Annotated in this window: 53 protein-coding genes, 1 tRNA gene and 1 pseudogene (1 of these 55 cut by a window edge); 18 read left to right on the top strand and 37 right to left on the bottom strand. The window is 68.1% G+C overall.

The features are described 5' to 3' along the window. The 4 genes from soxX to K307_RS24485 all read left to right on the top strand — a co-directional run. Positions 1–519, top strand: partial view of a sulfur oxidation c-type cytochrome SoxX gene (soxX, locus tag K307_RS24500; RefSeq protein WP_042883481.1) — the 3' portion only. Its footprint begins 144 nt before the window's first position; 519 of the gene's 663 nt are visible here — the last part of the coding sequence; its start codon lies beyond the left edge, outside the window; its stop codon occupies positions 517–519. A 5-nt stretch (positions 520–524) separates the two neighbouring features. Next, the gene (locus tag K307_RS24495; RefSeq protein WP_042883480.1) at positions 525–1,019 is read left to right on the top strand and encodes a TlpA family protein disulfide reductase; all 495 of its coding nucleotides are present in this window, start codon (positions 525–527) and stop codon (positions 1,017–1,019) included. Positions 1,020–1,074: 55 nt separating this feature from the next. Beyond that, positions 1,075–2,796 (top strand): thiosulfohydrolase SoxB, encoded by a 1,722-nt coding sequence (soxB, locus tag K307_RS24490; RefSeq protein ID WP_042883479.1) that lies wholly within the window; start codon positions 1,075–1,077, stop codon positions 2,794–2,796. Positions 2,797–2,869: 73 nt separating this feature from the next. Continuing rightward, positions 2,870–2,945, top strand: a tRNA-Ala gene (locus K307_RS24485). Positions 2,946–3,033: 88 nt separating this feature from the next. Here K307_RS24485 and K307_RS24480 read toward each other — a convergent pair. Together K307_RS24480 and K307_RS24475 are read right to left on the bottom strand one after the other, a co-directional pair. Continuing rightward, positions 3,034–3,285, bottom strand: a complete 252-nt coding sequence (locus K307_RS24480; RefSeq protein WP_042883478.1) for a hypothetical protein — start codon at positions 3,283–3,285, stop codon at positions 3,034–3,036. A 108-nt stretch (positions 3,286–3,393) separates the two neighbouring features. Next, positions 3,394–4,938: a DHA2 family efflux MFS transporter permease subunit gene (locus K307_RS24475; RefSeq protein WP_080745219.1), complete on the bottom strand. Its 1,545-nt coding sequence runs from the start codon at positions 4,936–4,938 to the stop codon at positions 3,394–3,396. Between the two features lie 198 nt (positions 4,939–5,136). On the opposite strand from K307_RS24475, the gene K307_RS24470 reads away from it, so the two are divergent. Further along, positions 5,137–5,580, top strand: coding sequence for a MarR family winged helix-turn-helix transcriptional regulator (locus K307_RS24470; protein ID WP_042887372.1), 444 nt, complete (start codon positions 5,137–5,139; stop codon positions 5,578–5,580). Between the two features lie 3 nt (positions 5,581–5,583). After that, positions 5,584–6,540 carry a cation diffusion facilitator family transporter gene (locus K307_RS24465; protein ID WP_042883477.1) on the top strand — a complete coding sequence of 319 codons (957 nt, stop codon included), beginning with the start codon at positions 5,584–5,586 and terminating at the stop codon, positions 6,538–6,540. Between the two features lie 435 nt (positions 6,541–6,975). On the opposite strand, the gene K307_RS24460 is transcribed toward K307_RS24465, so the two are convergent. After that, the gene (locus tag K307_RS24460) at positions 6,976–7,602 is read right to left on the bottom strand and encodes a DNA-3-methyladenine glycosylase I (protein WP_042883476.1); all 627 of its coding nucleotides are present in this window, start codon (positions 7,600–7,602) and stop codon (positions 6,976–6,978) included. A 104-nt stretch (positions 7,603–7,706) separates the two neighbouring features. Here K307_RS24460 and K307_RS24455 point away from each other — a divergent pair, with 104 nt between their 5' ends. Next, positions 7,707–8,063, top strand: coding sequence for a DUF2314 domain-containing protein (locus K307_RS24455; RefSeq protein ID WP_042883475.1), 357 nt, complete (start codon positions 7,707–7,709; stop codon positions 8,061–8,063). Positions 8,064–8,110: 47 nt separating this feature from the next. Here the strand turns inward: K307_RS24455 and K307_RS24450 are convergent, their stop codons facing one another. Both K307_RS24450 and K307_RS24445 read right to left on the bottom strand, forming a co-directional pair. Next, positions 8,111–9,115 carry a hypothetical protein gene (locus tag K307_RS24450; RefSeq protein WP_155301275.1) on the bottom strand — a complete coding sequence of 335 codons (1,005 nt, stop codon included), beginning with the start codon at positions 9,113–9,115 and terminating at the stop codon, positions 8,111–8,113. Positions 9,116–9,294: 179 nt separating this feature from the next. Continuing rightward, positions 9,295–9,726: a hypothetical protein gene (locus tag K307_RS24445; RefSeq protein WP_419187175.1), complete on the bottom strand. Its 432-nt coding sequence runs from the start codon at positions 9,724–9,726 to the stop codon at positions 9,295–9,297. A 221-nt stretch (positions 9,727–9,947) separates the two neighbouring features. Here K307_RS24445 and K307_RS24440 point away from each other — a divergent pair, with 221 nt between their 5' ends. Further along, positions 9,948–10,835 (top strand): DODA-type extradiol aromatic ring-opening family dioxygenase, encoded by an 888-nt coding sequence (locus tag K307_RS24440; RefSeq protein ID WP_042887369.1) that lies wholly within the window; start codon positions 9,948–9,950, stop codon positions 10,833–10,835. A gap of 19 nt (positions 10,836–10,854) precedes the next feature. On the opposite strand, the pseudogene K307_RS24435 reads toward K307_RS24440, so the two are convergent. The 7 genes and pseudogenes from K307_RS24435 to K307_RS24410 form a co-directional block, all read right to left on the bottom strand. Further along, a pseudogene (locus K307_RS24435) lies at positions 10,855–11,424 on the bottom strand (MFS transporter); the annotation flags it as partial. Further along, complete coding sequence (locus K307_RS51170) at positions 11,360–11,830, bottom strand: zinc ribbon domain-containing protein (RefSeq protein ID WP_419187201.1); 471 nt, start codon at positions 11,828–11,830, stop codon at positions 11,360–11,362. The pseudogene K307_RS24435 and the gene K307_RS51170, both read right to left, overlap by 65 nt. Positions 11,831–12,182: 352 nt before the next feature. After that, positions 12,183–12,746 carry a hypothetical protein gene (locus K307_RS24430; RefSeq protein WP_155301273.1) on the bottom strand — a complete coding sequence of 188 codons (564 nt, stop codon included), beginning with the start codon at positions 12,744–12,746 and terminating at the stop codon, positions 12,183–12,185. Between the two features lie 130 nt (positions 12,747–12,876). After that, positions 12,877–13,518, bottom strand: a complete 642-nt coding sequence (locus K307_RS24425) for an IS607 family transposase (protein WP_042883473.1) — start codon at positions 13,516–13,518, stop codon at positions 12,877–12,879. A gap of 62 nt (positions 13,519–13,580) precedes the next feature. Continuing rightward, positions 13,581–14,870, bottom strand: a complete 1,290-nt coding sequence (locus K307_RS24420) for an MFS transporter (RefSeq protein ID WP_042883472.1) — start codon at positions 14,868–14,870, stop codon at positions 13,581–13,583. Between the two features lie 96 nt (positions 14,871–14,966). After that, on the bottom strand, positions 14,967–15,386 hold the full coding sequence (locus K307_RS24415) for a VOC family protein (RefSeq protein ID WP_042883471.1): 420 nt from the start codon (positions 15,384–15,386) through the stop codon (positions 14,967–14,969). A 7-nt stretch (positions 15,387–15,393) separates the two neighbouring features. Next, the gene (locus K307_RS24410; protein ID WP_042883470.1) at positions 15,394–15,744 is read right to left on the bottom strand and encodes a GFA family protein; all 351 of its coding nucleotides are present in this window, start codon (positions 15,742–15,744) and stop codon (positions 15,394–15,396) included. 194 nt (positions 15,745–15,938) lie between these two features. On the opposite strand from K307_RS24410, the gene K307_RS24405 reads away from it, so the two are divergent. Next, positions 15,939–16,550: an HD domain-containing protein gene (locus K307_RS24405; RefSeq protein WP_042883469.1), complete on the top strand. Its 612-nt coding sequence runs from the start codon at positions 15,939–15,941 to the stop codon at positions 16,548–16,550. Between the two features lie 55 nt (positions 16,551–16,605). Here K307_RS24405 and K307_RS24400 read toward each other — a convergent pair whose 3' ends face one another. Then, complete coding sequence (locus tag K307_RS24400) at positions 16,606–20,199, bottom strand: indolepyruvate ferredoxin oxidoreductase family protein (RefSeq protein ID WP_042883468.1); 3,594 nt, start codon at positions 20,197–20,199, stop codon at positions 16,606–16,608. Positions 20,200–20,537: 338 nt separating this feature from the next. Here K307_RS24400 and K307_RS24395 point away from each other — a divergent pair, with 338 nt between their 5' ends. After that, the gene (locus tag K307_RS24395; protein WP_042887366.1) at positions 20,538–21,857 is read left to right on the top strand and encodes an NYN domain-containing protein; all 1,320 of its coding nucleotides are present in this window, start codon (positions 20,538–20,540) and stop codon (positions 21,855–21,857) included. A gap of 180 nt (positions 21,858–22,037) precedes the next feature. Here K307_RS24395 and gspF read toward each other — a convergent pair whose 3' ends face one another. The 11 genes from gspF to gspG all read right to left on the bottom strand — a co-directional run bounded on the left by gspF (position 22,038) and on the right by gspG (position 33,606). Further along, positions 22,038–23,255, bottom strand: coding sequence for a type II secretion system inner membrane protein GspF (gene gspF, locus K307_RS24390; RefSeq protein ID WP_042883467.1), 1,218 nt, complete (start codon positions 23,253–23,255; stop codon positions 22,038–22,040). 14 nt (positions 23,256–23,269) lie between these two features. Then, complete coding sequence (gene gspE, locus K307_RS24385) at positions 23,270–24,802, bottom strand: type II secretion system ATPase GspE (RefSeq protein ID WP_042883466.1); 1,533 nt, start codon at positions 24,800–24,802, stop codon at positions 23,270–23,272. 8 nt (positions 24,803–24,810) lie between these two features. After that, positions 24,811–27,246, bottom strand: coding sequence for a type II secretion system secretin GspD (gene gspD, locus K307_RS24380; RefSeq protein WP_042883465.1), 2,436 nt, complete (start codon positions 27,244–27,246; stop codon positions 24,811–24,813). Positions 27,247–27,280: 34 nt separating this feature from the next. Beyond that, entirely contained in the window at positions 27,281–28,099 is an 819-nt protein-coding gene (locus K307_RS24375) for a type II secretion system protein N (RefSeq protein WP_042883464.1), read from the bottom strand. Next, complete coding sequence (locus K307_RS24370; protein WP_042883463.1) at positions 28,099–28,725, bottom strand: type II secretion system protein M; 627 nt, start codon at positions 28,723–28,725, stop codon at positions 28,099–28,101. The genes K307_RS24375 and K307_RS24370 overlap by 1 nt, the downstream gene beginning before the upstream one ends. 17 nt (positions 28,726–28,742) lie before the next feature. Next, positions 28,743–30,203 (bottom strand): type II secretion system protein GspL, encoded by a 1,461-nt coding sequence (gene gspL / locus K307_RS24365; protein ID WP_042883462.1) that lies wholly within the window; start codon positions 30,201–30,203, stop codon positions 28,743–28,745. A 280-nt stretch (positions 30,204–30,483) separates the two neighbouring features. Further along, a complete protein-coding gene (gspK, locus tag K307_RS24360; RefSeq protein ID WP_051975171.1) occupies positions 30,484–31,518 on the bottom strand; it encodes a type II secretion system minor pseudopilin GspK in 1,035 nt (344 codons plus the stop codon). Next, complete coding sequence (locus K307_RS24355; RefSeq protein WP_042883460.1) at positions 31,515–32,222, bottom strand: PulJ/GspJ family protein; 708 nt, start codon at positions 32,220–32,222, stop codon at positions 31,515–31,517. The genes gspK and K307_RS24355 overlap by 4 nt, the downstream gene beginning before the upstream one ends. After that, the gene (gene gspI / locus K307_RS24350) at positions 32,200–32,601 is read right to left on the bottom strand and encodes a type II secretion system minor pseudopilin GspI (RefSeq protein WP_042883459.1); all 402 of its coding nucleotides are present in this window, start codon (positions 32,599–32,601) and stop codon (positions 32,200–32,202) included. The genes K307_RS24355 and gspI overlap by 23 nt, the downstream gene beginning before the upstream one ends. Continuing rightward, a complete protein-coding gene (locus tag K307_RS24345) occupies positions 32,598–33,098 on the bottom strand; it encodes a GspH/FimT family pseudopilin (protein ID WP_042883458.1) in 501 nt (166 codons plus the stop codon). Before K307_RS24345 ends, gspI begins: the two co-directional genes overlap by 4 nt. 25 nt (positions 33,099–33,123) lie before the next feature. Further along, on the bottom strand, positions 33,124–33,606 hold the full coding sequence (gene gspG / locus K307_RS24340; RefSeq protein WP_042883457.1) for a type II secretion system major pseudopilin GspG: 483 nt from the start codon (positions 33,604–33,606) through the stop codon (positions 33,124–33,126). A gap of 201 nt (positions 33,607–33,807) precedes the next feature. On the opposite strand from gspG, the gene K307_RS24335 reads away from it, so the two are divergent. The 5 genes from K307_RS24335 (at position 33,808) to K307_RS24315 (ending at position 38,047) form a co-directional block, all read left to right on the top strand. Then, complete coding sequence (locus tag K307_RS24335; protein WP_042883456.1) at positions 33,808–34,260, top strand: RrF2 family transcriptional regulator; 453 nt, start codon at positions 33,808–33,810, stop codon at positions 34,258–34,260. 95 nt (positions 34,261–34,355) lie between these two features. Next, on the top strand, positions 34,356–35,576 hold the full coding sequence (locus K307_RS24330) for a globin domain-containing protein (protein WP_042883455.1): 1,221 nt from the start codon (positions 34,356–34,358) through the stop codon (positions 35,574–35,576). Positions 35,577–35,677: 101 nt separating this feature from the next. Beyond that, positions 35,678–36,382 carry a general secretion pathway protein gene (locus K307_RS24325; protein WP_042883454.1) on the top strand — a complete coding sequence of 235 codons (705 nt, stop codon included), beginning with the start codon at positions 35,678–35,680 and terminating at the stop codon, positions 36,380–36,382. Between the two features lie 154 nt (positions 36,383–36,536). Further along, complete coding sequence (locus K307_RS24320; RefSeq protein ID WP_042883453.1) at positions 36,537–37,133, top strand: EF-hand domain-containing protein; 597 nt, start codon at positions 36,537–36,539, stop codon at positions 37,131–37,133. A 419-nt stretch (positions 37,134–37,552) separates the two neighbouring features. After that, complete coding sequence (locus K307_RS24315) at positions 37,553–38,047, top strand: Lrp/AsnC family transcriptional regulator (RefSeq protein ID WP_010813460.1); 495 nt, start codon at positions 37,553–37,555, stop codon at positions 38,045–38,047. Positions 38,048–38,114: 67 nt separating this feature from the next. Here K307_RS24315 and K307_RS24310 read toward each other — a convergent pair whose 3' ends face one another. Then, positions 38,115–38,813, bottom strand: a complete 699-nt coding sequence (locus K307_RS24310; protein ID WP_042883452.1) for a GNAT family N-acetyltransferase — start codon at positions 38,811–38,813, stop codon at positions 38,115–38,117. A gap of 333 nt (positions 38,814–39,146) precedes the next feature. On the opposite strand from K307_RS24310, the gene K307_RS24305 reads away from it, so the two are divergent. Both K307_RS24305 and kefC read left to right on the top strand, forming a co-directional pair. After that, entirely contained in the window at positions 39,147–39,701 is a 555-nt protein-coding gene (locus tag K307_RS24305; RefSeq protein WP_042883451.1) for an NAD(P)H-dependent oxidoreductase, read from the top strand. Next, positions 39,698–41,509 carry a glutathione-regulated potassium-efflux system protein KefC gene (gene kefC, locus K307_RS24300; RefSeq protein WP_042883450.1) on the top strand — a complete coding sequence of 604 codons (1,812 nt, stop codon included), beginning with the start codon at positions 39,698–39,700 and terminating at the stop codon, positions 41,507–41,509. The genes K307_RS24305 and kefC overlap by 4 nt, the downstream gene beginning before the upstream one ends. A 40-nt stretch (positions 41,510–41,549) precedes the next feature. On the opposite strand, the gene K307_RS24295 is transcribed toward kefC, so the two are convergent. From K307_RS24295 to paaA, 7 genes are all read right to left on the bottom strand, one after another. Then, entirely contained in the window at positions 41,550–42,167 is a 618-nt protein-coding gene (locus K307_RS24295; RefSeq protein WP_042883449.1) for a TetR/AcrR family transcriptional regulator, read from the bottom strand. A gap of 8 nt (positions 42,168–42,175) precedes the next feature. Further along, complete coding sequence (locus K307_RS24290) at positions 42,176–42,970, bottom strand: DUF1835 domain-containing protein (protein WP_042883448.1); 795 nt, start codon at positions 42,968–42,970, stop codon at positions 42,176–42,178. A gap of 170 nt (positions 42,971–43,140) precedes the next feature. Continuing rightward, positions 43,141–44,229, bottom strand: coding sequence for a 1,2-phenylacetyl-CoA epoxidase subunit PaaE (gene paaE / locus K307_RS24285; RefSeq protein WP_042883447.1), 1,089 nt, complete (start codon positions 44,227–44,229; stop codon positions 43,141–43,143). Positions 44,230–44,256: 27 nt separating this feature from the next. Next, positions 44,257–44,829: a 1,2-phenylacetyl-CoA epoxidase subunit PaaD gene (gene paaD / locus K307_RS24280; protein WP_042883446.1), complete on the bottom strand. Its 573-nt coding sequence runs from the start codon at positions 44,827–44,829 to the stop codon at positions 44,257–44,259. A gap of 31 nt (positions 44,830–44,860) precedes the next feature. Continuing rightward, positions 44,861–45,715 carry a 1,2-phenylacetyl-CoA epoxidase subunit PaaC gene (gene paaC, locus K307_RS24275; protein ID WP_042883445.1) on the bottom strand — a complete coding sequence of 285 codons (855 nt, stop codon included), beginning with the start codon at positions 45,713–45,715 and terminating at the stop codon, positions 44,861–44,863. Positions 45,716–45,724: 9 nt separating this feature from the next. Next, positions 45,725–46,012, bottom strand: coding sequence for a 1,2-phenylacetyl-CoA epoxidase subunit PaaB (gene paaB / locus K307_RS24270; protein ID WP_022536879.1), 288 nt, complete (start codon positions 46,010–46,012; stop codon positions 45,725–45,727). Between the two features lie 37 nt (positions 46,013–46,049). After that, positions 46,050–47,069, bottom strand: a complete 1,020-nt coding sequence (gene paaA, locus K307_RS24265) for a 1,2-phenylacetyl-CoA epoxidase subunit PaaA (protein WP_042883444.1) — start codon at positions 47,067–47,069, stop codon at positions 46,050–46,052. 238 nt (positions 47,070–47,307) lie between these two features. Here paaA and K307_RS24260 point away from each other — a divergent pair, with 238 nt between their 5' ends. Then, on the top strand, positions 47,308–47,778 hold the full coding sequence (locus tag K307_RS24260) for a universal stress protein (protein ID WP_042887364.1): 471 nt from the start codon (positions 47,308–47,310) through the stop codon (positions 47,776–47,778). Positions 47,779–47,838: 60 nt separating this feature from the next. Here the strand turns inward: K307_RS24260 and K307_RS24255 are convergent, their stop codons facing one another. From K307_RS24255 to K307_RS24235, 5 genes are all read right to left on the bottom strand, one after another. Further along, positions 47,839–48,117 carry a DUF1488 domain-containing protein gene (locus K307_RS24255; RefSeq protein ID WP_013958269.1) on the bottom strand — a complete coding sequence of 93 codons (279 nt, stop codon included), beginning with the start codon at positions 48,115–48,117 and terminating at the stop codon, positions 47,839–47,841. A gap of 121 nt (positions 48,118–48,238) precedes the next feature. Then, positions 48,239–50,350: an FUSC family protein gene (locus K307_RS24250; RefSeq protein WP_042887362.1), complete on the bottom strand. Its 2,112-nt coding sequence runs from the start codon at positions 50,348–50,350 to the stop codon at positions 48,239–48,241. Between the two features lie 400 nt (positions 50,351–50,750). Further along, positions 50,751–51,995, bottom strand: a complete 1,245-nt coding sequence (locus tag K307_RS24245; RefSeq protein WP_042883443.1) for a nucleoside recognition domain-containing protein — start codon at positions 51,993–51,995, stop codon at positions 50,751–50,753. Between the two features lie 59 nt (positions 51,996–52,054). Beyond that, a complete protein-coding gene (locus tag K307_RS24240) occupies positions 52,055–52,441 on the bottom strand; it encodes a DUF488 domain-containing protein (RefSeq protein WP_042883442.1) in 387 nt (128 codons plus the stop codon). A gap of 23 nt (positions 52,442–52,464) precedes the next feature. Continuing rightward, positions 52,465–54,156: an AMP-binding protein gene (locus K307_RS24235; protein WP_042883441.1), complete on the bottom strand. Its 1,692-nt coding sequence runs from the start codon at positions 54,154–54,156 to the stop codon at positions 52,465–52,467. Positions 54,157–54,820: the final 664 nt, after the last annotated feature.

Below are 54,820 nucleotides of genomic sequence, written 5' to 3'. Positions count from 1 at the left end.
GAGGACTCGTTCTCGTCCAGGGGGCCGGTCACGGTCGAAGGCGTGCTCAACCAGGACGGCATGCAGCAGGCCTGCAGCCAGTACCCGGACCGCACCAAGGTGCCGGAGAAGGTCGCGAAGAAGATCGAGGCAGCCGAGCTGAAGCAGGTGAAATACCCGGCCGACAGCAACTGGCTGGGCGACTGGAAGGAAGGCGAGAAGATCGCCCAGAACGGCCGCGGCATGCAGTTCACCGACCAGGTCGGCGGCACCAACGGCGGCAACTGCTACGCCTGCCACCAGATGACCAAGGCCGAGATCTCGTTCGGCAATATCGGCCCGTCGCTGTACCAGTACGGCAAGCTGCGCGGCAACTCGCAGGAAGTCATCAAGTACACCTGGGGCAAGATCTGGGACTCCAGCGCCTACGCCGCCTGCTCCAACATGCCGCGCTTCGGCCACAAGGGCATCCTGACCGAGGCCCAGATCCGCGACGTGATGGCGCTTCTGCTCGACCCGGCCTCGCCGGTCAATCAGTAAGCCCGATGCGCGCGCCTGCCATGTTGCTGCGCTGGCTGCTGGCCTTCAGCCTGGCCAGCGCGGCCGGCGGTGCGGCCGCGCTGGAAGTGGGCGACACCGTGCGCCTGCCCGACGTGCAGACGCTCGACGGCCGCACGCTCAGCGCCGCGGCGCTGGCCGGCAAACCGCTGGTGGTCGAGTACTGGGCCTCCTGGTGCCCGTTCTGCGCGATGCAGAACCCGCGCCTGCAGAAGCTCCATGAACGCACGCGCGGCACGCCGCTTCAGGTGCTGGCCATCAGCATCGACCAAGACCCGCGCGCAGCCGCCGGGTATATGAAGAAGCGCGGCTACACCTTCCCGGCGACGATGGACTCCGCCGCGCTGCAGGCCGTGTTCGGCAAGCGCAAGGGGCTGCCCGAGCTGTACGTGATCGACGCCCGCGGGCGCGTGGTGCAGAAGGAAGTGGGCGAGATGCTTGAAGACGAGGTGGCCGCGCTGGAGCGCTACGCCAAGCCATAGCCAGGCGATGCCGGACGCGCAGGCCGACCGGTACGCACAATCCACAGGAAGAGACATGGACCGACGCGAGTTCCTGCAGGTGCTGGCCATTGCCAGCGCCGGCGGCATGACGTTCCCCCATCAAGACGCGCACGCCGCGCAGGCCGCTGACGCGATGTACGAGCTGCCGCGCTTCGGCAACGTCCACCTGCTGCACTTCACCGACTGCCATGCGCAACTGCGGCCGGTGTATTTCCGCGAACCCAACGTCAACCTCGGCATCGGCGACTACGCCGGCAAGCCGCCGCACCTGGTCGGCGACGCGCTGCTGCGCCACTACGGCGTCCGCCCGGGCACGCCGCAGGCGTACGCGTTCAGCTATCTCGATTTCAACGAGGCCGCGCGCCGCTACGGCAAGGTCGGCGGGTTTGCGCACTTGGCCACATTGGTCAGGCGCCTCAAGGCCGGCCGCCCCGGCGCGCTGCTGCTGGACGGCGGCGACACCTGGCAGGGCTCGGCCACCGCGCTTTGGACCAAGGGACAGGACATGGTCGATGCGGCGCTGGCGCTTGGCGTCGACGTGATGACACCGCACTGGGAAATGACCCTCGGCGCGGACCGCGTCAAGGAGATCGTCGATAAGGACTTCAAGGGCAAGGTCGCCTTCCTCGCGCAGAACATCAAGACCAACGATTTCGGCGACCCGGTGTTCGAGCCTTACGTGATCCGCGAGATCAACGGCGTGCCGGTCGCCATCATCGGCCAGGCCTTCCCGTACACGCCCATCGCCAACCCGCGCTACTTCGTGCCGGACTGGACTTTCGGCATCCAGGAAGAAAACCTGCAAGCGGTCATCGACGAGGCCCGCGGCAAGGGCGCGCAGGCAGTGGTGCTGCTGTCGCACAACGGCATGGACGTGGACCTGAAGCTCGCCTCGCGCGTGCGCGGCCTCGACGCCATCCTGGGCGGCCACACCCATGACGGCGTGCCCGCGCCGGTGCCGGTGAAGAACGCCGGCGGCACCACGCTGGTGACCAATGCCGGCTCCAACGGCAAGTTCCTCGGGGTGCTGGACTTCGACGTGAAGGGCGGCAAGGTCGCAGACTTTCGCTACCGGCTGCTGCCGGTGTTCGCCAATTACCTGCCGGCCGACCCGGCCATGGAGGCGTTGATCAGCAAGGTCCGCGCCCCGTACGAACAGAAGCTGGGCGAGGTGCTGGCGGTCAACCGCGGCCTGCTCTACCGCCGCGGCAACTTCAACGGCACCTTCGACCAGTTGATCCTGGACGGCCTGACGCAGGTGCAGGGCGCCCAGATCGCCTTCTCGCCCGGCTTCCGCTGGGGCACCACGCTGCTGCCGGGCCAGGCCATCACCATGGAACACCTGATGGACCAGACCGCGATCACCTACCCGTACACCACCGTGACGCAGATGCGCGGCGAGACCATCAAGACCATCCTGGAGGACGTGGCCGACAACCTGTTCAACCCCGACCCGTACTACCAGCAGGGCGGCGACATGGTGCGCGTGGGCGGCCTGCAGTACACCATCGACCCGAAGGCGGGCATGGGCAAGCGCATCACCGACATGCGCCTGGCCGGCAAGCCGCTGGAGGCCGGCAAGACCTACAAGGTCGCCGGCTGGGCCCCGGTGGCCGAGGAAGCCCGCCAGTCCGGCGGCGCCCCGATCTGGGACGTCATGGCGCAATGGCTGCGCAGCACGAAGGAAGTCAGCGCCCGGCCGCTGAACCAGCCCAGGGTGCGCGGTATGGACGGCAATCCGGGCATTGCCGCGTGATGTTGCGCAGCGTCCTCATGCGGGCCGCGGAGGATTGAAGGCAGACGGCGAAGTCGTTACAATCGTCCGCTACGGGCCGATAGCTCAGCTGGGAGAGCGCTGCGTTCGCAATGCAGAGGTCGGGAGTTCGATCCTCCTTCGGTCCACCAGAATCGCTGTCTCGAAAGCCTCGGAAAGAAAAATCTTCCCGGGGCTTTTGTGTTTTCTGGCTGCTCCACCGGGCAAGGAAGCGCCCCGCTACGCCACCCGTGTCGGCCGTCTCGCCTTCATCGCCGAAGGCCGTACCTGTTGCAGCGCCCGCAGCGACTGCAGCGCATCCTCTACAGCCTCGATGCCGTCGCGCAGGCGCGCGGTGGCGTAGCCGAGCCGGCTTTGCGCTTCGGCGTCATGGGTGGACAGTTGTTCCAGGGCGTCGACTTCCGCCTGCATCTGCCCGACCAGGCGGCGCAGTTGCGATGTGCTGTGCGAGGCAAGTGACCGAATCGCCATCGTAAGGGCCCTCCTTGCAGTGACCGGTATGCCGCTCATGGATTTACGGTAAGGGCGTCGCAACAACTTCGCCAGCGCTGTTACGAAATCGGCACGACGGCGGCCGGCTCAGTCCATTGCCGCGTGGGCAGCCCCGGCATCGGCGCCGGCCCTGGCGGGACGCACCAGCAGGATCAGCGGCACCACCAGCAGCGTGGCGATAAACATCAACTTGAAGTCGTTCAGGTAGGCGATCATCGCGGCCTGCTGGTTGATGGTCTGGTTCAGCACCATCAGGTCGGCGGCGCGGCTGCCCTGCGCCGCCAGCGCCTGCAGGTTGGGGTTGTAGGGATTGATATGCACGGCCAGGTCGGCGTGCGCGATCTGGGTGTTGCGCGTCATCAGCGCCTGGATCACGGAAATGCCGATGCTGCTGCCGATATTGCGCACCAGGCTGTAGGTAGCGGTGCCGTCAGCGCGCAGCTCGGGCGCCAGCGTGGAGAACGTCAACGCACTCAGCGGCACGAACACCAGACCCAGCCCGAAGCCCTGGATCACCCCCGGCCAGACAATATCCGAAGGCGACAGTACGATGGTGTAGTGCATCATCTGCCACAGCGCCAACGCGGAAATCAGGAAGCCAGACAGCAGCAGCAGCCGCGCATCGACATGCCGCAGCAGCCGGCCGGCCAGCAGCATGGCCAGCATGGTGCCGGCGCCGCTGGGCGCCGTGACCAGCCCAGTAGTGGCTACCGGATAGCCCATCAGGGTCTGCAGCATGGGTGGCAGTAGCGCGCGGGTGGCATACATCACCGCGCCGATCACAAAGATAAAGCAGGTGCCGGTGGCGAAGTTGCGGTCCTTCAGCAGGGCGTAGCGGAAGAACGATTTCTCGCCCGCGGTGGCGGTGTGCACCACGAAATACGCGAAGGCGATCACCGCGATCAGTGCCTCGATGCGGATTTCCAGCGAACTGAACCAGTCCAGCTGCTCGCCACGGTCCAGCATGGCCTGCAGCGCGCCGATCGCCAGGCTCAGCGTGGCGAAGCCGAAGGCGTCGAACTTCACCTCGCGCCGCGGCGCGCGGCCCGGCAGGAAGGTCATCACCCCGAACAGCGCGAACGCCCCGATCGGCAGGTTGATGAAGAAAACCCAGCGCCAGTTATAGCTGTCGGTCAGCCAGCCGCCCAGCGTGGGCCCGAGGATGGGCCCCACCATCACGCCCATGCCCCACACCGCCATGGCCTGGCCCTGCTTTATCGGTGGGTTGATGTCGAGCAGGATCGACTGCGACAACGGCACCAGCGAGGCGCCGAAGATGCCTTGCAGCAACCGTGCCGCCACCATCTGCGGCAGCGTCTCGGCCATGCCGCAGAAGGCCGACGCCACCGTGAAGCCACCGATGGCGACCAGCAGCAGCCGCCTGACGCTGAGCCGGTCCGCCAGCCAGCCGGTCAGCGGCGTGGCGATGGCGGCAGCGACGATATAGGAGGTCAGCACCCAGGTGATCTCGTCCTGCGACGCCGACAGCGTGCCCTGCATATGCGGCAGCGCCACGTTGGCGATGGTGCTGTCCAGCGTCTGCATCAGCGTTGCCAGCATGATCGAGAGCGTGATCATTGGCCGGTTCAGCGGTGCCGCGAGCGGGGCCGCCGTGGTAGTGAGGGAGGGCATGGGAACGCTGGTGAGCAGGCCGGAAGCCGCGGGGATGGCGCAAGGCGCGCCTGTTGCCGGCCGGCGCCGGGCTGCGTGTGTCTCGTTGTCGTATAAATAATAAGCATGCTTATTATACGATCAAGGACCTGGCTGGCAAGGCGCCCGGTGGACTGGCAGCTGGTGGGGCGCCGGCGCATCTTGGGCTATAGTCGCGCGATGGAATCGGAATCCGAAAAACGCTTTGGCTTCCTGGTCACCGATGTCGGGCGGCTGTGCGGCAAGCGCTTCGACGACCTGGCGAAGTCCACGCTCGACCTGACGCGCGCGCAGTGCCGTGCGCTGGCCTACCTGGCGCACCATGGCGAGATCAACCAGGCCAGCCTGGCCGACATTCTCGACGTGGCGCCGATCTCGGCCGGCCGGCTGCTCGACCGCATGGAAGAGGGTGGCTGGATCGCGCGCCGCGCCAATCCCGGTGATCGCCGCGAACGGCTGGTGCGCATGACCGCCAAGGCCAGCAAGGCGCTCGACCAGGCCCGGCGTGTGGGCGACGAGATCGCCGCCGAGGCACTGCAGGGCCTGACCCGGGCCGAACATGAACAGCTGATCGCGCTGCTGCAGCGCGTGCGCGCCAACCTGGCCGCCGCGGTGGAGCGCTGACCCATGCGGCCCGACCCGATGCAACCGGCAGCCGCCGGCCTGCCGGATGACGCCGCCACCGCTGCCGAAGCCGAGGCGCGCCACCTCGCCGGCCGGCGCAGCACGCTGGTCAGCGTGGCGCTCAATATCGGCCTGACCGCGGCGCAGGCCGTGGCGGGCGTGATTGCAGGCTCGCAGGCGCTGCTGGCCGACGCGGCCCATTCCCTGTCAGACCTGCTGTCGGACTTCGTGGTGCTGCTGGCCGCCTGGCAGAGCCGCAAGGATGCCGACGCCGACCACCAGTACGGCCACCTGCGCTTCGAGACCGCAGCCTCATTGGCGCTTGGCGGGCTGCTGCTGGCGGTCGGGGCGGGCATGCTGTGGGCGGCGGTGGGTAAGCTGCAGCATCCCGCGGGCGCGCAGCCGGTGCAGCCGCTGGCGCTGTGGGTCGCGCTGGCCGCGCTGGTATCCAAGGAACTGTTGTTCCGCTACATGCTGGCGGTGGCGCGGCGCGTGCGTTCCGGCATGCTGGTGGCCAATGCCTGGCATGCGCGCTCGGACGCGGCCTCGTCGCTGGTGGTGGCGCTGGGCATCGGCGGCAACCTGCTTGGGTACCACATGCTGGATCCCGTGGCGGCCATCGTGGTGGGGCTGATGGTGACCCGCATGGGCCTGCGCTTCGGCTGGGACGCGCTCAACGACCTGATGGACCGCGCCGCCGATGAGGAAACCGTCGAGGCCATCCGCGGGACCATGCTCGGCACGCCCGGGGTGCTGGGTTTTCATGACTTGCGCACACGCAAGATGGGTGACCAGGTGCTGGTCGACGTGCACCTCGAGATCGACGCCACGCTGACGGTGGCGCAGGGCCACGCGATCGCGGTGGAAGCCCGGCGCCGCGCGCTCGAACACCATCACGTGCTCAACGTGATGACCCACGTCGACCCCGTATACGTCAGCGGCCAGCCCACAGGGGCCTGAGGCCTGCCTGTGGACATCTACGCCTGCGGCTGGGGATAACTGTCCGGACAAGCTGTGCCCCGCCTGGGGGCACGTTGTGGGACGTATACGAACAACTCCGGCGCCCGCACGGGTCAGGTATACGTCACCCGCGAGCTATCCCGGCGAATCAGGGTTATCCCGGGATGGTTATCTTGTTCGCAAGTACCTGAGCAAAAAGGAAAAAGGTGACTTATCCACGGCCAGCGCCCCGGTTTACCTACTACTACTATGTTTACATACGTAAACAATATAAAAGACATAATCAGGACCGTTGCTCCGACTGCAGTGGTGCGTGGTTTGCAGGGACCCAATCCATCTTCCTTGGGGCGTATACCTGCGCCTCCCTCCGCTGCTGTGCGGCAGCGCGGGTATACGTCATCGCCGCCGCGTATACCGCCTGGCCCCCGCCACCGCCTAGCGCGGCACCTTGAACGCCCGCCGCGCCCGCAGCGCCTCCGCCCGCGTCGTGCAGCCGTCCTGGTGATCGTTGACCAGCCCCATCGCCTGCATCAGCGCATACATGGTGGTCGGGCCGACAAAGCGCCAGCCGCGCTTCTTCAGGTCCTTGGACAGCGCCACGGATTCGGGCGAGGTCGCCATGGCGCGCAGCACGTCGGGCGTCAGCACCTTCGGCCGGCTGGCGGGATCCGGCTCGAAGCGCCAGAAATAGGCGGCCAGCGACGATTCCGTTTCCAGCAGCTCGCGCGCCCGCTGGGCATTGTTGATCGCTGCCTCGATCTTGCCGCGGTGGCGCACGATGCCGGCGTCGCCCAGCAGGCGCTGGATATCGCGCTCGCCGAAGCGGGCGACCTTCTCGATATCGAAATTGGCGAAAGCCTTGCGGAAGGCCTCGCGCTTGCGCAGGATGGTCAGCCAGCTCAGCCCCGCCTGGAAGCCCTCCAGGCACAGCTTCTCGAACAGCCGGCGGTCGTCCGCGACCGGGAAGCCCCACTCGTGGTCGTGGTAGTGGCAGTAGTCTTCCAGCGTGCCGCACCAGCCGCAGCGTACTGGCGCGGCCGGCGCTTCCTTCTTGCTCGTCATGCGTAACGTTCCCAGTTGAGAGTCCCGGGCGCCGGCCAGCCTCTCGCGGACCGGCGCATTTGCTGCGATCATGCCCGCACCTGAAAGATTGCGGAAGGCTGAAAATGGACATGCAACTGGCAACACTGGACGAAGACGGATGGGAGCTGGACGACGCCGAGCCCATCGCCGCCGCCCATCCCGACACCTTCTGGATGCCGCCCCGCGAGGAGCGCGACGCGCTGCTGCCCGGCCAGCAGGTCAAGCTGATCTTCCGCATCGTGGTGGCGGACGAGGCAGGCCGCGAGGAGGTCCATGTCGAGCGGATGTGGGTGAACGTCACCGGGCGCGAGGGCAGCCTCTATACCGGCGAACTCGACAACCAGCCCTACTGCACCGACGAGATGAATCCCGGCATGCCGCTGTGCTTCGAGGCGCGGCATGTGATTAATATCTTCCGGGAAGGCGAGGACGAGGCGTAGGCAGTCGTCCGGCGGCGCGCAACAAAAAGGCGCTGCCCCCTACGCGCTCAGAAGCTCGCCGCCAGGCCCAGCGATACCCCCGACACGTTGTTGCCGAACACATAGCGCACCACCGCCCGTATTCGCGAGACGAACACTTCATGCGCGCTGGTATCCAGTTCCAGCCCGGTCCCGAGCGTGGTCAGGTGGTTGAAGCCAAGAATGCCGGCCTGGCTGCCGAGATACTGCGAATGTGATAGTTCAAGCACGTACCGCACCGGCCGGTCGAGCGCGCGCAGCCCCGTCGGCGCACGCCAGCGCGCCCACAGGTTGGCGGTCTGGGCCGTCGCCGTGCCGGTGACCGAGCTGGTCGTGCCGCCGAAGCTCTGCAGGTGGATATTGGTGTAGCGCAGCTCGACGTCGACTTCATAGTTCTCGCGGTAATGCTCCAAGTCCAGCATCACCGAGCCGCCCAGGCCGTAGGCGTTCAGGCTGCCGCCGTCCAGGAAGTCGATCTGGCGATCGGTGACCCGCTCGAGCGCGAACTTGCCGATCGACAGGTCGCTGGAGACATTGCCCAGCGAGGCGTTGAAGATCGGCCGGAACACCAGTTCCTTGTTGGCGGTGAGCGGAAAGTCCCAGCCGATGCCGATGGTGCCCGAGAAGGTGTTCCAGCGCGTCGGGATGGAACGGGACTCGACCCCATTGGTGGCGATGAAGGTCGGGTCGTAGCGGCTGTAGGCGATCGCGCCTTCCAGGTAGAGCGGGAACGACTTGCTGATGGTGAAGCCGCCGCCGAGCTGCGACATGACGATGCCGGGGTTGTCGGTGCTGGCGCTGTCGATCGATACCGAGCTGGAGGTCAGGTCCGGCACCACCGAATATGACATTAGCGACAGCACGGCATTGGCGTGCTTCTGCACATTGACACCGACCAGGCCGAGCCCCGGCGCGCCCTGCGCCTGAGCGGCGCCGGCCGTCAGCAGCAAGGCCGCGGCAAGGCCGCACAAAGCGGCGGGCGTGCGCGCAAGCTGTGTGCAGCGGGCGCGGCGCGATGGCTGGCAAGCGGACATGGGCGATCCCTTTGCAGTCAGTGCCGCGGCGCGCAGCGGCACGCGGCAACCGTCCCGCGAATTCTAGCGACGCGGACCGGTGCGCGAGCGCCGCATGAAAGTTTTCAGATCGGCTTGCTGGCGTTTTATATCGGATCGCAGCCGTGGCGAGATGCCGGCCACAACCCCGGGTGCCAGGATCAGGCGGCAGGACGGCGCCGCGGTGTCGGGCGTGGTGCCGGTTCAGCCGGCATGGCTGGGCTCTCGCTGCGCTCGGGCGGCGGCGGGCGCCGGCGCGCTAGCCAAAGCAGCAGGGCGCTGGCGGCCCAGCCGGTGACGAACACGGTGTCGCCCGCATGGTTCAGCCAGGCCGATGCCTGCGCGGTGCCGGTCAGCGACACCAGCAGGCCGTCGGGCAGCCTGGCGAGGATCCACAGCGCGACGGCAGGCACACTGCCATAGACACCGGGCTGCCACCAGTGGGAGAGGAAGGGAACGTGCCGCCCGGGGCGGCGCAGGATGCGCGATACCACCGAAGTCTCCGGCCACGCGAGGCGCGCGGGAGGGCGTGCCGGTGGCGTCATGCGTTGCGGGCTGGCCCGGCGGCAGGCGCGCCAGAAGTGGCGCGGCATGCAAGTCGGCTCCCGTCTGCATCATAAGCCGATTGCCCGGGCGCGTCCGCGAGTGCGCAATGCGGTGTGTGCGCCGCCCAACGCTGGGCGGCGGGCGCGCCACGCCAGATGGCGGCCTTCAACTTTTTTGCATGAAGTGTCCGCAAATGGCCGCCGTGCCGGCCACGGTTCTTTGCCACACTCGATGCAGTCCACAAAACTATTTGAAGGTGGTCACTGCCATGCTTCCCGCACTCTATATCTCCCACGGCTCCCCGATGCTTGCAATCGATCCCGGCCCGACCGGCGCCGCCTTCGACGCGCTCGGCGAGCGGCTGCGCGCGCAGCGCCCGCGCGCGGTGCTGGTGGTCTCGGCGCACTGGATCTACAGCACCCTGGCGGTCACGCGCCGCGAGCGGCAGGAAGCCTGGCACGACTTCGGCGGCTTCCCGCGCGAGCTGTACGCGCTGCGTTACGACGCGCCCGGCTCGCCGACGCTGGCCGCGCGCGTCAAGGCGCTGGTGGAAGCCGCCGCCATTCCCGGCGCCGGGTTTGTCGGCCAGGACGATGAGCGCCCGCTGGACCACGGCGCGTGGATGCCGATGCGACATTTCTTCCCGGACGCGGACGTGCCGGTGGTGCAACTGGCGCTGAATCCCTACCTGGCGCCCGCCACGCAGGTCGCGATCGGCCGCGCGCTGGCGCCGCTGCGTGACGAGGGCGTGCTGGTGCTGGCCTCGGGCAGCTTCACCCACAACCTGCAGGAGGTGTTCGGCAGCGGCGCCCGGCGCGACCAGCACGGGCCGCAGGCCGAGCCGTATGTGGAGGCCTTCCGCAGCTGGATGACCGAGGCATTGGAGGAAGCGCTCGCCACCGGCGACACGAGCCGCATTGCCGACTACCGCGAGCAGGCACCGTATGCGCGCCGCGCGCACCCGACCGACGAGCACCTGCTGCCGTTCTACGTGGCGCTGGGCGCTGCGCTGGGGCCGCAGGGCGCAGGCGCGGGTACGCCCGCTCCTGTCAGCGTGGCGCGCGTGGCCGATGAAGTGACCTATGGCGTGCTCGCCATGGACAGCTTCGTATTTGAAGGGATGGGCGCGGGCGCGCCGCTGAAGTCCGCGGCCTGAGGCTTGGCGCCGGGGTGGATTACCGGTTGCGCGGCGGCAGGTAGCGCCGCGCCCCGCGGGCGCCCGCCAGTGCGATCCAGCCCATCGTCAGCGCCACGACCGCCAGCCCGATGCGCAGATCGGCCAGGTGCGCCACGCCGCCGATCAGCACCGGCCCCAGCAGCAGGCCCAGGTAGGCAAAGCGCGCCACGCGCGAGATCGCCACGCCCGGCAGCCGCGAGGCGGCGACAAAGAAGATCGGCACCATATTGGCCGCACCCAGCCCCATCAGCGTGAAGCCGGCCAGCGCCGCCAGCGGCAGCGGCACCAGCAGCGCCAGCGCGATGCCGGCGAAGCCCAGCCAGGCACTGCCGGCCAGCGTCGTGCCATCGCCCAGGCGCGCACGCAGGCGGTCGCCGCCGAAGCGCCCGCACGCCATGCCGCCCGAGAACGCGGCATAGCCCAGGCTGATCCAGCCATCGGGCGCCTGCGTTACGTCGCGCATATAGACACTGGTCCAGTCGTACATCGCCGCTCTTCCAAATCTAAGCAAGCCTACGCATCGCTGATGGCGACGTCTTTGCAGATTTGGACGCGCGGTCACCAACCCGAGCGCGCGGTAACGCGCGCATTCGCTGCCGGTACTCCGGCAGGCGCATTGAATTCACATTGGCGCCCCCTCTCGGGACTCCCGTCCATCCTTGCGGATGGAATCGCCAATCACACCGCCCGATAATCTGAACGGGGCCCGAGCAGGGCAGATGGGAGCAGTCCACAGCGTCGCCGACTTGCGTCAGCAGCCGCCGCAGACCGTTTTGACAGGCATTCTCGTCGCGCAGGTGACAGGTGCCGCAGCCCGGGCAATCCCACTCCCGAATTGCGGGCGCTATCCCGCCCTCGACAACGTGACCACACGCATGGCACGTTCGCGTGGTGCCGGTTTCATCCAGCACCAGCGCATGCTTTCTGGAGCGCGTCGCGACCCACGAGACAATGTCCTTGAATGCACCGTGCATCGTTCTGTTTCTTACCGCGCGGTTGTATTTGCGGCCCTTGCCGTGGTTGGTGTTCTCCGGCACGTAGTTGCCGATCCCAATCACGTCGTAGTGCCTGCAGAGCTGGTTCGCCAGCGAATACATGAAGTGCTTTTTCTGTTCTCGCACTTTGGTTTGCATTCGCTCCACAGCGTCGTCCAAACGCTTCCAGCGGCGACTGGGACGCCAATGCGTCGACACCGTGCCATCGCCGTGGACGGTATCTACCCACAGCGACTTTGCTATGCACCGGTCACGCAGACTCGTTAGCCGATCGAGAATGCGCTCCGACTCCTTCAACTTCTCAAGATTGGACAATTCGAAGGCGCGCCCCTCAGTATCCAGAGCGTAGCCAAAGTTCTTCAGGTTCGGATCGATGTAGACCACGCGCGTGCCGCGTTGCCTGGCCTTCTTCTGCCCCTTGAACGTGAACACAGCGAAATAGCGGTCGCGGCCCTCGCGGACGATCCGGCAAGTGCGAGCGCTCGCGATCTCCTTGGGTCTCCATCTTCAGGCGCAGCGACAGCCGCTGTCCTTGCGCGTTCGCGCCGAACGATAGGTTGAGCCAACCGAACTGGGAAACATTCCAGCCTTTGCCTGGCTCGTCGTATTCCAGGCTCATCCAGTACTTGGCCCATGCCTTGTACTTGACCCAGCCCACGTCTGGGCCGCAGCGCTGTCCATTCTTCGACTTTCGATGCGAGGCAATGGCCTTGGCCATGCGCAGCGCGACATTCTTCAGCGGTGAAGAAAACACGCAGCGCAAGAACGGATGACGCTCCTTGAGCGGCGGCACGAGGTTGCGAAGCCCGATCTCGGAATAGACCTCCGACAGGAGCTTCTTGGTTCGCGCCTCATCAAGATAGCCATAGCCGCCGACGATGGACAACTCCGCCATGCGCGTCTCGACTTCGTCCTTGAGTCGATTCCATAGCCAGTTGCAGATTTTGGATTGCCCGTCGAGCTTGCCCGCAGCATCAGCGTCCACCACCAGACGGACCTTCCTCGCGAACTGGATAGTGGTGGGATCAGCCCTCTTGAATGGCATCTGCAGCCTCTTTCAGGGCTTTCATGGCGTGACGATTATTGTGGGAACGGCTGCCATAGAGGCGCGCCGAAAAGACGGTAATGATCTCAAGCACGTCGCAGGCAAGATCCTCCTCATACGTCGAATCGCCTTTGGCATTGATGATGACGACTTCCGTTCCGAATTGCTCGCACAGAGCAAAAACGAGCTCTGCACCAAATCGCAAGAGCCGGTCCTTGTGTGTGATGACAAGCCGATCAACGCCTCCGGCACAGATACGTTTGAGCAGTTGCTTGAGGCCCTTCTTCTCATAGTTCATGCCGGAGCCGAGATCCCGGATGAGTTCGAAGGGCCATCCCTTCGCAGCGCAGAACGACTCCAGCACCTGGCACTGACGCTCCAGATCGGCCTTCTGGTCGTGGCTGGAAACGCGCGCATAGGCGAGCGTAGTACGCCCGCGCTCTGCTTCCTCGGCCTTCTTGCCGGCCAACTCCATTAGAGCGGTCAAATTATAGCGACGATGACCACCCGGAGTCCGATCGGCGGAGATCTTCCCGTCGAACTCCCATCGGCGAAGCGTGCCAGGGTGGATGCCCAGCATCGCGCACGCCTCCTTCATCGTAACTTTAGCAAGTATGCTCATGGGTGATCATAATTGCACACCTATAAGCAGTTTACAAGGGGCTGCTCACTTGCCCCGGGGGGCTAGCGTGCGGCGCGATCCATGCGCAGCAGCCCGCGCCGGTGCAGCGCGTAGCCGAAGGCCAGCAGCGCGCCCAGCGCCAGCGCCACCATCACCCACAGCATCAGCCAGTAGCCGCCCGCTGCGCGCCACAGCAACGCGCCCAGCCAGGGCGCGGCCGCCTGCATCAGCAGCACCGGCGTCATCATCAGCCCGTTGAGCGTGGCGTAGTGATGGCGCGAGATCAGCTCGGGCATGGCCATCGCGCGCAGCATGGTGTTGACGCCGTTGGCGCAGCCGTACAGCACCGCGGCCACCATCAGCCAGGCACCTTGCCCCAATGCAAAGCACAGCAGGCCGGCGCCCATCAGCACATAGACCGGCAGCGACAGCCGCACCGGGTGCCGCACCGCGGCGCGCATCATCAGCATGCGGCCCACCACCTGCGCGGGGCCGATCAGCGCCGCCACCACCAGCTGTTGCGCCACCGGCAGGCCCTTCTCGGTCAGCATCGGGATCAGGTGCGCGCCCAGCAGCGAAGCGACCACCGCCGTGGCGGTGAAGGCCAGCACTACCGCCCAGAACACCGGCTGGCGCAGCGTGGTGCGCGCGATGCCTTCGCTGCCGGGCTCGCCGTCGGCCGGGGTCATGCCGGTGTACGTCGGATGCAGGGCGTAGCGCATGCGTGCGTGCAGCGGCGCGCAGACCAGCAGGTTCAGCATGGCAAAGCCGACCAGCGTCGGGCGCCAGCCGAGATGAATCACCAGCCATTGCGCCAGCGGCACGAAGATCGTGCTGGCGAAGCCGGCCATCAGCGTGACCACCATGATGGGCTTCTGGTACTGGTCGCCATAGGCCTGGCGCAGCACCACGAAGGCGGGTTCGTACAGCGTGGTGGCCATGGCCAGGCCGATCGGCACCCACATCAGCACGAACAGGGTTTGGGAGGGCGTCCATGCCCATAGCAGCAGGCCCAGCCCCGCCAGCACCGAGCCCGCGCCCATCACCTTGCGCGCCGGCGCACGGTCCAGCAGCCGCCCGACCGCAAACGAGCACATCGCCCACACCAGAAGCCCGAGCGAATAGCCGCCCGCCAGGAAGGGCTTGGACCAGCCCAGGCTGCGGATCATTGGGTCGATAAAGACGGTGAAGGCAAAGTACAACGTGCCCCAGGAGATGGTCTCGGTCAGGCCGAGGATCCAGACCAGCCGGCGCGGCGGCGTGGCGGGGTGCGAGGGTCCGGAGCGTGCCGGGCTGGCGTCTGTTCGGGTGCTGGCGGCGTCCGCGTCGGAGCTGGCTTCTAGTGTTGTCATGGCGGGCCCGGCGTGGAAGTCGCCATGGGTGGCGGCGCGTTGGGCCAGTCGGAAATTGTAGCGATCCTGCGCGCGCCCTGCGGTGGGACGCGCGCGTTACTGTGCGGTCACCGGCGTGGGCGGCCCCTTCAGTTCGACCACGTTGCCGTCCGGGTCCTGCACATAGAGCGACAGTCCTTTGCCCTCCGCGCCGAAGCGCTGCTCCACTTCTCCCGTCTGCACGCCGTGCTGCGCCAGCCAGGCGCGCAGCGCGGCGGCATCGAACGGGTCGATGCGCACGCAGAAGTGGTCCAGGTTGCGCCCTTCCGCGCCGGGACCCGCGCCGCCGGCACGGCCCAGCGGGCCGTCGAGCGAGACCAGGTCGATCAGCGCGTTGCCCGCGCGCAGTTGCGTCAGGCCCAGGTCGGTCTGTTCGCGCTCCACGCTGCAGCCCAGCACGTCGACGTAGAAGCGCCGCAGCGCGTCCACGTCGGCGCTGCGCAGTACCAGGTGATCGATGCCGAGGATGCGGAACATGGCAGCGTCAGTGGTGCAGGCCGTCGTAGTCGATGATCTTCAGGCTGTCCAGGTCAACGTTGTCCAGGCAGCGCACATTGACCCCGGCCATCGGCTTGCCGTCCTTGTCCTGGCCGTCCGCATACGGGCCGCAGCCACAGACCGGGCAGAAGCGGTGCGCGATCTTCATGGTGTTGAAGCGATAGGTAGAGGCGTTGCTCTCGGGCGTCTCGAGCTTGAAGCTCACGCGCGGCACGAACCACAGCAGGTGGCCGCGGCGGCGGCAGATCGAGCAGTTGCAGCGGATCACGCTGGGGATGCTGTCGGCTTCGACCTCGAACGCGATCGCGCCGCAGTGGCAGCTTCCATGGAAGGTCATGTCGTCTCCTTGTTCTTGGGCGCCTGGCGCGGGCTGAGTCGCGAATCCGTGCGCAGTCGTGGTGCGGCGCAATATGCCGGCAGATTGTTGCCTTTTTGACAGTGTAGCGCTGCCACGGGTGCCACAATGCTTCCAAACGATTTCAAGCCGATGGCGGCCACCGCGCCAGCCCACGCCCCACAAAGGAGACTCGCATGAGCGACACCCACGCGCCTGCACGCGCCACCTTCAGCCACATGGAACAAGGCACCCGCGAGGACTGGGCGGCCATCTCCGCCGAGTTCATGCCCTTCGCGCAGGCGCTGCCGGACCGCGTGCTGGCACACCTGCGCCTGCTCGACGGCGATTGCGGCGGCTTCCCGGTGGACCGGCTGACGCATTCGCTGCAAACCGCGACGCTGGCGCACCGCGACGGGCAGGACGAGGAGTACGTGGTCTGCGCGCTGCTGCACGATATCGGCGATACGCTCGGCAGCTTCAACCATCCCGATATTGCCGCTGCGATCCTCAAGCCCTTCGTGAGCGCCGAGAACCTGTGGATGGTGGAAAAGCATAGCGTGTTCCAGGGCTACTACTTTTTCCACCACCTGGGCCTGGACCGCAACCTGCGCGAGCAGTACCGCAGCCAGCCCGAACTGTTCGAGCGCACCGCGGAGTTCTGCCGCAAGTACGACGCCGCGGCCTTCATGACGGACTACGACACGCTGCCGCTGTCGCTCTTCGAGCCGATGGTGCGGCGTGTGTTGTCGCAGCCGAAAAACTCGATGTATGTAAAGCCGGGCGAAGCGACGCTCGCGCAGCCCTGAAAGCACAACGGCCTCGCTTCATGCAAAGCGAGGCCGTTGTGTGATGCCGCGCCGGTCAGGCCGCGCGCTGCGCCGTCTCCGGATGCCGGAACTGCTCCAGCAGCTTCGCCCAGCGCCCGCGCACTGCCTTCAGGTTGTTTTCCTTCACGTGGCCAAAGCCGCGGATGTCGTCCGGCAGGTTCGCCAGCGTCACTGCGGTGTCATAGTTGGCCAGGCTCAGGCCCGCAACCAGTTCATCCAGCAGCGCCCGATACTCGCCGATCAGCGCGCGTTCCATGCGGCGTTCTTCAGTCTTGCCGAAGATATCGAACATGCCGCCACGCAGCCCCTTCATCTTCGCCAGCACGCGGAACAGCTTCATCGTCGACGGACCGAACTTGCGCTTGACCAGGTGGCCCTTGTCGTCGCGCTTTGACGTCGTCGGCGGTGCCAGCCAGAAGTTGAGCTGGTAGTCCTTGCCCGGCTCGCCTTCGAACTGCGCACGCAGCTTGTCGAGGAAGGCGGGGTCGGTGTAGAGCCGCGCCACTTCGTACTCGTCCTTGTACGCCATCAGCTTGGCCAGGTTGCGCGCCGCGGCCTCGGTCAGCGGCAGCGCCTTGCCGCTGCCAGCCAGCGCGCTTTCGGCCGCGCGCACGCGGTCGATGGCTTCGCGGTAGGTGCGCGCGTAGGCGGCATCCTGGTAGGCCGTCAGATGTTCCATGCGTCGGGCGATCAGCTTCTCCAGCATCGCGCCGGTCGAGGTCGGCAGCTTGACCACTTCCGCGCCTTCGGCGGTGTTCTTCAGCTTGCCGGTCAGCGACAGCACGTGCTCGGGGTCGTGCGCCATATGGCGGCCCCAGTCGAACGCGGCCTTGTTCTTCTCGACGGCGACGCCGTTGAGTTCGATGGCGCGCTCCAGTGCCTGCAGCGTCAGCGGGATCCAGCCCTTCTGCCAGGCATAGCCGAGCACCAGCGGGTTGGTGTAGATCGCGTCGCCCAGCAGCGCCACGGCGAGACCCGAGGCGTTGATGAACTCGCACTTCTCGCCTACGGCGGTGCGCACGTCCTGCTCAGCCGACAGGCCCGGGAACTGCCACTTCGGGTTCTTGATGAAATCCGCCGTCGGCGTCTGCGCGGTGTTGACCACGGCGCGGGTGCGGCCGGCCTGGGTCTTGGAGATGACTTCGTCGGTGGCCGAGACGATCGCATCGCAGCCGATCACCAGGTCCGCCTCGCCCATCGCGATGCGGGTGGCATGCAGGTCGTCCGGGCGCGCGGCAAGCTGCACGTGCGACAGCACCGCGCCGCCTTTCTGCGCCAGGCCCGCCATGTCGAGCACGGTGACGCCCTTGTTCTCCAGATGCGCAGCCATGCCGAGCAGGCCGCCGATGGTCACCACGCCGGTACCGCCCACGCCGGTCACCAGGATGCCGTAGGCACGGCGGATCGGCGGCAGTTCCGGCTCAGGCAGCGCGGGCAGGGTGTCCATCGACACGCCGTGCTGCTCGGGCTTGCGCACCTGCGCGCCTTCGGCCGTGACAAAGCTCGGGCAGAAGCCGTTCACGCAAGAGAAGTCCTTGTTGCAGGACGACTGGTTGATCTGGCGCTTGGTGCCAAAATCCGTTTCCAGCGGTTCCACCGACAGGCAGTTCGACTTGACCGAGCAATCGCCGCAGCCTTCGCACACCGCGTCGTTGATAAAGGCGCGGCGTTGCGGGTCCTCCATCGTGCCGCGCTTGCGGCGGCGGCGCTTTTCGGTGGCGCAGGTCTGGTCGTAGAGCAGGATGGTGCAGCCCGGCACTTCGCGCAGTTCGCGCTGCACGCTGTCGAGCTGGTCGCGGTGATAGATGGCGATGCCCTCGGGCAGCTTGATCGCGCCGTTGAACTTCTCCGGCTGGTCGCTGACGATGACGATCTTCTTCGCGCCTTCGCTATGCACCTGCCAGGCGACGTCCCGCACCGAGAGCTGGCCGTCCACCGGCTGGCCGCCGGTCATCGCCACCGCATCGTTGTACAGGATCTTGTAGGTGATGTTGACGTTGGCCGCGATCGACGCGCGGATTGCCAGCAGCCCGGAGTGGAAGTAGGTGCCGTCGCCCAGGTTGGCGAACACGTGCTTGTCGCCCGCGAACGGCGCCTGGCCGATCCACGCCACCCCTTCGCCGCCCATCTGGCTGAAGGTGCTGGTATTGCGGTCCATCCACACCGTCATGTAGTGGCAGCCGATGCCGGCCAGCGCGCGCGAGCCCTCGGGCACGTTGGTCGAGGTGTTGTGCGGGCAGCCGGAGCAGAACCACGGCTTGCGCTCGGCGGTCACGCGCGGCGTGGCCAGCGCCTTTTCCTTGGCCTCGATAATGGCCAGGCGCGCGGTGATGCGGGCGCGCACGTCCATCGGCAGCTCGAACTTGTCCAGGCGCGTGGCGATGGCCTTGGCGATGATCGCCGGCGACAGCTCATAGTGCGCCGGCAGCAGCCAGTTGCTCTGCGGGATCGACCATTCGCCGCCCGCGTTGTCCTTTTCGTCGAACTTGCCGTAGACCTTGGGGCGCACGTCGTCGCGCCAGTTGTACAGCTCTTCCTTGAGCGCGTACTCCATGATCTGGCGCTTCTCTTCGACCACCAGGATTTCCTGCAGGCCTTCGGCAAAGGCGCGCGCGCCGTGCGCCTCCAGCGGCCACACGCAGCCCACCTTGTACAGGCGGATGCCGATCTGCGAGCAGGTGGCATCGTCCAGGCCCAGGTCGGCCAGCGCCTGGCGCGTGTCCAGGTAGGCCTTGCCGCCGGTCATGATGCCGAAGCGCGCGTGCGGCGAATCGATTTCGATGCGGTCGATCTTGTTGGCACGCACATAGGCCAGGCCCGCGTACCACTTGTAGTCGAGCAGGCGTGCTTCCTGCTCCAGCGGCGGATCCGGCCAGCGGATGTTCAGGCCGCCCGGCGGCATGATGAAGTCGTCCGGCAGCACGATCTGCACGCGGTGCGGGTCCAGCTCCACCGAGGCCGACGATTCCACCACGTCGGTCACGCATTTCATCGCTACCCACAGGCCGGAGTAGCGGCTCATGGCCCAGCCGTGCAGGCCGTAGTCCAGGTACTCCTGCACGTTGGACGGGTACAGTACCGGCAGGCCGCAGGCCTTGAAGATGTGCTCGGACTGGTGCGCCAGCGTCGAGGATTTGGCCGAGTGGTCGTCACCGGCCAGCACCAGCACGCCGCCGTGCTTGGACGATCCCGCCGAGTTGGCGTGCTTGAACACGTCACCGGTGCGGTCCACGCCCGGCCCCTTGCCGTACCACATGCCGAACACGCCATCGAATTTGGCATCCGGATACATGTTCACCTGCTGCGAACCCCACACCGAGGTCGCGGCCAGGTCTTCGTTGAGGCCGGCCTGGAACACGATGTTGTGCGCGGCGAGGTGCTTCTTGGCCTTCCACAGCGACAGGTCCAGCGCGCCCAGCGGCGAGCCCCGGTAGCCGGAGATAAAGCCGGCGGTATTCAGCCCGGCGGCGCGGTCGCGCTCCTGCTGCAGCATTGGCAGGCGTACCAGCGCCTGCGTGCCGCTGATATAGATGCGGCCACGCTCCAGCGTGTATTTGTCTTCGAGGGAAACGTTTTCGAGCGCGCGGCGGATGGCGTCGCTGACCGGAGGGGTCAGGGGGGCATTCATAGGTGCTCCTCTATGGGCGTGCTGTCGGGATCACCGACACCTACAGTTGTGGGCGACCGCCTCGTAGCCTCTTGTGAAGGTGTTGGGCGGTCGTGTCTCTGCGCGGCATGGTAGCACCGCCACAAAATTGGCGGTACCTTGCAATGCAGCACAAAGCGTGCCCGTGGCGCCCGTGATTTCCCGTATGGACAGGGGTTCGCGTGTACACTGCGTTGCATCGAGATGGCCCGCGCCACTGCCAGGCTGTCTGCGAAGCGCCACATCTGCACAGCCAGCCCGGTGCAACCTGCTTTCCGATTGCCCGTCCTGTGCACGGGCGAACCAGCGAATACCTGAACATGACCAATTCCCCCCGCCAGGGCACCGCGACCCTGGCCGTGCTGATCGACGCCGACAACGCGGCGCCCGCCATCGTCGAAGGCCTGCTGGCCGAGGTCGCCAAGTACGGCGTGGCCGCCGTCAAGCGCATCTATGGCGACTGGACCCGGCCCAACCTGGCCGGCTGGAAGGAGCGGCTGTTGTCGCACTCGATCCAGCCGATCCAGCAGTTCCGCTACACCGTGGGCAAGAACGCCACCGACAGCGCCATGATCATCGACGCCATGGACCTGCTGTACACCGGGCGCTTCGACGGCTTCTGCATCGTTTCCAGCGACAGCGACTTCACCCGGCTGGCCTCGCGCATCCGCGAGCAGGGCCTGACCGTCTACGGTTTCGGCGAGCGCAAGACGCCCAAGCCTTTCGTCACCGCCTGCGACAAGTTCATCTACTCCGATGTGCTGCGCGCCGAGGCGGATACGGAAGGGGCCGAAGGGGTCGATGGGGCCGCCGCGCCCACGCGCAAGCGCAGCACCGGCGAGCTGCGCCAGGACTCGCGCCTGGTGCGCCTGCTGCAGAACGCGGCGCAGGCGGTGTCGGACGAGGACGGCTGGCTGACACTGGGTAGCATGGGCAACCATATCGCCAAGCAGGCGCCGGAGTTCGACTCGCGCAACTACGGCTACGGCAAGCTCTCCGAGCTGGTGGCCGCCACCGGCCTGTTCGAGGTCGAGACCCGCAACGGCGGCAACAACAAGACCATCTGGATCCGGCTCAAGAAGCGTTCCAAGGGTGGCGGCGAGAGCGACGGGCGTGGCCAGCAGCAGCCGCAACAATCCCAGCCGCAGCAGTCGCAACCTCAGCAGCGCCCGGCCCAGCAGGCCCCCGCGCAGCCTGAAGCGCGCCGCCAGCCGCAACCTGCGCCCGTGCCCGCGGATCCGCCTGCGCCGGTCCTGTCCCAGCCGGAGGCGGCACCGGAGCCGGTGCAAGTCCGCGAACCCGAGCCCGATCTGCCATTCGTCGCCGCCGATGTGGTCGAGCCGGTTCTCGCCGCCGAGCCGGTGGTCGAGGCAGCGTCGCAGCCCGAGGCAGCGTCCAAGGGCCGCACCGCGCGCAAGCGCGCCGCGCGCCGCCCGGATGTGACGCTGAGCGAAACGCCGTGGCCGATCGACCAGTCGGTGTTTGCTGCGCCGGGTATGACGGTGCTGACGGCGCAGGTGGAGCCGCAAGTTGAGGTGCAGCCTGTACCCGCGCCGGAACCGGCCGCCGAACCGGCGCCCGCACCGGCGAGGAAGACGCGCAGGCGGCCGAGCAAGAAAGCGGAGTCGTCCGCGGAGTAAGTCAGTCGTGCCGGTTTGCCCCTCTCCCGCGAGCGGGAGAGGGGCTGGGGGTGAGGGCAGGCATGTGGCAAGCACGATGGCCCTGACTTTGTGGAGGCTCCGGCCTCACCCCCACCCCTCTCCCACTTTCGCGGGAGAGGGGAGCGTCCGCCAGGGACGTCAGACCAATCCAGGCGTCATCTACCGCACCAGCTGGTTGATCTCGATAATCGGCATCAACACCGCCAGCACGATCAGCAGCACCACCACCCCCATCGTCAGGATCAGCAGCGGTTCCAGCAGGCTGGTCAGGAACAGCGTGCGCCGTTCCAGTTCCTGCGCCTCGCCCTGCGCGGCGCGTTCCAGCATCACCGGCAGGTTGCCGGTGGCTTCGCCGGAGCGGATCAGGTGCACCAGCACCGGCGGGAACTGGTTCTGCGCCGCCAGCGCGCGCGCCAGCGAGGCGCCTTCGCGCACGCGCGTGTTGGCATCTTCCACATTGGCGCGCAGCGCCTCGTTGGTCAGCGTTTCGCCGGCAGCCTGCAGGCTGCGCAGGATCGGCACCCCGGCCGACACCAGGATCGCCAGCGTGCCCGCGAAGCGCGCGGTGTTGTAGCCGCGGATCAGCTTGCCCAGCAGCGGTGCGGTCAGCAGCCAGCGGTGCCATTCCAGCCGCACCGCAGGCTGCTTCAGCACGCTGCGGATCGTGAACGCTGCCACCGCCAGCACCGCCAGCGCCGCCCACCACCAGTTACGAACGAAGTCCGACAGCGCCAGCATGATGATGGTCAGCGTCGGCAGCTTTTGCTTGGTATTGGCGAACACGCTCACCACCTGCGGCACCACATACGACAACAGGAAGATCACGATCGCGAACGCCACTACCGTGACGATCGCGGGGTAGGTGAAGGCGAGCCGGATCTTGGACGCCAGCGTGTTGCGCGACTCGATATAGCCCGCCAGCCGTTCCAGCACCAGCCCGAGGTGGCCGGAGTGCTCGCCGGCCGAAACCAGCGCGCGATAGATGTCAGGGAAGTCGCGCGGATGCTGCGCCAGCGCCACCGACAGCGAGCTGCCGCCCATCACCTCGGCGCGGATGCCGGCCAGCAGTTCGTGCACGTAGGGGCGCTCGGCCTGGTCGGCCAGTGCGCCCAGCGCCTCGTCCAGCGGCAGGCCGGCCACGATCAGGCTGGCGAGCTGGCGCGTGAACAGCGCCTGCTCCTGCGTCGACAGCTTGCGCGCAAAGAGCTGGCTGCCGCTGCGCGGCGCCAGGCCGGCGCCGGCCAGCGCATCGACGGTCAGCGGCGTGAGCCCGCGCGCGCGCAGCTGCGAGCGCGCCTGGCGCGGGCTGTCGGCCTCGATCACGCCGCGGTCGGTCTTGCCGGCGGCGTCGGCGGCTTCATAGCGGAAAGCTGGCATCCGGGCGTCTCCGCTCAGTCGCGCGTCACGCGCAACACTTCCTCGAGCGAGGTCGCGCCGCTGTCGATCCAGCGCTGGGCATCGCCGCGCATGGTGTGCGTGCCGCGCGCCAGTGCCGCCTGCTTGATCTCGGATTCGGGCGACTGCCGGTGGATCATGGTGCGGATATCGTCATCGACGGTCAGCAGCTCATAGACGCCCATGCGCCCCTGGTAGCCCGACTGGGCGCACTTGTCGCAGCCCACCGGGTGCCAGACGCGCTGCAGCGGCTTGCCCTGCGCCTGCAGCGCCTCGGCTTCGGCGGCGGTCACCTCGATCATGTCCTCGCGCTTGCAGTGCGGGCACAGGCGCCGTACCAGCCGCTGCGCCAGCACCCCGAGCAGCGACGACGACAGCAGGAACGGCTCGATCCCCATGTCGACCAGCCGCGTCACGGCCGAGGCCGAGTCGTTGGTGTGCAGCGTCGCCAGCACCAGGTGACCGGTCAGCGAGGCCTGCACCGCGATCTGGGCGGTCTCAAGGTCGCGGATCTCGCCGATCATCACCACGTCCGGGTCCTGGCGCAGGATCGCGCGCAGGGCCTTGCCGAAGGTCATATCGATGCGCGGGTTGACCTGGGTCTGGCCGATGCCGTCCAGGTCGTACTCGATCGGGTCTTCCACCGTCATGATGTTGGTGGTGCGCGAGTCCAGCCGCGACAGCGCCGCGTACAGCGTGGTGGTCTTGCCCGAACCGGTCGGCCCGGTCACCAGCACGATGCCGTGCGGCTGGTTGATCAGGTGATCGAAGCCGCGCAGCGTGCCGGGTGCCATGCCGAGCTTGGCCAGGTCCAGGCGGCCCGCTTCCTTGTCCAGCAAACGCAGTACCGCGCGCTCGCCGTGCCCGGTCGGCAGCGTCGACACGCGCACGTCCACCGGCCGCCCGCCCACGCGCAGCGTGATGCGGCCGTCCTGCGGCAGGCGTTTCTCGGCGATATCGAGCTGCGCCATGATCTTGATGCGCGAGATCAGCGCGCCGTGCAGCGCCTTCTTGGGCCGCACCACGTCGCGCAGCGTGCCGTCCACGCGGAAGCGCACCACCGACGACGACTCGAACGGCTCGATGTGGATATCCGACGCGTTTTCGCGGGCGGCCTGCGTCAGCAGCGCGTTGATCATGCGGATGATCGGCGCGTCGTCCTCTGACTCGAGCAGGTCTTCCACCGCCGGAATGTCCTGCATCAGGCGCGACAGGTCGACCTCGCCTTCCACTTCGCCCACCACCTGCGCGGCGCTGCCGGCGTCCTGGCGGTTGTAGGCATCGGCCATGGCGAGTTCCAGTGCCTCGGGCTCCAGCACGCGCAGTCGCAGCGCGCCGTGCACGCGCGCCACTTCGGCCAGCGCGGTCGGCGAGGTGGCGCGGCTGACCCACACTTCCAGTCCGTCGGGACGCTGGTGCGCGATCAGCAGCGGCGCCTCGCGCGCAAAGCCGTACGAGACCAGCCGCGCGGCCATGGGCGAGGGCGGCTCGAGCGTCTCGGGGGTAGGGATCTGGACTTCGGTTGCCATGGCAGGGCTCAGTTCTGGCGGGCCGGCAGGGCCGGCTGCGCGGCGTTCAGCGTAGCCGATTCACCGCGCTGGCTCAGCGGCTGCGGTGCGGTCGCCGGCTGCTGCTGCGGCTGCCCCGGCACCCCGGGCTGCGGCGCATTTTGCGGAATCGTCTGCGGCAGCGGCAGCGGGGTGGCAACCGGGCCGTTCGCGCGCGGGTCGACGAATGGAGTGGTCGGCGCATCGGCCGGCGGCAGCTGCGGCGTGTTCGGCTCGTGCAACATGATGTTAGGCGAAACATAGCCCTGCTGCTGCGCGCGCATATATTCATAGCGGTCTGCGGTCAGACGGTCTGCCGCACCGGCCGTGCGCATCACATAGGGGCGCAGGAACACCAGCAGGTTGGTCTTCGAGCGGTTCTTGTTCTCGTAGCGGAACAGGCCGCCGATAAAGGGGATGTCGCCCAGCAGCGGCACCTTCTGCACGCCGTCGCCATAGGAGTCCTCGATCAGTCCGCCCAGCACGATGATCTGGCCGTCGTCGACCAGCACATTGGTCTCGATCGAGCGCACATTGGTGGTCGGGCCCTGGATCTGGCTGAGCGTGCCTGCTACCACCGACGAGGATTCCTGGAAGATCTGCATCTTCACCAGCCCGCCGTCGGTGATCTGCGGCTTGACCCGCAGCGTGATGCCGACGTCCTTGCGGTCGAAGGTCTGGAACGGCGTGACCGAGGCCGCGCCGCCGGTCTGTGCGTAGGAGCCGGTGGTGATCGGGATGTTCTGGCCGATCAGGATCTTGGCTTCTTCGTTTTCCAGCGTGATCAGGTTCGGCGTGGACAGCAGGTTGACACTGCCGTTGGTGCCGAGTGCGCGCAGCAGCGCGCCCAGGCCCAGCGCCTTGTTGACAATGCCCAGGTTCAGGCCGCCCACGTCGGGCACCAGCTGCTGCGCGGCGACGATGCCGGCGCTGCGGTTGCTGTCGAACAGCGCGCCGGCCAGCGACAGGTTCAGGATGTTCTGCCCGCCGGTGCCGAAGTTGGTGCCGGCAAAGATGTTGTTGTTGCCGCCCGGCGAGCTGATCAGGCCTTGCCACTGGATGCCGAGCTGGCTCGCCTGCGTGGCGGTGACCTCGACGATCATCGATTCGATGTAGACCTGCGCGCGGCGTGCGTCCAGGTCGTCGATCACGCCGCGCAGGTTGCGGTAGACCGGCTCGCTGGCGGTGATGATCAGCGAGTTGGTGGAGGGGTCGGCCTGGATGATGCCGCCAGTGGTCGGCTGCGTACTGGTGCCGAACGACGCGGCGAAGGCCGAGCTGCCATAGGCGCCGCCGCCCGTGCCGCTGCGCATGCCAGTCTGGGTGCCGGCGGTGCCGCCGGTGAACTGCGAGCCGGTCGGCGTCGAGACATTGGTCATGCCCGCCGCGCCGCCGATGCCGCCGGGGGCAGCGCCCGCGCCGCCGGGCTGGGTGGCAGAGGTAAAGCTGCTGTCGGCAGCGACGATGGCGCGCAGCGTCGCCGCCAGCTTGACCGCGTCGGCGTTCTTCAGCGGCACCACCCAGATATTGCCGGGGCGCGCATAGGGCTGGTCGAGCTTCTCGATCAGCTGGCGCGCCTGCTGCAGCCGCGCACGGCTGGAGGCGCGGATCATCAGCGCGTTGCTGCGCGGCTCGGCCACCACCGTGGTGCGCAGGCTGCTGTCGATGCCGGGCGCACCGCCGCCGCCGGCCGCGCCCGCGGCCGAGGGGTCCATCAGCTTCTGCAGCACCTGCGCGGTGTCGCTGGCGAGCGCATGCTTGAGCGGAACCAGCTCGACCTCGCCCGAAGCCGGCGCATCGACGGCGGCGATGATGCGCGCCAGCCGGCGCAGGTTGTCGGCGTAGTCGGTGATGACCAGCGTGTTGTTGGCCGGGTAGGCAGTGATGGTGTTGTTGGGCGCGATCATCGGCCGCAGCACCGGCACCAGGTTGTTGGCCGATTCATAGTTGAGCCGGAACACCTGCGTCACCACCTGGTCGCCGCGGCTCGCGCCGGGGCCGATCACGGTGGGCGAGCCCTGCAGCTTGGCGTCGGCCTCGGGCACGACCTTGGTGAAGCCGTTGCTCTCGACCATCGCATAGCCCTGCATGCGCAGCACCGAGCCCAGCGTCTGCAGCGCCTGCGCGCGCGAGACCGGTTGCTCGGTGACCAGGTTCACCGTGCCCTTGACGCGCGGGTCGATCACGAAGTTCTTGCCGGTGGCCTGGCCGACCGCCTTGATCACGGAATCGAGGTCGGCGTTGACGAAGTTCAGCACCACCTGGTCGCGGTTGGACGGCGAGATGTCGGGCGGCGCCGGCGGGTTCGCGGCACCGGCGGGCTGGGCCCACAGCGGCGCGGGCGCCAGCAGCGAGATCCCGCACAGCAGGGCCACGGCGCGGGCGCAGGCGGTCTGGAAAACAGGTCGGATGGCGTGGGTTTTCATAGTCATTTCCGTGCGCTTCTGCTTCTGCCTGGTATCAGAAGCGCAGCCTTGTCACATGGTTGTCTCGTCGTCCTAGCAGGCTCAGCAGGCTGGCCAGCTGCGTTGCCGCCTCGGGTTCGGCGTGCGCGGTGCCTTCGAAGCGCGCCTGCCGGCCGAGCGTGCCGCTGCCCTCCAGGTGCAGCGGACCGGCGATGGTGCTCAGTTGCAGCCTGCCGCCGCCCGCGCCGGCCCAGTCGATCTCGGCGCGGTAGCTGCCCAGCGGGCGCAGCCGGCTCACTGCCGACGACACCTGCTCGACACGCAGCGTCATATGCCCGCTCATGCCGTTGCCGTCCTTGCCCGAAAAACGCCCCTGCAGCGTGGACCAATCCAGGCGCATCAGGCCATCCGGGCGCAGCGTGTTGAACGGCGCGCCGACGCCTTCGAGCAGTGACGCCGGCAAGCGGATCGCGCCCGACTGCGCGGTCCAGCCGCCCGGCGTCACGGCGATGGCCACCGGCGCGGCCATCGCCTCGGAGTGGCTCACCACCAGCCGCGCCGTGCCGGTCAACAGCGGCCAGAACGCCAGCGTCCATTGCAGCCGCCCGGGCAGCACGGTCGCGGTCTGGCTGCCGGTGCCGGCCGACAGCGCCAGCGTGGCGCTGCCGCGCCACGCCGAGCCGCTGGCATCGGCCAGCAGTACCCGTCCCTGCGTCTGCGTGGCGACGCGCTCGGCGATCCAGGTCGCCGGCAGCATCGCCACCACGGTCACCGCGGCGCTGGCCAGTCCGATCCCGAGCCAGCGCAGCCGCCGCCAGGCGCCCGGCTGGCGCAGCTTGCGGCGCGGCAGCCGCAGCGTTTCCAGCCGTACCATCAGCTGCGGCCGCCCGGACCCTGCAGGGTCGCGCTGACATTGACCAGCGCCGTGGCGCCGACGTAGACGATACGGGCGTCGATCACCTTCATGCGCTGCTGCTGGCGCACGTCCTGCAGCCAGGCGCTGACCGCGCCGAAGGGTACCTTGTCCAGCTGCACCTGCACGCTGTTGTCGGCGCCGGCGGCGAGCCGGGTCGCCTTCAGGCCGTGCTGGCCGAGGCTGTCCTGCAGTGCCTGCGTCAGCGCATCGCCGCGCAGCGACGGCGCCGGCGTGGCCTTCAGGCCGCGCGCTTCCTGCGCCAGCGTTTCCATCTCGGCCAGGTCGGCGCGCATCTGCGGCAGGCTGCGCGCCAGGCGCTGGCGGCCCTCGGCGGCCGGCTCCCACAGCAGCATGTAGCCGATCACCAGCACCAGCACGGCGCCGCCGCCGGCCAGGATCGCCTGTTCGCGCGGGTTGCGCGCCGACCAGAAGGCGTTGAAGCGGTCCTGCCAGACCTGCGGCACCGACGGGCGCAGCCGCGCCAGGCGCGCGCCCAGCGCGGAGGTCGCCGCGGGCCGGGCAGGGCCATTCGTGGCATGAGGGCGGGGCGTGTGGGTGCGGGCGGAGTCTTTCATTGCGTTCATGCTTGCTCGTCGGCCCCTTACAGGCCCGGCCTGACGGTCCAGCGCGAGCCTGGTGTCACGGGGCTGCCCGCGCTGGTAGCGGTACTACTGAGTGCGCCGCCGGTCTTGTCCTCTTCCATTTGCAGTCCGGCCTGGCGCGCGGCGCTGCGCAGGCCGGCGATATCGGTGCCCGGCTTGAGCGTGACCACCAGCATGCGGCCGCGGTATTCCAGCCCCTGCAGCGCGTCGGGCGGCAGGCGGCGCGCGGCCTGGGCGAAGCGATCGGCCAGCGGCAGGAAGTCCTCGGGCGTGCTGCGCCCGCTCGCGGTGCGCAACTGCTCGACCTCCCGGCGCATCTGCAGCGGCGCGTCCAGCACCGTCTGGATCTGCGGGAAGGTGCTGCGCAGCGTCTGCTGCTGCGCGGTTTCCAGGCGTTGCTGCTCGCGGCGCAGCAGCAGCCAGTGGACATTCATGCCCAGCACCTGCACCAGCACGATGCCGGCCAGCAGCGCCAGCGGCACGCGCCAGGCGACCAGGTTCCAGCGGTCGGCGCGGCCCTGCGCGAACTCGAACTGCGCCAGGTCCAGCGCCGGCTCGCGCAGGCATTCCTGCGCGCCTTCGATCCACAGGCGCCAGCCGGTGCGGGCGGCCTGGCGCAGCTCGGGCACCGGGGGAGTGGCGGCGGCTTCGGCATCGGCGTACCAGGTGCCCGCCGGCGCCAGCGCCTGCCAGGCGGCCAGCGCGTCGTCGCCAAGCAGCAGGCCGTAGCCGGCATGCTCGCCGGTGCGCACGGTCAGCTGCCACTGGCGCGCCGGGGCTTGTGCAGGCGGCGCGGCGGCAACGGCGGCGGGGTCGAGCAGCTCGTCGCTTTGCGCGAATGCGCCGGCGGCGGCTTCGACCACCAGGGTCGCCGGCTGCGCCGGCGTGGTTTCGGATGCTGCCGCTTCAGCGGCCGGCGCCAGCGACGGCTCGGCCGGGGCAGCGTCCGGTGGGACGAGCGGCACGCACAGCTGTGCGGCCAGCACGTGACGGCGGCGGTGGCGGTGTTCGGCAAAGGCGTCGAGCACGGCACGCAGCCAGGCGCGGTCGGCCACCATCAGCAGCCGCCGGCGCGGGCCGCGCGCGGGGGCACCGCCGTCCAGCGCCGGGCCCACGCCGACATGGCAGGGCTGCGCGTCGGTGGCGAGCGCATCCTCGATCAGGTTCGGCAGCGCCAGTTTCAAACGCGCGGGCGGCAGCGGCGGCACGCTGGCGGTGGTCAGCAGTACGTCGCTGGCGGCCAGGATCAGCACCAGGCGCTCGGCCGCGGGCAGCTCGGCGATGCGGGCGTGGCCTTCGCGCAACACTTCCGGTGCCGGGCGAGCCTCCCCGCGCCGTGCGGACCCGACAGTCGCGGCGGCGGCCGTGCGCACCAGCGCGAACGGCAGGGCGCCGAACTGCCACGGTTGCGGCTGGTCATGCGGCCGATGCGGCAGGCGGACGTACAGGGTGGTGCTCAAGGTTTCCTTGCTTTGGCTTCGGTGGAACGGGCTCGGGCAGGCGCATGGCCCGGGGATTGCGACCGGGATCGCCCCGGAATCGCCCCCAAGTCGGGAAACGGCCGGGACGCGGGGATGCCGGCGGGCGGCCAGGCCGGCCGGACGGCGGCGGGTGGGCTGGTGCCGCGCTCGCGCCAGCGCCGCAGCATACCTTGCCTGTGTGACTAAACCGCGTCAATAGCATTCTCCCCGGTAGCCGGCGCCGCAGAAATCCGGGCTTCGCCGGCATTGTTTCAGACATTCAGCGCAGAACCGGCAGCCGGTCCGCATCCTGGATCCAGACCACGCGGGTGGTGTTGGTGGCACCCAGCGGCTCGCCGCGGAACACCAGCGACACCTGCAGCCGGCTGGCGCGTTCATGGCGCACCAGTCCGTAGACCAGGAAATAGTGGGTGCGGACGTCGAGCATATTGCCCAGGTTGCTGGTATCCGCCTGCGGCGCCAATGAAGAAAGCTGCGTCTGCAGGTTGCTGATGTTGTTGAAGTAGGCGCGGTCGCGCTGGCGTACCAGCTCGCGCGCGCGCTCCAGGGGCAGCTTGTCGATCACCGCGGCCAGCACCTCGGCCTCGGCGGTATTGGCGTTGACCAGCGTGCGCTCGGGCAGCACCGTGACGAAGGGCTCCAGCACCGCGACCATCTCGGGCGTATAGCCGGGCAGCGCCAGCAGTCCCTGCACGCTGTCCAGCGGGCGCGGCGCGGCGCGACCGTCGCTGCTGCCGCCCTGGGCGGCTTGCAGCATGTAGCGCGCGGTGGTCTCAGCCAGCGCCGGGTTCAGGCCCACGGTCTGCAGCAGCCGGCGGTAGGCCGCCTGCGCGGGCTGGTCGATCGCGGCAATGCGGCCGCCCTCCGCGCCGGTGGCGGTCCATATCACCAGGTTGGCCAGGTTGAAGCGTGCCTGCGCATCGAGGATCCGGCCGGACAGGAACGAGGTCTCGCCCGCGACATCGGTGCGCAGCGACGCGCCGAGGAAGTCTGACAGCCGGGTCTCGGCGATCGGCACGGCCCAGGGCTCGCCCAGTTCGTCGACATTGGTCCGGCGCTGGTCGTCGCGCAGGATCAGGCGTGCCCAGTCGACCGCTGCGCGCTCGATCCAGGTGGCCTGGGCCAGCAGCCGCTGGTTCTCGATGGCGCGGATCTGCACCTGCTGGCGCCACAGCATGCCCGACACCACCACCACGGCCAGCGTCACCATCAGCAGCGCGGTGACCACGGCGGCGCCGCGCTGGCGGCGGGGCCAGGGAAGGGAGCGAGGGGAGCGGCGGAGGGCGTGGCTCATAGCCCGGTCATGCAGATCTTCTGGAACTGCCGCGGCGCGTCGCCGCCGCCCATGCGCGCGAAGATGGTCAGTTCCACCGCGCGCACCGCGGTGTTGGGCAGTGCGGCGCCGACGGCTGAGGCCTCCACCGCACTGGCGGCGTTGCCGCTGAACAGCACATTGCGGATGCGCCCGGTATCGGCCTGCCAGCCGGCGGGCTCCACCCATGCGCGCGCGCTCATGCCGTCCACGTCGGCCAGCACGCGCCGCACCTGCGCGGCGCTGTTGCCGCCGGTCTGGCGCAGCGCCAGCATGGCCGACTGCAGCGCGGCGCGATTGTCCACCGGCGGCGCGGCCACGCGCAGCAGGGTATTGCCGTCGAGCTGGTATGACAGCACCTGCCACGCCGGTGGCTGGCCTTCGTCGCGCCGGTCGCGCACCAGCAGCAGGCGGTTCTGGCCGATTTCCACCGGGCTGGCTTGCAGCAGCGTGGGGTCGGCGAGGTGTTCGCAATCGGTCTGGAACTGGCCGTAAAGGACCTTGAGCGCATCCAGGCGCGCATCGTGGTCGGTGAGCCGTTCGTGGCTGCGCGTCAGGCTGTCGAGCGCGCGCCAGCCGATCACCGCCATCACCGCCAGCAGCGTGATCGCGACCAGCATCTCCAGCAGCGTGAAGCCGCCAGATTTGCGCGCGCGCCGGCGCTCAGAGCACGTTGCGGGTTTCATTGGGGACGATGGTGACCAGCCACGCCAGCCGCACGGACTTGTCGGTGGCGGACGGGTAGACCGCGACCTCGACGCGGCGGAAGACCGGGTTCGGCGTGACCGAGACCGACTGCTCGCAGTACAGCGGCGTGCCGCCCTGCGGGCAGGCGTAGCCGCTGACGCCGGGCTCCGGCCAGGTCCTGGACAGGCGCAGCGCGGCGAGGTGGTTCTCCGCGCTCCATTCCGCCAGCATGCGCGTCTGCAGCGACATGCTGGCATCGACCATCGAGCCCATCGCGCGCATCGCGGCGGTCAGCGCGACCGCCAGGATGGTCAGCGCCACCAGCACTTCGATCAGCGTGAAGCCGGCCGCGCGCCGGCGCGTGGTGGATCGGGTCATGGCGTGCCGGCGAAATAGCGCCCGCTGCCGTCGCCGGCAACGTCCACGCGGATTTCGCCGCGCACCAGGATCAGCCGCTGCGGGGCGTCGATCAGCTCGCGCCCGAAGATCAGCCGGGGCGGGCCACCGGTGCCCGCGGTGCGGCCGCCCTCGGCGACGATGACCCGGTCCAGCGCCAGGCGCCAGTGGCCCGGGGCGAACACATCGGTGCGCATGGGGATCCAGCCATTGGGGGTCGATTCCAGGAAGCGCCAGCCGCTGGCGTCGCCCTCCCAGGCGATCGGGCGCGCGCCCAGTTGCGCCTCTTCCTGCGCGAGCTCGAACAGCCGCGCGATGCGCTGGCCGTCGTCCAGCACGCGGCCGCGTTCATTGGGCGAGGCATTGACGGCCACCAGGGAAATCACAATGCCGGCGATCACCATGACCACCAGCAGTTCGAGCAGGGTGAAGCCCCGGCGCCGCCGACGGGGAGCGCGGGGACGCGGCGCCGTGGTCATGGAAGGTTGGGGGGCGCTGACGCGCTTATTCCCAGTTGCCGATATCGGCGTCGTTGCCGCTGCCGCCGGCCTGGCCGTCGGCACCGAAGCTGAACACGTCGATCTCGCCGCGCACGCCGGGGTTCAGGTACTGGTACGGATGGCCCCAGGGATCCTTGGGCAGCTTTTCCAGGTAGCCGCCGCCTTTCCAGTTGTTGGGCACCGGCTCGGTGGTGGGCTTGCTCACCAGCGCGGCCAGGCCCTGCTCGGTGGTCGGGTAGCGGCTGTTATCGAGCCGGTACAGCTTGAGCGCCTGCATGATCGACGAGATGTCCTGGCGCGCGGCCACGATGCGGGCCTCGTCAGGACGGCTCATGATCTTGGGCACCACCAGCGCCGCCAGCACGCCGAGGATCACGATCACCACCATGATCTCGATCAGGGTGAAGCCGCGCGCACGGCGGGCATGCCGGACGGGCGCGGATGCGGAACGGGCAGGGCTGGCGGAACGGGTAGTGGAAATGCGCATCGTCTGTGGACCTCGTTGCTTGGATGGCTGGGCCCTGGCCGCGGCTCGGGGAGACGCGGCGGGCCGGGTTCGCCAGTCAGTATAACCGGCGCCACATGACTGTTTTATGGGAGGTGGCGTTGGCGCCTCGGCGTCACAGCCCGGGGTGGCCGTCGGATTTAACTTGCATCCTGGATACATCTTTTTTAAGATGGCGGCACGATGCAACTGACCCGCTTCTCCGACTATGCGCTGCGCCTGCTGATGTACGTCGCCCGTGGCGACGGCAGCCGGCCCATCACCATTGCCGAGGTGGGGCAGCAGTTCGATATCTCGCACAACCACCTGGTCAAGGTGGCGGCGCGGTTGTCGAAGCTGGGCTGGATTACCGCCACGCGCGGCCGCCACGGCGGCCTGCAGCTGGGCCCGGGCGCCGAACGGCTGACCGTCGGCACCATCCTGCGCGAGCTGGAAGGCCACAAGCCGATCATCGACTGCGACAACCCGCCCTGCGCGCTGAACGGCAATTGCCGGCTGCGTCGCGCGCTGGACGTGGCCGAGCAGGCGTTCTACCGGGCGCTGGACGATGTCACGCTGGCGGATGTCACCGGCAGCCAGACGGCCGAGTCGATCATCCGGCTGCATCGCGATTTCCTGAACCGGCGTTCGGCCTGAGCGGATTCTTGTCCGCGCAGGCGCCGACGAGCGCCGGTTTTATTGTGAGTAAAACATGCATGTAATATGCATGATATTGAACGGAGTGTTACCTGATGCTGTCCGCCGCTTCCCGCCCCTATATCGATGCGAGCGTCCCCGTGCTGCGCGAGCATGGCCTGGCCATCACCACCCATTTCTACCGCGAGATGTTCGCGGACCGGCCTGAGCTGACGCAGCTGTTCAACATGGGCAACCAGGCCAACGGCAGCCAGCAGCAGTCGCTGGCCTCGGCCGTGTTTGCCTACGGCGCCAATATCGACAACGCGGCGGCGCTGGCGCCGGTGATCGAACGCATCGTGCACAAGCACGCGTCCGTCGGCCTGACCCCCGCGCACTACCCGATCGTCGGCCGCTACCTGCTGGGCGCCATCTCCGCAGTGCTGGGCGAGGCCGCGACGCCGCCGCTGCTGGCCGCCTGGGACGAGGCCTACTGGCTGCTGGCGGGCGATATGATTGCCGCCGAGGCGCGCCTGTACCAGCGCACCGGTGTCGCTGCCGGCGAACTGACGCCGGTACGCGTGATCCGCCGCGAGGCGCAGGGCGAGCAGGTGGTGGCGCTGACGCTGGCCGCCGCTGACGGCGGGCCGCTGCGCGAATTCCGCCCCGGTCAGTACATCAGCGTCGAGGCACGGCTGGACGACGGTACGCGCCAGCTGCGTCAGTATTCGCTGTCGGGCGAAAGCGGGCTGCCGACCTGGCGCATCTCGGTCAAGCGCGAGGACGGCGACCACGCCACGCCGGCCGGCGCGGTTTCCAACTGGCTGCACGCCAACGCCCACGAAGGCACGGAACTGAAGGTAAGCGCGCCGTTCGGCGACTTTACGCCGGCGCTCGATGGCCGCCGCCCGCTGGTGCTGCTGTCGGCCGGGATCGGCATCACGCCGATGCTGTCGGTGCTGCGCACGCTGGCCGCGCAGGGCTCGCAGCGTCCGATCCTGTTCGCACATGCGGCACGCAACGGCCGCCATCACGCGCATCGCGCCGACCTGCAGTGGGCGCGCGAGCGGCTGCCGCAGCTGGTCACGCATATCAGCTACGAAACCCCGGACGCAGGCGATGCCGCCGGCCGCGACTACGACCACGCCGGCACCATGCCGGTGGGCGAGCTGCTGCGCCAGCCGGACCTGCAGCGCTTTGTCGATGGCCGCTTCTACCTGTGCGGGCCGCTCGGCTTCATGCAGGCGCAGCGCCATGCGCTGGTCGGCGCGGGCGTGCCGGTGGCGCATATCGACCGCGAAGTGTTCGGGCCCGACCTGCTGGACGATCTGCTCTGAGCCTGATCCGAGCGGCAGCGCGACAGACAGTATCATGAGGCTCTGGTACGCTTGGCGCGTCCGCACTTCTGCGTTATCGCCCGCGCCAAGGGTACCGTTCCGTGCAACTCTCTCTCCGGCCTGACTTTCGCTTCGATGCCTCGGCGGCCTGGCTGCCACGCCTGGCCAGCCTGGTGCTGTTTATCGCGCTGTGCGCGCTGGCCACCTACTGGGCGCTGACCTTCAGCGCAATGCGCACCATCCCGGTCCCGCAGAGTGCGCGCGTGGCGCAGACCGAGGCGGTCGAGACCGGCGCGGTGGCCACGCTGTTCGGCGGCTCGGCGCAGGGCGGCCCGCGCGACGTGCAGCTGCTCGGCGTGGTGGCCGAGGTGGGCGGCGGCGCGGGCGCGGCGATCGTGTCGCTGGACGGCGGCCCGCCCAAGGCGGTGCGCGCTGGTGCGTCGCTGTCGCAGCAGATCCGGCTGGCGGAAATCCGCCAGCGCTCGGTCGTGATCGAGCGCAGCGGCGTGCGCCAGGAGATCGTGCTGCCATTGCAGGCGGGCGCCACGCGCGGCGCGCCGCCATCCGCCGCGGCGGCTGCCTTGCCCACGCCGCCGGCCGGTGCCGCGGCTCCGATGGCGACCCCGATGCCGCCGCCGGCGCCCATGGTCAGCCAGCCGGCCCCGCCCCCGCAAAGCCCGCCCACGCAGCCCCAGGCCCAACCGGTTCAGCCAGCGCAGCCCCAGATGGCCGATCCCCGCCAGTACCAGCCCGCGACGATGGTCCCGCCGGCCGCGGCCGACGGTGCGCTGGTCCCGAAGCATTAACCCTGCAGGAAAGCGAATATTCGCACCGGATTGCGTTCCCTTACGGCGTCGGGCTTTTCTGTGAGCCGGGTAACATCGTATTAAAAGCGCCAACTTACTTGCATCGTCTGCGTTCTAATCCGTACATGCCAAACGTGATGACAAGGAGCCAGACATGCAACGCAATCACAAGCCGCAGATCCTGAAGCAGTTCCTGGCCGCATCGGCCGCCCTCCTGGTCGCCGGTGGCGCCTTTGCGCAGGCCAGCGCGCCTGCCGCGCCTGCCGCGCCTGGCGGCCAGCCCGGGCAGCCAGGCCACCATCACCATATGGGCCACGGTGGCGGCATGTGGATGAAGTCCATCGATACCGATGGCGACGGTGCGATCTCCAAGGCGGAAGCCGACGCGTGGTTCAACAAGCTCGACACCAACCGCGACGGCAAGATCGACAAGGCCGAGATAGAAGCGCACCGCAAGGCCACCATGGCCGAGCGCCACGCCAGCATGCAGGCCGCCTTCGACGAGAAGTTCAAGGCCGCCGACAAGAACGGCGATGGCGCGCTGACCAAGGCCGAGGCCAACGCCGGCCTGCCGCGCCTGGCCAAGCGCTTTGACCAGCTTGATGCCAACCACGACGGCAAGCTGACCCGCGACGAGATCCGCGCTGGCATGGAGAAGATGCACCGCGACCACCAACGCGGTGACCGCGGCCAGCGCGGCAGCCAGCCCGCGCCGGGCACCCCGAGTGCGCCGTCCACCAGCGGCGGCTGATCCCAGGCCAGGGCGGCCAGAACGTCCTGCCGCTGACATCAGCAAGCGCGCGCACCCCTAGGGGTCGCGCGCTTTTTTTCTTTTGCGCCGTCTTTTTGCAGCGCCGCCGGCCCGCAGGCGGTGCGGGTACCAGGAAGCCTCTGACTTGCGTGGCAAACGCCCGTAGAATGCCGCTTCCCTGTGCGCCGGGCTTGGCACCATCCTTGCCTGCTCCCGGTCGGCGGGCGCGATGGCAATACGCCCGCGCCAACAGGGTTGCCCAGCCCGACCGGCTGCTGCATGAGTGACCAATGAGGCCGCCGGCTGGTGCGGACGGGGGCTGGATCGGGGCAATCAAACAAAAAATTGCGTACTTGTGCACGGTTTGCTAAATTTGCGCAAAAAAATTGCCAATAAACATATTGCGGAGCAACAATATCGTGAGCAAGGTGGAGTTGGACAAGATCGACCGGAAGATCCTGGAAGTGCTGCAGACCAACGGCCGTTTGACCAACCTGGAGGTGGCCGAGCGCGTGAACCTGTCGCCCAGCCCCTGCCTGCGCCGTATCCGGCGGCTGGAAGAGATCGGCGTGATCCGGCAGTACGCGGCGCTGCTGGAGCCCAACAAGATCGGGCTGGGCCTGCTGGCCTATATCAACGTGCGGCTGGAAAAGCATGGCGGCGCGCCCAAGGGCAAGGCGCCGCTGGACCTGTTCCGCGCGTCGATCGCGGTCTGGCCGGAGGTGGCCGCGTGCCATGCCATGACCGGCGAGATGGACCTGCTGCTCAAGGTCTACGTCGAAGACATGGAACACTTCGCGCGCTTCATGCAGGAACAGCTGCTGGCGCACCCCTCGGTGATCGACGTGCGTTCCAGCTTTGCGCTGGAAAGCATCAAAGACACCACGGCGCTGCCCGTGGGCGGCGCCGCCTGACGGCCTGAAACAAAAACGGCGCATCGTTGCGATGCGCCGTCTGGCAGGAAAGCCGCGAAGGGCTGGGTCAGGCGGTATGCTTCTGCGGCACCATGGTGCGCCAGAAGCGCAGCCCGAAGCGGCGCGCGTCGCGCAGGTTGCGGCGCACCGCGTAGTCCAGGTCGGCGAGCTGCTCGTCCAGCGCCTCGGTCAGGCGGCTGACGGTGTCGGCGGGCGGCAGTTCCAGGTAGGCGTCGGCCTCGCCATAGGCGTACTGGACCTTCATGCCGGCCTTCTTGGCGATGTGCATCATCGCCGCGTTGCGCGATAGGCAATGCATGTACAGCGTCCGCACATTGGTATTGCGGCCGTGCATCGCGGCACGCTCGAACAGCGCGCTGCCGATGCCGCGCCCGCGGGCGCTGCGCGATACCGACACGCCGAACTCCGCCACGCGGCCCTGGGCGTTGTCGCGCAGGTTGGCGAAGTGGCCCACGCCGACCAGCTCGAGCTTGTCGTCGTAGACGCCGAACACGGAGTCATGGTCGAAGTCGATGCTGTCGACATAGGCTTCGATCACGTGATCGCCCACGGACTGGCCAAAACGGAGCAGGCGATCCTCCTCGCCCAGGGCGAGGAAATGCTTCAGCAGGCGCGAGCGGTGATGGGCCGCCAGCTCGCGCACCAGGACGGTGGCGCGGTGGGTGGCCTGTGCGGCTTCGGCTGCCTTGCGCAGATCTTCGTCGGTCAGTGCGCCGACGGCCTTGCTCAGTTCGAGCGGGTTCACGATTATTTCCTTCCTGGTGCAGTCACAGATAAAAATAGCACTGCGTTGGTGTTCCGCCAGGCACTTTTCCCTGGCTCGGTGCAAGACTCGGGGGAAACACCATCTTGATACAGCGCGAAAAGTATTGTAGTGGAATTGTCAGTTCGGCGTAAGCTTCCTGCGCCGCAACAGGTCTGCGTATCGACTCATGCGCGCGATAAATCGAATAAAATCAATGGCTTGAAAAAATGTGATGATTTGTTGCGCGCCATCAACTGTGGATTTGGTGCAACGCGGCAATCGGCCGCCGCATCCCCGATCATCCGCTCTCTCCTACCAGCCGATCGCCTTCCAATGACCGAGCCCCCAATCGTTGTGATCTACGCGCATCCCACGCCCAGCCGTTCGCGCGTCAACCGGCCGCTGGCCGATGCGCTGGCGGCGTTGCCGCAGGTTCAGGTACGCGACCTCTATCGCAGTTATGTGGATTACGACATCGACGTCGTCGCCGAGCAGCGCGTGCTGTCGGTATCGGACACGGTCGTGCTGCTGTACCCCGTGCGCTGGTACAGCGTGCCGGCGCTGCTGAAACTCTGGCTGGATGAGGTGCTGGAGGCGGGCTGGGCCTTCGGCCCCGGCGGCACGGCGCTGCGCGGCAAGTCGATGCTGGCGGTGGTGAGCACCGGCGGCACCGCCGATTCGTATGGGTCGGATGGCATCCATGGCCGTCCGATCGAGGACTTCCTGCTGCCGCTGGAGCAGACCGCCTTGCTGTGCGGCATGAACTGGCTGCCGCCGGTGGTGCTGCACGATGCCGACAATGCCGACGCGCTGGCGCTGGCCGACCATATTGCCCATGTCTGCGGACGGCTGGGCACCGATGCGGCCCCGGTGGAGGTGCAGGCATGAACCAGCACGACTTCCTGATTGCGCTGCTGGTGTTCCTGGTCGCGGCCGTGGTTGCGGTGCCACTGGCGCGCCGCAGCGGCCTGGGCGCGGTGCTGGGCTACCTGTTGGCGGGGGCGGCGATCGGGCCGTTCGCGCTGCGCCTGGTCACCAATGTCGAATCGATCCTGCATTTCTCCGAGTTCGGCGTGGTGCTGATGATGTTCGTGATCGGCCTGGAGCTGGAGCCGCGCAAGCTGTGGGCGCTGCGGCGGAGCATCTTTGGCTACGGCGGCGCGCAGATGGCCGCGTGCGCGCTGCTGATCGGCGTAACCGCGGCGCTGGCGGGCGCGCCGTGGCAGGTGGCGCTGGTGGCCGGCCTCGGCCTGGCGCTGTCGTCGACCGCGATCGCGCTGGCGACGCTGACCGAGCGCAACCTGTTCGGCACGCCGGCGGGGGCGGCCAGCTTCGGCATCCTGCTGTTCCAGGACATCGCCGCGATCCCGATGATCGCGCTGCTGCCGCTGCTGGCCACGCAGGGCGCCGAAGGCGCGGCGGGCGCAACCGGCTGGCTGGCCGCGGGCAAGGCGGTGGCGGTGATCGGGCTGGTGGTTGCCGGCGGCCGCTACCTGGTGCGGCCGGCGCTGCGCTTTATCGCGCGCACCGACATGCGCGAGATGTTCACCGCGTTCGCGCTGCTGCTGGTGGTGGGCATCGCGCTGATGATGGACGCGGTGGGCCTGTCGATGGCGCTCGGCACTTTCCTGGCCGGCGTGCTGCTGGCCGACTCGGAATACCGCCACGCGCTCGAGGCCGACCTGGAGCCGTTCAAGGGCCTGCTGCTGGGGCTGTTCTTCATGGCGGTCGGCATGTCGATCGACTTTGCCGTGCTGGCGCGCTCGCCGTGGCTGGTTCTCGGGCTGGTGGTGGCCGTTGTCGCGGCCAAGACGGTGGTGCTGGCGCTGTTGGCAAAGCGCTTCGCCATCGCCCGCGGCCAGCGGCTGCTGTTCGCGCTGCTGATCTCGCAGGGCGGCGAGTTTGCCTTCGTGGTGTTCGGCGTCGCCGGCGGCGCGGGCCTGCTACCGCGCGAGACCGAAGCGCTGCTGGTGCTGGTGGTGGCGCTGTCGATGGTGGCCACGCCCTTGCTGCTGCTGGCCTACGACCAGCTGGTGGCGCCGCGCCTGGGCGGGCGCCGCGCGCGCGCGGGCGAGGCCATCACGCCGCAGGACAACCCGGTGCTGATCGCCGGCTTCGGGCGCTTCGGCCAGATCATCGGGCGGCTGCTGTACAGCCAGGGTGTGGGCGTCACGGTGCTGGACCACGACCCGGACCAGATTGAGTTCCTGCGCCAGTACGGCCTCAAGGTCTTCTATGGCGATGCCACCCGGCTGGACCTGCTGGAAGCCGCCGGCATCGCCCGTGCGCGCATCCTGGTGGTGGCGATCGACGGCATGGACGAGAGCCTGCAACTGATCGACCGCGTGCGCGAGCGCTTCCCGGAGCTGCAGATCTACGCGCGGGCGCGACATGTGTCGCACGTCTACCAGCTCAAGGACCGCGGCGTGCATCTGTTCGAGCGCGAGTTGTTCGAGGGTTCGCTGATGCTGGGCCGGCGCGTGCTGGAAGGGCTGGGTTTCGACCCGGCCGAGGCGCGCAACGTGGCGCTGCGTTTCCGGCGCCACAACATCCAGGCGATCGACCGCTTCTATCCGCACTACACGGATCAGAAAAAGCTGGTTTCGCTGGCGCGCCAGGCGCGCGACGAGCTGGAGGAGATGTTCCGCCAGGACCGCGAGCAGCGGCGCCAGCGTGAGGAAGCAGAGTGGACCTGAGGTCCTGGAGGCAGGGCGGGAAGGGCGTGACGGGCGGGGATCAGCGCCCCGCCACGGCCCGCCCGGGCAGGCCGCCTTCGAGCAGGTCGACTACCATCTCGGCAAACTCCGCGTACGACAGCCGTCCGCCCGGCTTGAGCCAGGTGAACGTCCAGTTGATCATGCCGAACACGGTCATGGTCAGCGCGGTCTGGTTATCGCGCGTGACCCGCTCCGGATAGGCCCGGCGCAGCAGGCGCGAGAAGGCGGCCACCACGTCGCGCTCGCGCCCGAGGATGAGGTCGCGCTGGGTGTCGGCCAGGAACTTGACGTCGTTGATCAGCGCAACGTGGCGGGTCTGTGAAGTCTCATACTCCGCCAGGAAGGCGCGGATCAGGTTGGCGAAGGCTTCCTTGTCGCTGCGGGCGTGGCGTTCGGCGTCGGCCTCCACTTCGGTGACCAGCAGCATCAGCCGGCGCGTGTAGCGGTCCAGCAGGTCGAACAGGATCGCTTCCTTGCTCTCGTAATAGTGGTACAGCCGCGCCTTGGAGGTGCCGCAGGCGGCGGCCAGGTCGGCCATCGAGGTGCTGGGGTAGCTGCTGTTGGCGAAGGCGGCGGCGGCCAGGTCCAGAATCTGTTCGCGCTGCGCCTCGAAATCGGGTGCCTTGGTACGGGCCATATTGTTGATTATTCGCCGCCGGTCCCTGAGTGGCGGCGCAGTTCGCAGGTCTCGAGCGAGTCGGCGTTGCCGCGCAGCACCAGCTGGCCCATGGCGATCAGCTCGCGGCAGCGCCAGAACACAAACCAGTCGCTGGCCAGCAGCCCTTCGATCGCACCCATCACGCTGCCCACCACCTGCGCCGCCGGGGTCCATTCGAGCGGGGCGCGTTCCATGATGATTTCGTCGATGGTGTGGTACGCCGCCGGCACCAGCGTGTTGCCTTTCCACAGGCGCACGTCGGCGTTTTCCTTGACGTTCTGCTGCCACTCGTAGCCCAGCCGCCCCAGCCGCAGCACCGAGACCGGCGCAATGGTGGAAAAGCGCCGCGCCAGCCGCGCGGGCGAGTACATGCCGATGGCCGCGAGGTTGCCTTGCGCGGGCATTTCGAGCTCGCGCAGGTCCATGGCGACTTCATTGATCCGTTGCGGCGCCTGGTACAGGTGGAACACCACCCGGCGCAGCATCAGCTGGTCGGCCGCGCTCTGGCCGTGCCAGATCGCAACTTCCATGTCGTCCTGGCGCAGCGCCTGGAGCTGGTCCAGCGCCTGGCGCATCTCGGCGGCGAAGTCGATGTCCGTGTGCGGGGCCACCCGCTGCCAGAAGCCGGAGCGGATCAGCCCAGTGCTGTCGATGTCTGCCAGCGGTCCCACCGCGAGGTCGTCGCGCAGCACTACGACTGGGTCGGGCCGCGCTGCCTGGGCCAGGGCCTGGCGCAAGGTCGTGCCTGCTACATCACCGTTGACGACGTGGATATATTGCATGGCCGTGATTGTATATGGGTGGGACGGTTCGCTGGCACTGCCAGCCGGTCATCCTCCTGCAAGCATCGCGCCAGCCGGATGCCGGCCTGCCGCCATTGTAATCACGGCCGGTGATGGTCAATGTCGGCCATTGTCTGTACGCGTACGCGCCGCCACGGCGCCGGCCGCGGTCAGCGCTCGTCGTAGCTGACCACCACCCGCGGCGTCAGCGCGCGCGCCTGGCAGGTGAGCACGAAGCCCTTTTTCATCTCCCACGGCTCGAGCGTGTAGTTCTTTTCCATCTCCACCTGGCCCTCCAGCACCTTGGCGCGGCAGGTGCAACAGACGCCGCTCTTGCAGGCAAAAGGCAGGTCCAGGCCGGCGGCCAGCGCGGTGTCGAGCACGTTGGCGTCTTCCAGCGGCAGGCGCAAGCTGTGCTGCTTGCCGTCGAGCACCACCACCAGCTCGGCCGTGCCGGCATGATCGGTGTGGGCGGGGGCGGGCTTGCGCCTGGCCTGCGCGAGCGGCACGCCGAAGCGCTCGGCATGGATGCGGTGCGGATCGAGGCCCGCATCGCGCAGCGCCGCCTCCGCCTCGTCGATCATCGAGGCCGGCCCGCAGACAAAGGCCGCGTCGATATCTTCCACCGGGATCAGCGTCTGCAGGAAGGCGCTCACGCGGGCATGGTCGAGCCGGCCGTGCAGCAGGTCGACCTCCTGCGGCTGGCGCGACAGCACGTGGTAGAGCGTGAAGCGCGCCAGATACTGGTTCTTCAGGTCTTCCAGCGCCTCGGAGAAGATGATGCTGTCGACGTTGCGGTTGCCGTAGACCAGCGTGAAACGGCTGAGCGGCTCGGCCTGCAGCGTGGTGCGGATCAGCGACAGCACCGGCGTGATGCCGCTGCCGGCGGCAAAGGCCACGTAGTGGCGCGCGGCGGCGGGATCGAGCGGCACATGGAAGCGCCCGTCGGGCGTCATCACGTCGATCACCTGGCCGGGGGCGATGGAGTCGTGCAGGTGCGAGGAAAAGAGTCCGTCCTCGACCAGCTTCACGGCCACGCGCAGCTCGCCGTGCTCGTCATAGTCCTGCACCGCCGAACAGATCGAGTACGAGCGGCGCAAGTCCTTGCCATCGACCGGCGCCCTGAGCGTCAGGAACTGGCCCTGCGTGAAGCGGTAGGCGTCGCGCAGCGGCTCCGGCACCTCGAATGCGATCGAGATGGTGTCGGCGGTCTCGGGGCGCACCTGCGCTACGCGCAGCGGGTGGAACTGTGGGGTCATGGCAGCCTGGCTTCGGCCCGGCGGGGCTCAGTAGGGTTTGAAATAGTCGAACGGCTCGCGGCAGTCCAGGCAGCGGTACAGCGCCTTGCATGCGGTCGAGGCGAAGCGCGAGATCTCCTGCGTATGCACGCTGCCGCAGCGCGGGCAGGCCACGGTATCGGGCGCGCCGGCGCGGGTGGCGCGAGGCGCGAAGCGCAGCGGTTGCGCGGCGGCGGCCGCGCCGCACTGGCCCGGCGGTGCGATGCCGAATTCGCGCAGGCGCTCGCGCGCACCCGGGGTGATCCAGTCAGTGGTCCAGGCTGGCGCCAGCACGGTGCGGATGCGCCAGGGCGCCAGGTCGGCAGTGTCGAGCGCCTGGCCGATGTCCTCGGCGATTTGCGACATCGCCGGGCAGCCGGAGTAGGTCGGGGTGATGACCACTTCCAGGGTGCCATCCGATGCGGCGGTGATATCGCGCAGGATGCCCAGGTCGCGGATCGACACCACCGGGATCTCCGGGTCTGGCACGGCTTCGAGCGCCGCCCACGCGCGCGCAAGGCGGTCCTCGGTGGGGCCGTCGGCCGCGCCATCGTTGCGGCGGGGGAGGGTGGGGACGTTCATGCTGGTCAATCCGTGGCGGCGAAGCGTGCGCTTACCATTGCGCGCCCGGATGGGCGCGTGCCAGCCCCTGCATCTCGCCCAGCAGGTAGCTCATATGCTCGGAATGCACGCCGTGCTTGCCGGTCGAGACAAAGCTCGTGGCCGGCGGCAACGTCAGCGTTGCGGCCTGCAGCGTCTTGGCGACGGTGGCGTCCCAGGCGGGGTGCAGCGTGGCGGTGACGATGCCGATGCCCTGCGCGGCAGCTTCGGCTTCCACCGCGTCCTCCGCAAAGCATTCGTTCATATAGGGCAGCAGGTGCTCCAGCGCGTGCTGCATGCGTGCGTGCGATGCCTCGGTCCCGTCGCCCAGGCGCACCACCCAGCCGGCGGCGTGGTGCAGGTGGTAGCGCGCTTCCTTGACCGACTTGGCGGCAATGGCGGCGACCTGCTCATCGCGGCTCGCCAGCAGCGCCTGCCACAGCTCGACCATCAGCGCGCTGTACAGGAAGTTGCGCATGATGGTGACGGCGTAGTCGCGCTCGGCGGCCGCATTTCCGGCCAGCGGGCCGCGGTGCGGCAGCTCCAGCAACGTCCAGTTGCGGAACTCGCGCTCGGTGCGCCAGTAGGCGTAGTCGTCCTCATGGCGGGGCAGGCCGGTCAGCTCGCCTTCGAGCTCGCCGGCGCGACCGTACAGCAGTCGTGCCTGGCCGATCAGGTCCAGGCTGATATTGGCCAGCGCGATGTCCTCTTCCAGCACCGGGCCGTGGCCGCACCATTCGGCGTTGCGCTGGCCCAGGACCAGAGCGTTGTCGGCCAGGCGCAGCAGGTAACGCAGCGCGGCGGTGCGCACCGGCGGCAGGTGGTCCAGCGTGGCGGGCGCGGTGGGTGGTGGGGGCGCAGTGATCATGCAGGGCCCTTACATGTGATTGACTTCGTCGGGCAGCTGGTAGAACGTCGGGTGCCGGTAGATCTTGTCGGCCATCGGGTCGAACAGCTCCGGCTTTTCCTCGGGCACGCTCGCGGTGATGGCCGCGGACGGCACCACCCAGATCGACACGCCTTCCTGGCGCCGCGTATAGACGTCGCGCGCCATGTGCAGCGCCTGCTGCGCGTCGGCGGCGTGCAGGCTGCCGCAATGCTTGTGTTCCAGGCCTTGCTTGCTGCGCACGAACACTTCCCACAGCGGCCATTCCTTGCGGTTCATCGTTGTCTCCTCCGACCTCGTTAACGGGGGTGCGGGGTCAGGCGGCGGCGCGGCATTCGCGCGCTTCGCGCTCGGCCACCTTGGCGGCGTGCGCCAGCGCGGCCTCGCGCACCCAGGCGCCGTCCTCGTGCGCCTTGACGCGGGTGGCCAGGCGCTCCTTGTTGCAGGGGCCGTCGCCGTTGATCACGCGCCAGAACTCGTCCCAGTCCAGCGGGCTGTAGTCATAGTGGCCGCGCTCGGCATTCCATTGCAGGCCGGGGTCGGGCAGGGTCACGCCGAGCACGCGCGCCTGTTCGACCGTGGCGTCGACAAACTTCTGGCGCAGGTCGTCGTTGGAGATGCGCTTGATGCCCCAGGCCATGGTCTGGGCGCTGTTGGTCGAGGCCGCGTCGGGCGGGCCGAACATCATCAGCACCGGGAACCACCAGCGGTTGACCGCGTCCTGCACCATCTCGCGCTGGGCGTCGGTGCCGCGCATCATCGCCAGCAGCGCGTCGAAGCCCTGGCGCTGGTGGAACGACTCTTCCTTGCAGATGCGGATCATCGCGCGCGCATACGGGCCGTACGAGCAGCGGCACAGCGGGATCTGGTTCATGATCGCCGCGCCGTCGACCAGCCAGCCGATCACGCCGACATCGGCCCAGGTCAGCGTCGGGTAGTTGAAGATCGAGGAGTACTTGGCTTTGCCGCTGTGCAGCGCGTCGACCAGTTCGTCGCGCGAGGCATCCAGCGTCTCGGCGGCGGAATACAGGTAGAGCCCGTGGCCGCCTTCGTCCTGCACCTTGGCCAGCAGGATCGCCTTGCGCTTGAGCGACGGGGCCCGGCTGATCCAGTTGCCCTCGGGCAGCATGCCGACGATCTCGGAATGCGCGTGCTGCGAGATCTGGCGCACCAGCGTCTTGCGGTAGGCGGCGGGCATCCAGTCCTGCGGCTCGATCTTGCCGTCGGCGGCCATGCAGGCATCGAACGCGGCCTGGCGGGCAGCGTCATCCTGGGGCGCGTGGGCTTGGCCCGGTTCGGCGTGCTGGCCGGGCAGGTCCAGACTCTGGGTGTACATGGGGCCTCCTCTGGCGGGGTGCCGCGCGAATCGTGAGGTTCGTTCCGCGGGTGGCGGCTGGCCCTATTATATATAAGCCGACCGGTCGGTCAATTTAAGGTGGAGGCCCGTTTTTCGTGCTGCTGCCTTGATCCGACCAGGCACGTGGCGACTGCCGCACGTGTAGTATCGAAGCGTGGGCGGCGTTGCCGCCGTCTTCCTGTTTCTGTTCAAGTTCCTGTCTACGGAGGTAACGCATATGGCAAGCGCGGCATACAGCAAGATCGTGGTAGCGGTGGACGGCAGCAGCACGTCCGATCTGGCGCTGGGCGAGGCCATCCGCGTGGCGGTCCCGGGCGGCGCCACCGTGCTGGCGGTTTATGTCGTCGACAACTACATGCCCATGTTCGATGCCGGCTACTACGACCCGAGCCAACTGCAGAAGGCGTTCGAGGAAAGCGGCCAGCGCGCGCTGCAAGCGGCGGCGCAGCGGCTGGCCGCGGCCGGCGTGGCGCATGAAGCCCGGCTGGTCAGCGAAGCGCCGGTGCCCGGCGATATCGGTGCCTCGATCAACGAGGCCGCGCGCCAGTGGGGCGCCGACCTGCTAGTGATCGGCACGCACGGCCGGCGCGGGGTGCGCCGGCTGATGCTGGGCAGCGTGGCCGAAGCGGTGATCCGCCAGTCCACCATGCCGGTGCTGCTGGTGCGTGGCGAAGCCAAGGCAGACTGAGCGCGTGCGGGCGCCGGGGCGGCATCGCCCCTCGTGTCTTAGATCGGTGTCCGGTGCAGATTAGCCCGCGAAACGGAAATGGCCGCTGCGCAGGACGATCTCGCGCGCCTCGGTCAGCTCGAACAGGCTTTCGGCCAGCCGCTCGATACGCTGGCGGTTGCTGGTGAACGCGGCGACCAGGTCCTCCTCACGCGGCGAGCGCGCGCCGAAATGGGCCTCGAGGGCCTCGGCGGTGACGGAATAGAGGGTGGGACTGCCGTTGACCGTGGCGGGACAGGACAGCGTCAGGCTGGCTGCGCAGTAGGTCGGGAGGCTGCGAGGGAACGTGATGTCTGACATGGCGTGCCTCGTGCTGGCGGCGGGTATTCAATTATTCTAGGTCATCGTCGCGTTCCGTAAAGGCTTCCCTCGCCGCGCGTGCGGCGGCGGCCGGTGCTGCTGCCAGATTGCTTCCCTTTGCTCAGCCGCTGTGCGCCCGCCGGCGCCCCAGCGGCTTGCGCGCGGTGGGCCCCAGCGCGCGCAGGTCTGCTACCGCGGCGTGCGCGGCGGCGAGATGCGCGGCGGCATAGTCGGCCTGCTCGGCCAGGAAGGCGTCGATGGTGCCTGCGGCGCAGCGCGGCAGGACCGCGGGTTCGGCGGTGCCGGGGCGCTCGGCCAGGCCCGGGCGCATGGCCAGCTCGGCCAGTTGCGCTTCGAGCATTGCCATCAGCGCGCGCACTTCGACGCCGGCGGGCAGCGGGAAAGCGCCCGACTCCACCCCGGCTCGCACCACGCCTGCCAGCGCCGCCATGCGGCGCGCGGTCGCATGCACCCGTTTGTAGGCGCCCGCATAGTCCGGCGCCAGGGCGGGGGCGGACTGGGCCAGCGTGTGCTCGGCGCGGGTGGAGGCGCGGCCGGCAGCGATGCGCAAGGCTTCCAGCCGCGGGACGGCCGGTGCCGTGGCCGCATCGGCCACTCGGCTGGCGCCCAGGGCGGCACGCAGGTAGACCGCATTGACAGCCACCGCGTCGACGGCGTGGCGGAACACGCGCGACATTTCCACACGCGGGGCCAGCACATAGTACGTGGCCAGCGCGATCAGGCAGCCCAGCGCAGTGTCGATCCCACGCAGCGCGGCAAAGTGGCTGCTGTCGATGGCCGGTGCGCCCACCCATGAGAACAGGATCACCGCCGGTGTCAGGCAGAAGGCGAATGCACCCGGCTGCCCGGCCAGCCGAGTGGCGTAGGCGCCGGCCAGGAAGGCCGCGCTGATGCCCAGTGCTACCGGGGGCGCCGGATGGAGCAGGCCGATCAGGCATGCGCACAGCGCGCCAGCCAGCGAGCCGGCGAACCGCTTCAGCGACACCTGCCGCGTGGTCTGCCGCTGCGGGCTGAGCACCATGATCACCGTCACCGCGACCCAGTAGCCGTGGTCGAGGTGCCATAGCTGCGCCGGCACCAGGCTGAGGCTGCCGGCCAGCGCCAGGCGCAGGGCGTGGCGCGCGGCCAGGGCGTCGCGTGCCGCGTGGTCGGCCAGCGCGCGCAGCATGCGGCCCAGGCCATGGCTCAGGCCCCGGCACGGCCAGGCAAAGCCGGCACGCCAGGCATCGAAATCGGGATGGCGCGCCAGGGCCGACAACGCAGACTGATAGGAAGGCGGGGCACCGGTGTTGGCGCCCGGCGCGGTCAGGCGGCGCACTTCGTGGCGCAGTGCGGCGCTCAGTGCCGGCAGGTCGGGGGTGTGGCGATCCAGCGCCTGGCTGACCTGCTCGCGGGCATCGGCCACGCTGCGCGCGATATGGCGCAGGGGCAGGCCGTGGACGGCGCCGGCGCGCTCGCGCAGTTCGCCGGCAACAATCAGCAGGGCGAACAGGGCGTCGGCCACGCCAACCGCATAGGCATGGTGCAGTGGGCTGGAGCTGTCGCGCAGGCTGCGGCGCGCCGCGATGGCCAGGCGTGCGGCTTCGATCCGGTTGCGGACGCCCTGTTTGCAGGCGGCCAGATCGCTGCCGTGGGCGGTGTCCGCCAGCGCCGCGGCGAACCGCAACAGGGCGTCGTAGGCTGCCAGTACTTCGGCGTGCGGTCGTTCGTCGCGTGCGGACGGGATCAGCGCCAGGCAGGCTACACAAGCGAACACCCCGCCGCGCAGGTAGTCCAGGCCGCCCTGCAGCGCCTGTGCCGCCAGGTCCGGCCCGGTGACCGGCTGCAGGCATGCGGCCACCAGCACCACATAGAGCAGCTTGGCCGCCAGCGCACTGGCCGGGCCGCGCGTTTCCGCCAGCCCCGCGGCAAGACCGCCCGCCATGACGACCAGCACGGCCAGCCACGGCGTGGGCGCCACCGCGACGCCCAGCGCACTCGCCACTGCCCCGCCGATGCCGACCGCGCCCACGCTTGAGAACCGCGCCGACGCGGTCCCCGGCCGGTCTGCCAGGCAAGTCCAGATGGAGGCGGTGGCCGACCACAGGTAGCCCTGCTCGCCGGTGAGCCAGCCCACGCCGGCCAAGGCCAGGAACGACAGCGCATAAATGGTCCCGCGTCGGAGCAGCGCGTTTTCGGGCCAGTATTGGATCAGGCGGGCGGTGGCGAACATGCGGGCCAGATGTAACGAAGGCGGGCCGGGTTGGCCGCCCATCGCCTAGCCACTCTACGACACGGGTTGGTGCGGTGCAACAAAGCCGGCGTTGGGGGGCGATTCGGCCGGGTGGTTGCACCGATACTGAGCGCCGCAAGGCCGCTGAGGTGCGCAAAGCACAGTTTCGGCGCCTGGCCAGCCTAATCCGAGCAACGCTGGTTGCAGTGGCCGGCGACAGGGCAAAAAAAACCCACGCAGGTTGTGCGTGGGTTGGAATCCACCGAGGTGGTGGAGGAGACAGACTTCACTATACACGCTTTGTTGCGACGCACCAAGTGACCCATGTGTTAATGTCTGGTGATAAGCACAATGGCGTTGCATTGATGCAACAGCTCGGAATTGCCCGGCGCCAACGGCACTAGCGGAACAGATAAGCAGCGCCTACGGCACAGAAGATGCCGGCCGCATCCGCCACCAGCGCACATCCGAGCGCATGCCGGGTGTTGCGCACATTGATGCTGCCGAAATAGACCGCCAGCACATAGAAGGTGGTTTCGGTCGATCCCTGGATAATCGCCGCCAGGCGGCCCTGGAACGAGTCCACGCCGTAGGTCGTCATCACGTCGACCATCAGCCCGCGCGCGCCCGCGCCCGACAGGATCTTCATCAGCCCCACCGGCAGCGCGGGCACGAAATCGGTATTGACGCCCAGGTGGGCAAAGCCCAGCGTGAGCCAGCCCATCAGCACGTCCATGCAGCCGGTCGCCCGGAACAATCCGATCGCGACCAGGATCGCCACCAGATAAGGAATAATCTGCACGGCAACGCCGAAACCTTCCTTGGCACCTTCGATAAAGGCTTCGTAGACATTGACGCGCCGCAGCGCGCCGCAGACCAGGAACAGGGTGACCAGCGACAGGATAAAGCCGGCGCCCGCCAGCGCGGTCACGCTGCCGACCTGCTCCGGCGGGGCGTGGCGCAGCCAGGCGAACATGCCTCCCAGCAGCGCCGCGACCAGCCCGAACGCCACCAGCACGGCCGGCCGCAACAGGTTGAGCCGCTGCACCCAGGCCACCGCCAGCAGCCCCGCCAGGCATGAGCCCCCCGTCGCCAGCAGCGTTGGCAGGAAGATATCGGCGGCATTGAAGCCGACCAGCCCCTGCTTGACCGCGATCGCCTGCCGGATCGCGATCACCGAAGTCGGAATCAGTGTCAGTCCGGCCGTATTCAGCACGATGAACATGATTTGCGCGTCGGTGGCGACGTCCGGGCGCCGGTTCAGCGTCTGCAGCTCGCGCATGGCGTTCAGGCCGAGCGGCGTGGCGGCGTTGTCCAGGCCGAGCAGGTTGGCCGACACGTTCATCATCATCGCGCCCTGCGCCGGGTGGCCTTGGGGCACGCCGGGGAAGAAATGGCGCAGCAGCGGGTTCACCAGCCGCGCAAAGGCGTCGACCACGCCAGCGCGCTCGCCGATGCGCATGATGCCCAGCCACAGGCTCATCACCCCGGCCAGGCCGAGCGCGATCTCGAAGGCCGTGCGCGCGCTGTCGAACAGGCTGGCCAGCATCGCCGGGAAGACGGCGAGGTCGCCGCTGGCCAGGCGGATGCAGGCGGCGACGAAGGAAATCAGGAAAAAACCGAGCCAGACTACGTTCAGGGCCATCAGATTGCGAATGCTGGGAAGGAATCTCCGGGGTTACCCCCGGAGCACGGCGGGTGGGATCAGGCGATCACGGCCCCACGTTCGGCCAGCAACTCGCGCAGTACGGACCGATGGCAATGCGCCTCATCTTCGCAATAGCAGCCGACTGAGAAGTTGGTCTGGTGCGACAGCGCGGCCAGCAGGTCGAGCGTGCGGCTCGCGTCCGGTTCGGCCATTTCCTTGCGGAAGTGCCTGACGAACGCGCGCCATTCTTTGTCGTTGCTGGCCGCCAGCGCCTGCGCCACCAGTTCGGGCGATGGCGATAGCGCGGGATACCAGACATCGTAGAAATCGCGGCTGGCAAACTCGGACTTGGGCACGCCGCGCGGCGGCCGCCGTACCGTGCCGATACGCAGGCCTTCATCGGCCTCGCGTGGCGAACCCAGTTTCACGATTCGAATGGTCATGGATGATCCCGCGGTGAATCTGCCTACGCGCTTGCGCCTGGCTTAAGCCCCAGATCATGAATCATGGTGTCGCGCATGACAAACTTCTGCACCTTTCCTGTGACAGTCATCGGCATTTCCGAGACAAAGCGGATATAGCGCGGGATCTTGTAGTGGGCGATCTGGTCGCGGCAGAAGGCGCGGATTTCTTCCTCGGTGGCCGTCTGGCCGGGTTTGAGCACGATCCAGGCGCAGACTTCCTCGCCGTACTTCTGGTCGGGCACGCCGAATACCTGCACCGCCTGGACCTTGGGATGGCGGAACAGGAACTCCTCGATCTCGCGCGGGTAGATATTCTCGCCGCCGCGGATCAGCATGTCCTTCACCCGGCCGACGATATTGCAATAGCCCTCGTCGTCGATGGTGGCCAGGTCGCCGGTGTGCATCCAGCCGTCGCGGATCGCCTCCTGCGTGCGCGCCTCGTCTTCCCAGTAGCCCTGCATCACGGAGTAGCCGCGGGTGCACAGCTCGCCGGTGGTGCCAGTCGGCACGATCTGGCCGAGCGCGTCGACCACCTTGCACTCCAGGTGCGGCTGCACCCGGCCGACGGTGGAGACGCGCTTGTCGAGCGGGTCGTCGGTGGCGCTCTGGAATGAGACGGGGCTGGTCTCGGTCATGCCGTAGGCGATGGTGACCTCCGCCATGTGCATATCGGCCACTACGCGCTTCATCACCTCGATCGGGCAGGGGGCCCCGGCCATGATGCCGGTGCGCAGTGTGGAGAAGTCGAAACGGCTGAACTCTGGGTGGTCGAGCTGGGCGATGAACATGGTCGGCACGCCGTGCAGGGCAGTGCAACGTTCCGCACTGACTGCCTCCATCGTCGCAAGCGGATCGAAGGCCTCGCCGGGGAAGACCATGCAGGCCCCGACCGAAACGCAGGCCAGCACCGACAGCACCATGCCGAAGCAGTGATAGAGCGGCACGGGGATGCACAATACGTCACTGGGCCCGAGGCGCATTGCCATCGCCACGAAGCGGCCGTTGTTGACCACGTTGTGGTGGGTAAGCGTGGCGCCCTTGGGGTTGCCGGTGGTGCCGCTGGTGAACTGGATATTGATGGCGTCGTGCGGACTGAGGGTGGCGGTGATGGCGTCCAGCCGGACCGCATCCGGCTCGGCCAGCAGTGCCTCGTAGTTCAGCATGCCCGGCGTGGCCTCCGCACCCATGCGCACGATCCATTTCAGCTTGAACAGGCGCGCGGCGCGTAGCGCGCCGGGTTCCGCCTGGGCCAGCTCCGGCGCCAGCGCCTGCAGCGTACCCAGGTAGTCGCTGGTTTTGAAGCGCGCGGCGGTGATCAGCATGCGCACGCCGGCCTTGTTCAATGCATATTCCAGTTCGGCCTGGCGGTAGGCCGGGTTGATATTGACCAGGATTGCGCCAATACGGGCGGTGGCGAACTGGGTCACCAGCCACTCGGGCCGGTTCGGCGCCCAGATACCGACGCGGTCGCCGGGTTGGATGCCGCGCTGGAGCAGGCCGCTGGCCAGGCGGTCGACCTGGTCGGCAAACTCGGCCCAACTCCAGCGCACGCCATGCTCGCGGTACACCACGGCCGGGCCGCCGGGGTTTGCAGCGACGGCCCGGGCCACCAGTGCCGGGATCGTCTCGTCGGAAAGGGGAATGTCGGTGTTGCCGGCAACCAGCGACAAGCCAGGCTTCACGGGTTGGGTCATCTTGTCTCCTTCCACTGCTCTGATGGCATTCGACGCCTATATATAGAAGAGAAGGCGGTTCGGACGGGTGAGTCCGTTGATGTCAGCTTAAGCCGAGGCACGGCCGAAAGCTGTCGCCATCGCGAGATTTGCGGCGTAAGCGCCGCTTTTGAGGGTTCTTCGAATTATTTCGCGAAATCGCTTGCCAAGCCCGCACGGCTCCCTTAATATTCGCCCCCTCGCAACACAACGCAGCGCTGCAAAGCAGTCGCAGCAAGGGTTGCGGGGTTGACCGGGAGGTCAGCGCAGCGAGGTTTGCAGCGTTGACCGCAGCAGAAAAAGATTGCTGAAGCGGTTGACGAAACGAAGAAAGCGCTGCATAATCGCTTTCTCTGCTGCTGACGCAGCGACGCTAACGGCAAAGCCGGAGGCGCGGTCGAAAGACCAGGTTCTTTAACAACCAAACAACCGATAAGTGTGGGCGCTGGGTAGCGGACGCCGCTGTCTTCGGACAGTGATGCTTCAAAAGTTATCAGTGCTCGCACAGCAAAACGTGACTGGATCTTCGGATCTGGTCAGTCAGTTTTCTGAGAGTGAGCGACCGCTCGAAAGAGCGAGGGCCCGCGAGGGTCCACACAGAGATTGAACTGAAGAGTTTGATCCTGGCTCAGATTGAACGCTGGCG

The organism is Cupriavidus necator A5-1, assembly GCF_000744095.1.
In the GTDB taxonomy this organism is placed as follows: domain Bacteria; phylum Pseudomonadota; class Gammaproteobacteria; order Burkholderiales; family Burkholderiaceae; genus Cupriavidus; species Cupriavidus necator_A.
Note: the sequence above shows the minus strand (reverse complement) of the source record. Positions and strands in the feature narration are given on the sequence as shown.

What these genes read in the sequence shown, in the direction of transcription:
- K307_RS24495 (WP_042883480.1), top strand. Translation starts at nt 525, where the DNA reads ATGCGCGCGCCTGCCATGTTGCTGCGCTGGCTGCTGGCCTTCAGCCTG.
- soxB (WP_042883479.1), top strand. Translation starts at nt 1,075, where the DNA reads ATGGACCGACGCGAGTTCCTGCAGGTGCTGGCCATTGCCAGCGCCGGC.
- K307_RS24480 (WP_042883478.1), bottom strand. Translation starts at nt 3,285, where the DNA reads ATGGCGATTCGGTCACTTGCCTCGCACAGCACATCGCAACTGCGCCGC.
- K307_RS24475 (WP_080745219.1), bottom strand. Translation starts at nt 4,938, where the DNA reads ATGCCCTCCCTCACTACCACGGCGGCCCCGCTCGCGGCACCGCTGAAC.
- K307_RS24470 (WP_042887372.1), top strand. Translation starts at nt 5,137, where the DNA reads ATGGAATCGGAATCCGAAAAACGCTTTGGCTTCCTGGTCACCGATGTC.
- K307_RS24465 (WP_042883477.1), top strand. Translation starts at nt 5,584, where the DNA reads ATGCGGCCCGACCCGATGCAACCGGCAGCCGCCGGCCTGCCGGATGAC.
- K307_RS24460 (WP_042883476.1), bottom strand. Translation starts at nt 7,602, where the DNA reads ATGACGAGCAAGAAGGAAGCGCCGGCCGCGCCAGTACGCTGCGGCTGG.
- K307_RS24455 (WP_042883475.1), top strand. Translation starts at nt 7,707, where the DNA reads ATGGACATGCAACTGGCAACACTGGACGAAGACGGATGGGAGCTGGAC.
- K307_RS24450 (WP_155301275.1), bottom strand. Translation starts at nt 9,115, where the DNA reads ATGTCCGCTTGCCAGCCATCGCGCCGCGCCCGCTGCACACAGCTTGCG.
- K307_RS24445 (WP_419187175.1), bottom strand. Translation starts at nt 9,726, where the DNA reads ATGCCGCGCCACTTCTGGCGCGCCTGCCGCCGGGCCAGCCCGCAACGC.
- K307_RS24440 (WP_042887369.1), top strand. Translation starts at nt 9,948, where the DNA reads ATGCTTCCCGCACTCTATATCTCCCACGGCTCCCCGATGCTTGCAATC.
- K307_RS51170 (WP_419187201.1), bottom strand. Translation starts at nt 11,830, where the DNA reads ATGCACGGTGCATTCAAGGACATTGTCTCGTGGGTCGCGACGCGCTCC.
- K307_RS24430 (WP_155301273.1), bottom strand. Translation starts at nt 12,746, where the DNA reads ATGGCGGAGTTGTCCATCGTCGGCGGCTATGGCTATCTTGATGAGGCG.
- K307_RS24425 (WP_042883473.1), bottom strand. Translation starts at nt 13,518, where the DNA reads ATGAGCATACTTGCTAAAGTTACGATGAAGGAGGCGTGCGCGATGCTG.
- K307_RS24420 (WP_042883472.1), bottom strand. Translation starts at nt 14,870, where the DNA reads ATGACAACACTAGAAGCCAGCTCCGACGCGGACGCCGCCAGCACCCGA.
- K307_RS24415 (WP_042883471.1), bottom strand. Translation starts at nt 15,386, where the DNA reads ATGTTCCGCATCCTCGGCATCGATCACCTGGTACTGCGCAGCGCCGAC.
- K307_RS24410 (WP_042883470.1), bottom strand. Translation starts at nt 15,744, where the DNA reads ATGACCTTCCATGGAAGCTGCCACTGCGGCGCGATCGCGTTCGAGGTC.
- K307_RS24405 (WP_042883469.1), top strand. Translation starts at nt 15,939, where the DNA reads ATGAGCGACACCCACGCGCCTGCACGCGCCACCTTCAGCCACATGGAA.
- K307_RS24400 (WP_042883468.1), bottom strand. Translation starts at nt 20,199, where the DNA reads ATGAATGCCCCCCTGACCCCTCCGGTCAGCGACGCCATCCGCCGCGCG.
- K307_RS24395 (WP_042887366.1), top strand. Translation starts at nt 20,538, where the DNA reads ATGACCAATTCCCCCCGCCAGGGCACCGCGACCCTGGCCGTGCTGATC.
- gspF (WP_042883467.1), bottom strand. Translation starts at nt 23,255, where the DNA reads ATGCCAGCTTTCCGCTATGAAGCCGCCGACGCCGCCGGCAAGACCGAC.
- gspE (WP_042883466.1), bottom strand. Translation starts at nt 24,802, where the DNA reads ATGGCAACCGAAGTCCAGATCCCTACCCCCGAGACGCTCGAGCCGCCC.
- gspD (WP_042883465.1), bottom strand. Translation starts at nt 27,246, where the DNA reads ATGAAAACCCACGCCATCCGACCTGTTTTCCAGACCGCCTGCGCCCGC.
- K307_RS24375 (WP_042883464.1), bottom strand. Translation starts at nt 28,099, where the DNA reads ATGGTACGGCTGGAAACGCTGCGGCTGCCGCGCCGCAAGCTGCGCCAG.
- K307_RS24370 (WP_042883463.1), bottom strand. Translation starts at nt 28,725, where the DNA reads ATGAACGCAATGAAAGACTCCGCCCGCACCCACACGCCCCGCCCTCAT.
- gspK (WP_051975171.1), bottom strand. Translation starts at nt 31,518, where the DNA reads ATGAGCCACGCCCTCCGCCGCTCCCCTCGCTCCCTTCCCTGGCCCCGC.
- K307_RS24355 (WP_042883460.1), bottom strand. Translation starts at nt 32,222, where the DNA reads ATGAAACCCGCAACGTGCTCTGAGCGCCGGCGCGCGCGCAAATCTGGC.
- gspI (WP_042883459.1), bottom strand. Translation starts at nt 32,601, where the DNA reads ATGACCCGATCCACCACGCGCCGGCGCGCGGCCGGCTTCACGCTGATC.
- K307_RS24345 (WP_042883458.1), bottom strand. Translation starts at nt 33,098, where the DNA reads ATGACCACGGCGCCGCGTCCCCGCGCTCCCCGTCGGCGGCGCCGGGGC.
- gspG (WP_042883457.1), bottom strand. Translation starts at nt 33,606, where the DNA reads ATGCGCATTTCCACTACCCGTTCCGCCAGCCCTGCCCGTTCCGCATCC.
- K307_RS24335 (WP_042883456.1), top strand. Translation starts at nt 33,808, where the DNA reads ATGCAACTGACCCGCTTCTCCGACTATGCGCTGCGCCTGCTGATGTAC.
- K307_RS24330 (WP_042883455.1), top strand. Translation starts at nt 34,356, where the DNA reads ATGCTGTCCGCCGCTTCCCGCCCCTATATCGATGCGAGCGTCCCCGTG.
- K307_RS24320 (WP_042883453.1), top strand. Translation starts at nt 36,537, where the DNA reads ATGCAACGCAATCACAAGCCGCAGATCCTGAAGCAGTTCCTGGCCGCA.
- K307_RS24305 (WP_042883451.1), top strand. Translation starts at nt 39,147, where the DNA reads ATGACCGAGCCCCCAATCGTTGTGATCTACGCGCATCCCACGCCCAGC.
- kefC (WP_042883450.1), top strand. Translation starts at nt 39,698, where the DNA reads ATGAACCAGCACGACTTCCTGATTGCGCTGCTGGTGTTCCTGGTCGCG.
- K307_RS24295 (WP_042883449.1), bottom strand. Translation starts at nt 42,167, where the DNA reads ATGGCCCGTACCAAGGCACCCGATTTCGAGGCGCAGCGCGAACAGATT.
- K307_RS24290 (WP_042883448.1), bottom strand. Translation starts at nt 42,970, where the DNA reads ATGCAATATATCCACGTCGTCAACGGTGATGTAGCAGGCACGACCTTG.
- paaE (WP_042883447.1), bottom strand. Translation starts at nt 44,229, where the DNA reads ATGACCCCACAGTTCCACCCGCTGCGCGTAGCGCAGGTGCGCCCCGAG.
- paaD (WP_042883446.1), bottom strand. Translation starts at nt 44,829, where the DNA reads ATGAACGTCCCCACCCTCCCCCGCCGCAACGATGGCGCGGCCGACGGC.
- paaC (WP_042883445.1), bottom strand. Translation starts at nt 45,715, where the DNA reads ATGATCACTGCGCCCCCACCACCCACCGCGCCCGCCACGCTGGACCAC.
- paaB (WP_022536879.1), bottom strand. Translation starts at nt 46,012, where the DNA reads ATGAACCGCAAGGAATGGCCGCTGTGGGAAGTGTTCGTGCGCAGCAAG.
- paaA (WP_042883444.1), bottom strand. Translation starts at nt 47,069, where the DNA reads ATGTACACCCAGAGTCTGGACCTGCCCGGCCAGCACGCCGAACCGGGC.
- K307_RS24260 (WP_042887364.1), top strand. Translation starts at nt 47,308, where the DNA reads ATGGCAAGCGCGGCATACAGCAAGATCGTGGTAGCGGTGGACGGCAGC.
- K307_RS24255 (WP_013958269.1), bottom strand. Translation starts at nt 48,117, where the DNA reads ATGTCAGACATCACGTTCCCTCGCAGCCTCCCGACCTACTGCGCAGCC.
- K307_RS24250 (WP_042887362.1), bottom strand. Translation starts at nt 50,350, where the DNA reads ATGTTCGCCACCGCCCGCCTGATCCAATACTGGCCCGAAAACGCGCTG.
- K307_RS24245 (WP_042883443.1), bottom strand. Translation starts at nt 51,995, where the DNA reads ATGGCCCTGAACGTAGTCTGGCTCGGTTTTTTCCTGATTTCCTTCGTC.
- K307_RS24240 (WP_042883442.1), bottom strand. Translation starts at nt 52,441, where the DNA reads ATGACCATTCGAATCGTGAAACTGGGTTCGCCACGCGAGGCCGATGAA.
- K307_RS24235 (WP_042883441.1), bottom strand. Translation starts at nt 54,156, where the DNA reads ATGACCCAACCCGTGAAGCCTGGCTTGTCGCTGGTTGCCGGCAACACC.